The organism is Acinetobacter baylyi DSM 14961 = CIP 107474 (assembly GCF_000368685.1).
Classification (GTDB): Bacteria; Pseudomonadota; Gammaproteobacteria; order Pseudomonadales; family Moraxellaceae; genus Acinetobacter; species Acinetobacter baylyi.
In genome coordinates, this window is sequence record NZ_KB849627.1 from 197,977 (window position 1) to 255,647 (window position 57,671).

General features: G+C 42.0%; 50 protein-coding genes (2 of these 50 only partly in view). 25 read left to right on the forward strand and 25 right to left on the reverse strand.

Annotated elements, in window-relative coordinates; genetic code table 11:
* Together F952_RS07990 and F952_RS07995 are read left to right on the forward strand one after the other, a co-directional pair.
* A protein-coding gene (locus F952_RS07990) for a FadR/GntR family transcriptional regulator (RefSeq protein ID WP_026056861.1) crosses the window boundary here: on the forward strand, nt 1–447 show its 3' portion. 261 nt of this gene lie to the left of the window's left edge; only the last 447 of its 708 coding nucleotides appear in the window; the start codon falls outside the window, past its left edge; it ends in the stop codon at nt 445–447.
* A 406-nt stretch (nt 448–853) separates the two neighbouring features.
* On the forward strand, nt 854–1,762 hold the full coding sequence (locus F952_RS07995) for a bestrophin family protein (protein WP_004925402.1): 909 nt from the start codon (nt 854–856) through the stop codon (nt 1,760–1,762).
* Nucleotides 1,763–1,811: 49 nt separating this feature from the next.
* On the opposite strand, the gene F952_RS08000 is transcribed toward F952_RS07995, so the two are convergent.
* The 3 genes from F952_RS08000 to eat form a co-directional block, all read right to left on the reverse strand.
* A complete protein-coding gene (locus F952_RS08000) occupies nt 1,812–3,917 on the reverse strand; it encodes a TonB-dependent receptor (protein ID WP_004925405.1) in 2,106 nt (701 codons plus the stop codon).
* A gap of 42 nt (nt 3,918–3,959) precedes the next feature.
* Nucleotides 3,960–4,394, reverse strand: coding sequence for a hypothetical protein (locus F952_RS08005; protein WP_227499422.1), 435 nt, complete (start codon nt 4,392–4,394; stop codon nt 3,960–3,962).
* Between the two features lie 135 nt (nt 4,395–4,529).
* Nucleotides 4,530–5,945: an ethanolamine permease gene (gene eat / locus F952_RS08010; RefSeq protein ID WP_004925410.1), complete on the reverse strand. Its 1,416-nt coding sequence runs from the start codon at nt 5,943–5,945 to the stop codon at nt 4,530–4,532.
* Between the two features lie 182 nt (nt 5,946–6,127).
* Between eat and F952_RS08015 the strand changes: the two genes are divergently transcribed.
* The 3 genes from F952_RS08015 (at nt 6,128) to qhpR (ending at nt 9,707) form a co-directional block, all read left to right on the forward strand.
* Entirely contained in the window at nt 6,128–7,138 is a 1,011-nt protein-coding gene (locus F952_RS08015) for a phosphotransferase enzyme family protein (RefSeq protein WP_004925413.1), read from the forward strand.
* Nucleotides 7,139–7,287: 149 nt separating this feature from the next.
* Entirely contained in the window at nt 7,288–8,523 is a 1,236-nt protein-coding gene (locus F952_RS08020) for an HAD family hydrolase (RefSeq protein ID WP_227499433.1), read from the forward strand.
* 149 nt (nt 8,524–8,672) lie between these two features.
* Nucleotides 8,673–9,707, forward strand: coding sequence for an AraC-like transcriptional regulator QhpR (gene qhpR, locus F952_RS08025; RefSeq protein WP_004925421.1), 1,035 nt, complete (start codon nt 8,673–8,675; stop codon nt 9,705–9,707).
* A 53-nt stretch (nt 9,708–9,760) separates the two neighbouring features.
* Here the strand turns inward: qhpR and F952_RS08030 are convergent, their stop codons facing one another.
* On the reverse strand, nt 9,761–10,774 hold the full coding sequence (locus F952_RS08030) for a zinc-binding alcohol dehydrogenase family protein (protein WP_004925423.1): 1,014 nt from the start codon (nt 10,772–10,774) through the stop codon (nt 9,761–9,763).
* 98 nt (nt 10,775–10,872) lie between these two features.
* On the opposite strand from F952_RS08030, the gene F952_RS08035 reads away from it, so the two are divergent.
* A complete protein-coding gene (locus F952_RS08035) occupies nt 10,873–11,289 on the forward strand; it encodes a winged helix-turn-helix transcriptional regulator (RefSeq protein WP_004925426.1) in 417 nt (138 codons plus the stop codon).
* Between the two features lie 43 nt (nt 11,290–11,332).
* Here the strand turns inward: F952_RS08035 and F952_RS08040 are convergent, their stop codons facing one another.
* The 7 genes from F952_RS08040 to F952_RS08070 all read right to left on the reverse strand — a co-directional run bounded on the left by F952_RS08040 (nt 11,333) and on the right by F952_RS08070 (nt 17,850).
* Nucleotides 11,333–12,676, reverse strand: a complete 1,344-nt coding sequence (locus F952_RS08040) for an aspartate aminotransferase family protein (RefSeq protein WP_004925429.1) — start codon at nt 12,674–12,676, stop codon at nt 11,333–11,335.
* Between the two features lie 282 nt (nt 12,677–12,958).
* Nucleotides 12,959–13,762, reverse strand: coding sequence for a 3-oxoadipate enol-lactonase (gene pcaD / locus F952_RS08045; protein WP_004925432.1), 804 nt, complete (start codon nt 13,760–13,762; stop codon nt 12,959–12,961).
* A 9-nt stretch (nt 13,763–13,771) separates the two neighbouring features.
* Entirely contained in the window at nt 13,772–14,977 is a 1,206-nt protein-coding gene (gene pcaF, locus F952_RS08050; RefSeq protein ID WP_004925437.1) for a 3-oxoadipyl-CoA thiolase, read from the reverse strand.
* 12 nt (nt 14,978–14,989) lie between these two features.
* A complete protein-coding gene (catJ, locus tag F952_RS08055; RefSeq protein WP_004925445.1) occupies nt 14,990–15,643 on the reverse strand; it encodes a 3-oxoadipate CoA-transferase subunit B CatJ in 654 nt (217 codons plus the stop codon).
* A gap of 10 nt (nt 15,644–15,653) precedes the next feature.
* Nucleotides 15,654–16,340, reverse strand: coding sequence for a 3-oxoacid CoA-transferase subunit A (locus F952_RS08060; RefSeq protein WP_004925451.1), 687 nt, complete (start codon nt 16,338–16,340; stop codon nt 15,654–15,656).
* Nucleotides 16,341–16,429: 89 nt separating this feature from the next.
* The gene (catC, locus tag F952_RS08065) at nt 16,430–16,720 is read right to left on the reverse strand and encodes a muconolactone Delta-isomerase (RefSeq protein ID WP_004925455.1); all 291 of its coding nucleotides are present in this window, start codon (nt 16,718–16,720) and stop codon (nt 16,430–16,432) included.
* A 17-nt stretch (nt 16,721–16,737) separates the two neighbouring features.
* Nucleotides 16,738–17,850, reverse strand: coding sequence for a muconate/chloromuconate family cycloisomerase (locus F952_RS08070; protein ID WP_004925457.1), 1,113 nt, complete (start codon nt 17,848–17,850; stop codon nt 16,738–16,740).
* Between the two features lie 123 nt (nt 17,851–17,973).
* Here F952_RS08070 and catM point away from each other — a divergent pair, with 123 nt between their 5' ends.
* Nucleotides 17,974–18,885 carry a cis,cis-muconate-binding transcription regulator CatM gene (gene catM, locus F952_RS08075; protein ID WP_004925462.1) on the forward strand — a complete coding sequence of 304 codons (912 nt, stop codon included), beginning with the start codon at nt 17,974–17,976 and terminating at the stop codon, nt 18,883–18,885.
* A gap of 26 nt (nt 18,886–18,911) precedes the next feature.
* Here catM and F952_RS08080 read toward each other — a convergent pair whose 3' ends face one another.
* The 8 genes from F952_RS08080 to benA all read right to left on the reverse strand — a co-directional run bounded on the left by F952_RS08080 (nt 18,912) and on the right by benA (nt 28,342).
* Nucleotides 18,912–20,441, reverse strand: a complete 1,530-nt coding sequence (locus F952_RS08080) for a dynamin family protein (protein ID WP_004925465.1) — start codon at nt 20,439–20,441, stop codon at nt 18,912–18,914.
* Nucleotides 20,438–21,697: a GTPase gene (locus tag F952_RS08085; RefSeq protein ID WP_026056964.1), complete on the reverse strand. Its 1,260-nt coding sequence runs from the start codon at nt 21,695–21,697 to the stop codon at nt 20,438–20,440. The genes F952_RS08080 and F952_RS08085 overlap by 4 nt, the downstream gene beginning before the upstream one ends.
* Before the next feature lie 84 nt (nt 21,698–21,781).
* Entirely contained in the window at nt 21,782–22,717 is a 936-nt protein-coding gene (catA, locus tag F952_RS08090) for a catechol 1,2-dioxygenase (RefSeq protein ID WP_004925474.1), read from the reverse strand.
* 614 nt (nt 22,718–23,331) lie between these two features.
* On the reverse strand, nt 23,332–24,516 hold the full coding sequence (gene benE, locus F952_RS08095; protein WP_004925476.1) for a benzoate/H(+) symporter BenE: 1,185 nt from the start codon (nt 24,514–24,516) through the stop codon (nt 23,332–23,334).
* Between the two features lie 41 nt (nt 24,517–24,557).
* Nucleotides 24,558–25,343, reverse strand: a complete 786-nt coding sequence (gene benD, locus F952_RS08100; RefSeq protein ID WP_004925479.1) for a benzoate diol dehydrogenase BenD — start codon at nt 25,341–25,343, stop codon at nt 24,558–24,560.
* 18 nt (nt 25,344–25,361) lie between these two features.
* Nucleotides 25,362–26,378, reverse strand: coding sequence for a benzoate 1,2-dioxygenase electron transfer component BenC (gene benC, locus F952_RS08105; RefSeq protein ID WP_004925482.1), 1,017 nt, complete (start codon nt 26,376–26,378; stop codon nt 25,362–25,364).
* A gap of 72 nt (nt 26,379–26,450) precedes the next feature.
* Entirely contained in the window at nt 26,451–26,960 is a 510-nt protein-coding gene (benB, locus tag F952_RS08110) for a benzoate 1,2-dioxygenase small subunit BenB (RefSeq protein ID WP_004925491.1), read from the reverse strand.
* Nucleotides 26,957–28,342 (reverse strand): benzoate 1,2-dioxygenase large subunit BenA, encoded by a 1,386-nt coding sequence (gene benA, locus F952_RS08115; protein ID WP_004925496.1) that lies wholly within the window; start codon nt 28,340–28,342, stop codon nt 26,957–26,959. Before benA ends, benB begins: the two co-directional genes overlap by 4 nt.
* 293 nt (nt 28,343–28,635) lie before the next feature.
* Here benA and benM point away from each other — a divergent pair, with 293 nt between their 5' ends.
* Nucleotides 28,636–29,550 (forward strand): benzoate utilization transcription regulator BenM, encoded by a 915-nt coding sequence (benM, locus tag F952_RS08120; protein WP_004925500.1) that lies wholly within the window; start codon nt 28,636–28,638, stop codon nt 29,548–29,550.
* Nucleotides 29,551–29,602: 52 nt separating this feature from the next.
* On the opposite strand, the gene benK is transcribed toward benM, so the two are convergent.
* Complete coding sequence (gene benK, locus F952_RS08125; protein ID WP_004925503.1) at nt 29,603–31,003, reverse strand: MFS family benzoate transporter BenK; 1,401 nt, start codon at nt 31,001–31,003, stop codon at nt 29,603–29,605.
* Between the two features lie 37 nt (nt 31,004–31,040).
* Nucleotides 31,041–32,288, reverse strand: coding sequence for a benzoate transport porin BenP (gene benP / locus F952_RS08130; protein ID WP_004925506.1), 1,248 nt, complete (start codon nt 32,286–32,288; stop codon nt 31,041–31,043).
* Between the two features lie 283 nt (nt 32,289–32,571).
* On the opposite strand from benP, the gene areR reads away from it, so the two are divergent.
* From areR to F952_RS08160, 6 genes are all read left to right on the forward strand, one after another.
* Nucleotides 32,572–34,374 (forward strand): sigma 54-interacting transcriptional regulator AreR, encoded by a 1,803-nt coding sequence (gene areR, locus F952_RS08135; RefSeq protein ID WP_004925511.1) that lies wholly within the window; start codon nt 32,572–32,574, stop codon nt 34,372–34,374.
* Nucleotides 34,375–34,624: 250 nt separating this feature from the next.
* On the forward strand, nt 34,625–36,079 hold the full coding sequence (areC, locus tag F952_RS08140; RefSeq protein WP_004925515.1) for a benzaldehyde dehydrogenase AreC: 1,455 nt from the start codon (nt 34,625–34,627) through the stop codon (nt 36,077–36,079).
* A 27-nt stretch (nt 36,080–36,106) separates the two neighbouring features.
* Nucleotides 36,107–37,222, forward strand: a complete 1,116-nt coding sequence (gene areB / locus F952_RS08145) for a benzyl alcohol dehydrogenase AreB (RefSeq protein ID WP_004925516.1) — start codon at nt 36,107–36,109, stop codon at nt 37,220–37,222.
* 83 nt (nt 37,223–37,305) lie between these two features.
* On the forward strand, nt 37,306–38,286 hold the full coding sequence (gene areA / locus F952_RS08150) for a benzyl esterase AreA (protein ID WP_004925518.1): 981 nt from the start codon (nt 37,306–37,308) through the stop codon (nt 38,284–38,286).
* Nucleotides 38,287–38,482: 196 nt separating this feature from the next.
* Nucleotides 38,483–39,643 carry an OmpP1/FadL family transporter gene (locus tag F952_RS08155; protein WP_004925520.1) on the forward strand — a complete coding sequence of 387 codons (1,161 nt, stop codon included), beginning with the start codon at nt 38,483–38,485 and terminating at the stop codon, nt 39,641–39,643.
* A gap of 30 nt (nt 39,644–39,673) precedes the next feature.
* On the forward strand, nt 39,674–40,393 hold the full coding sequence (locus F952_RS08160; RefSeq protein ID WP_004925525.1) for an alpha/beta fold hydrolase: 720 nt from the start codon (nt 39,674–39,676) through the stop codon (nt 40,391–40,393).
* Between the two features lie 31 nt (nt 40,394–40,424).
* Here F952_RS08160 and F952_RS08165 read toward each other — a convergent pair whose 3' ends face one another.
* Together F952_RS08165 and salA are read right to left on the reverse strand one after the other, a co-directional pair.
* Nucleotides 40,425–41,315 (reverse strand): LysR family transcriptional regulator, encoded by an 891-nt coding sequence (locus F952_RS08165; RefSeq protein WP_004925528.1) that lies wholly within the window; start codon nt 41,313–41,315, stop codon nt 40,425–40,427.
* 124 nt (nt 41,316–41,439) lie between these two features.
* Nucleotides 41,440–42,711 carry a salicylate 1-monooxygenase gene (gene salA, locus F952_RS08170; RefSeq protein ID WP_004925531.1) on the reverse strand — a complete coding sequence of 424 codons (1,272 nt, stop codon included), beginning with the start codon at nt 42,709–42,711 and terminating at the stop codon, nt 41,440–41,442.
* A 315-nt stretch (nt 42,712–43,026) separates the two neighbouring features.
* Between salA and F952_RS08175 the strand changes: the two genes are divergently transcribed.
* The 7 genes from F952_RS08175 (at nt 43,027) to F952_RS08205 (ending at nt 51,213) form a co-directional block, all read left to right on the forward strand.
* Complete coding sequence (locus tag F952_RS08175) at nt 43,027–44,679, forward strand: phosphoethanolamine transferase (RefSeq protein ID WP_004925533.1); 1,653 nt, start codon at nt 43,027–43,029, stop codon at nt 44,677–44,679.
* Nucleotide 44,680: 1 nt separating this feature from the next.
* Entirely contained in the window at nt 44,681–45,361 is a 681-nt protein-coding gene (locus F952_RS08180; RefSeq protein ID WP_004925537.1) for a response regulator transcription factor, read from the forward strand.
* Between the two features lie 70 nt (nt 45,362–45,431).
* On the forward strand, nt 45,432–46,739 hold the full coding sequence (locus F952_RS08185; protein ID WP_011182281.1) for a sensor histidine kinase: 1,308 nt from the start codon (nt 45,432–45,434) through the stop codon (nt 46,737–46,739).
* Nucleotides 46,740–46,913: 174 nt separating this feature from the next.
* Nucleotides 46,914–47,474: a gamma carbonic anhydrase family protein gene (locus F952_RS08190; RefSeq protein ID WP_004925541.1), complete on the forward strand. Its 561-nt coding sequence runs from the start codon at nt 46,914–46,916 to the stop codon at nt 47,472–47,474.
* Complete coding sequence (locus tag F952_RS08195; protein WP_004925546.1) at nt 47,464–48,813, forward strand: dihydroorotase; 1,350 nt, start codon at nt 47,464–47,466, stop codon at nt 48,811–48,813. Before F952_RS08190 ends, F952_RS08195 begins: the two co-directional genes overlap by 11 nt.
* Before the next feature lie 175 nt (nt 48,814–48,988).
* Nucleotides 48,989–49,867: a homocysteine S-methyltransferase family protein gene (locus tag F952_RS08200; protein ID WP_004925547.1), complete on the forward strand. Its 879-nt coding sequence runs from the start codon at nt 48,989–48,991 to the stop codon at nt 49,865–49,867.
* Between the two features lie 5 nt (nt 49,868–49,872).
* On the forward strand, nt 49,873–51,213 hold the full coding sequence (locus F952_RS08205) for a basic amino acid/polyamine antiporter (RefSeq protein WP_004925550.1): 1,341 nt from the start codon (nt 49,873–49,875) through the stop codon (nt 51,211–51,213).
* A gap of 86 nt (nt 51,214–51,299) precedes the next feature.
* Here F952_RS08205 and F952_RS08210 read toward each other — a convergent pair whose 3' ends face one another.
* On the reverse strand, nt 51,300–51,656 hold the full coding sequence (locus tag F952_RS08210; protein ID WP_004925553.1) for a DUF1304 domain-containing protein: 357 nt from the start codon (nt 51,654–51,656) through the stop codon (nt 51,300–51,302).
* Nucleotides 51,657–51,823: 167 nt separating this feature from the next.
* On the opposite strand from F952_RS08210, the gene F952_RS08215 reads away from it, so the two are divergent.
* The 4 genes from F952_RS08215 (at nt 51,824) to F952_RS08230 (ending at nt 56,549) form a co-directional block, all read left to right on the forward strand.
* On the forward strand, nt 51,824–52,132 hold the full coding sequence (locus F952_RS08215) for a hypothetical protein (RefSeq protein ID WP_004925556.1): 309 nt from the start codon (nt 51,824–51,826) through the stop codon (nt 52,130–52,132).
* A gap of 293 nt (nt 52,133–52,425) precedes the next feature.
* On the forward strand, nt 52,426–53,802 hold the full coding sequence (locus tag F952_RS08220; RefSeq protein WP_004925559.1) for an ABC1 kinase family protein: 1,377 nt from the start codon (nt 52,426–52,428) through the stop codon (nt 53,800–53,802).
* Between the two features lie 226 nt (nt 53,803–54,028).
* A complete protein-coding gene (locus tag F952_RS08225; protein ID WP_100222859.1) occupies nt 54,029–55,312 on the forward strand; it encodes an acyl-CoA dehydrogenase family protein in 1,284 nt (427 codons plus the stop codon).
* Nucleotides 55,313–55,343: 31 nt separating this feature from the next.
* Entirely contained in the window at nt 55,344–56,549 is a 1,206-nt protein-coding gene (locus F952_RS08230) for an acyl-CoA dehydrogenase family protein (RefSeq protein ID WP_004925565.1), read from the forward strand.
* Between the two features lie 56 nt (nt 56,550–56,605).
* On the opposite strand, the gene F952_RS08235 is transcribed toward F952_RS08230, so the two are convergent.
* A protein-coding gene (locus tag F952_RS08235) for an alkane 1-monooxygenase (protein ID WP_004925568.1) crosses the window boundary here: on the reverse strand, nt 56,606–57,671 show its 3' portion. It continues 161 nt past the right edge of the window; the window shows 1,066 of its 1,227 coding nt (coding positions 162–1,227); its start codon lies off the right edge, out of view; it ends in the stop codon at nt 56,606–56,608.

The window sequence follows — 57,671 nt, forward strand, 5'->3', positions numbered from 1 at the left end:
TGGAATATCCAATTTAAAATTTCTTTAAAGGATTTTTATCAACTTCGTTATATTCTTGAAGGATTTAGCGCACTTTTAGCGTGTGAATATATTTCTGAGAATGATCTGGTTCAGTTGAATACTCATTTCGAACAACTCGAATCTGCCATTCAACAACATAATTGGCAGGAAGCCGCTGAAAATGATTTTGCTTTTCATCGACATATCATTGATTTAAGTCATAATCAGTCAATTATTCAGAGCCTGAAAAAACAAACTGAATGGATGAAGCAGAGCCAGATTTTACCATTTGTACAACCCAATCTTGCGTATAAGACCATTCAGGAACATGAACAAATTCTGCAAGCCCTGATCAAACGAGATGGATTAATGGCTGAAAAAGCCATGCGTCAGCATATTATTGGTGCAGCTCAACGCGCAGGTGTGTACTTTTCTAGTCATTCATAAAGATATCGTTGTGCATCAATTTGCATTTTTGTATAGATTTTAACCTGAAAATTACGCACTATTAATTAGCAACTATTTCTCTCGCAATAAAAATGTATCGATTTTTCGCACAAAAAATGCTCTTTTTTATCTGTTTTATGATTATTCATGTTCTCAAATAATGAATATCCGATCTATAAATATGACTATCGGTATTAAGCTGATGAAGTGCGTTGCTTCAATCTGATCCCAATTGAGTGCAAAAATTAAAGATTGCCTCTTTACGGTACAGGTAAGAAATTTTCATCCACTTATACAATAACGTTTCAATTTAAAACAGCTAAATTCCTTTATTCTCAACTACTCCCATATTGATTTTAAATTGGTTAGACTAAGCCTGTTTTAATCAAAATCACGATGCCTTCCCATGATTATTCGAAATAAAGCCAATAGTTTTCGTTTGTTATTTGCTTGGAAAGGCACAATCTTGCCGCAGGTGTTACCCGCCCTTGTGATTGTCATGCTAATTTCAGCAATGTTTGGACTGCTGAATAGCTGGCATTTTTTGAATATTCCCACCGTTCCTAGCATCGGATTTACAATTTTTGGTGTCATTTTATCTATTTTTATTGGTTTTCGAAATTCTTCTTGTTACGACCGCTGGTGGGAAGGACGCAAGCTCTGGGGAGCACTGATCGCAACATCCCGTCATATTGCGCGTGATAGTCATATTTTAAATCCTTTGCATCGTGAACGACTTTTGCACCAGACCATGGTATTTAGTAATGTTCTGAGGGATCGACTCAGACATCAAACCACACATCCGCATCATTTTTTAGATCATGGTTATCAAGATGATGATATTGCTTATTTTAACCAGCATATCAATACGCCTCAGCACATTTTGGAAGACATGCAAAAAGATTTACTCACAAGCCTTCAGTCAGGCGAAATCAGCGACATAATTTATAGTATTTTAAGCCAGCATATTGTTTCTCTGGGCAATATTCAGGCGGGATGTGATCGTATTGCAAGCACGCCCTTACCGTATGCTTATTCTGTTTTATTGCACCGGGCAGTTTATTGCTTCTGCTTCATTTTGCCATTTAGTCTGGAAAATATTTTGGGGATCTGGACACCCCTTATGGTTGGTTTGATTGCTTATATGTTTTTAGGTCTGGATGCCTTAAGTGGTCAGCTTGAAGAGCCCTTTGGTTTACAGGAAAATGATCTCCCTTTAGATTCGATTGTACGTTTAATTGAACGCGAGTTACTTCATTCCTTGGGTAAAGAATTGCCACCAGTGATTCAGGCCAATGGCGACAATTTACTTTAACTTACGGATATAGACTTAAATATCAATGTTCGGGTAACAGATTTCTGGTCTAGAACATCCAACTGAATGACAATGTTGCTTTGAGTGGTTCACCAGGTTGTACCCAGTAATTGGTATAACTTGAAACGTAATAGTCTTTGTCAAACAGGTTGTCGATATTGAGCTGTGCACGTAAATCTGAACGAAGCTTGATATATGCCCCGACATTTACGGTCGTAAATTCAGGTAAACTGGTGCCATTGTCGATGTAATTGGCGCTTCGTTTGCCATAATAATTGATATTGCCCGTAACACCGGCATCTTTCCCCCACGCACTAAATTGATAATCCGCACTTAAATTTGCCGTATGCTTAGGAATATTTTTTAGGCGTGCACCTTTGGCTTCGACTTCACTTTCGACCACCGAAGCATCGGTATAGGTGTAGTTTGCATTAAGGCGTAAATGCTCAGAGACCTGATGCTGTAGCTCAAACTCAACACCATGGCTTTGCACGCGGCCACTGTCCACATAGGTGTCTGTAATCCCTTCGGTGAGTAAATGGCGTTTATCGAGATCAAAATACGTGAATCCTAGCCAGCTTTGTGGCAAGTATTCATATTTGGTACCGACTTCCCAACTGGTGGTTTTTTCAGGGTCATACAATTGATTGTTTTTATTTAATCCCGTATTTAGCTCAAATGATTTTCCCCAGTTGCTATAAAAAGATAAATGATCGATGGGTTTAAAGTTAATACCAGCACGTGGGGTAAAAGGCGAAAATGATTGCTTACTATTTTGCTGATTTGCATAATCATTGATTTGTTGTTGCAATCGATTAAAGCGTCCACCCAGCAATATATTCCACTGATCATTCAGGAAAATCTGATCTTGCAGATTGAATCCCAGCATATCCTGCGTTTCTTTCGTATATTTGGCAATTCGCGTGAGTGGTAAAATAGTCTCACCATAAACAGGATTGTAAATATTGATGCTACTTGAAGCATCTTTTGCACTTCTAAGCTGAAGCTGATCGATGGTGTAATGCCCTGCTTCAACATTGGCCACCAGCTCATGCTTAATGGTTCCTGTATTCAATTTTCCGCGTAAAATTGTCTGGAATTGCGTGGTTTCGGTATCAAACCATCGATAGCGACGAAAGCGATTTGCAGTTTGTCCATCGGCTGCAATCGATGAAATTTCAGTTGAAGTTCCTTCGCGCTCACCCTGCTCATGACTTAGCGCGGTGGTCAGGTTCCAGTCGTCATTGAATTGATGATTCAGACGCAGTTGATACATCTGATCGTTGATTTTGATATCGCCATCACTTGGTTCGCCTAAAAAGGTTTTTTTATTGACCACAAATTGACCGTTAACCATCGGTACGCCACGGTCAAACACGCCTTGATTTTTGGCAAATTCTGTATCCAGATTTAACTGAGTACGATCTGAAATTTTCCAAGCCAACTGTGGTGCAATATAATAATGCTGGCTATCGACCTGATCTCTAAAACTTTGATTGTTTTCATAAGCGAGCCCCAGTCTGTACGCAAGCTGATCATTGATTGCGCCAGTGGTATCGAGTGCTGTCCGGTATTCTTCAAGTGTACTGCCACTTAAGGTCAATTCACTCTTACGTTGCCATTCGGGCTGTTTGGTGGTGATGTTCATAATCCCCCCTATAGCGCCTTGGCCATACATGGCAGCCATTGGCCCCTTCAGAAAATCAATCGACTGGATGTTGACCATATCGCGTGGCGCATGGATGCCGCTTAAAGAGCTTAAGCCGTTACGCATGTAAATCGTGCCCATGTTTGGGTCGGTACTAAAGCCGCGAAACGAGTAATTGTCCCAAAAGCCACCGCCATAACTGTCTTGATAAACCACGCCATTCACCAAGGCCAATGCATCGCTCACGCGCTGAATATTATGATTTTTGATATCTTGTTCGGACACATGCGATTTGGTGAACGGCACATCAATCAGATCGTGATTAAACTGGGTAATTGCCTGAGAAGATGCATGACGCTCATCTTGCTTTTCTGCGGTTAGAATCAAGGTTGAAAGCTGCACAGTTTGAACTTGAGTGCCTGTTTCAGCCGCCAAAGTCACCGATACCATTGAACTCTGGGCAAGTAAAATACTCCACGTAAGTGGATGAACATAAAATTTAGACATAGTAAAACTCTGTAAGACAAAATTGGACAAAAATGTCGGAATTTAGATCAAAACAGGATTTACAGGCGGGGCTCGACCTTGCGGGCAAAGAAAGAGACGGCGCAGGCAAAATAGAATATATGCCATCGCCGAGAGGAAAATCAGTTTAAAAACCTGACCGATCTCGATCAGCGTGATATCCGGTGTCAGCGTAGGTGCAATATGATGAAATAGATGACAAAAATGACAATCCAGAGTTGGATGCATCGAATGCTGTTGATCCGCTTTGAAATCGCTATGTAATGACATTGCAGACGATTTGACAGCAGACATTGTGGTATGCGATGCATCATGATGCATTGCACTGTGCTCAGTCATCTGCATAATTTCCACGCAGACCGGATTTTGCTGCATCGATACAGGCAATAGTGCTTGCCAGAATACAAGATTCTGCAACAAGATCACCAAAAGGCCAAAGGCCACACCCAATTTATGCATCGCAAAAAAATTAATACCTAAGCGCGGCGAAAATAGCATAATTTTAAGAAAAACACACCTTCTAGTACAGGCGACAGATATAAAAAAAGCATGGAATCAGTAGATACCATGCCTTTGGGTTTCACTTAAATGTGGTTAGTCTTCGTTCACGCGCGCAAACTCTTCTTCGGGCGTTCCTTTCACCAAATGAAAGCGGCTATACAAAATAAAGTACAGAATAAAAGCCACATAAATCATTGCGGTGAGCAACCATACTTTCGGATTGACCATTAACCCAGCCACTACTGCAATTGCAGCCAAAACCAATGCAATACTTGAAGTAACCACACCACCCGGCGTTTTATACGGACGTGCAAGGTTTGGATGTGAAATCCGCAATTTAATATGTGACAGCATCATGAGCACATAAGAGATGGTTGCACCAAAGACAGCCATTAAAATCAGCAAATCACCTTCATGAGTCAATGACATCAAAAAGCCAATGATCCCCGGAATAATAATCGCAAGAAAAGGTGCTTTGTTTTTGTTGGTCAATGACAAGCTTTTTGGTAAATATCCGGCACGTGAAAGTGCAAAAATCTGACGCGAATACGCATAAATAATCGAAAAGAAGCTCGCTACAAGCCCAGCCAATCCAACAAAATTAACAAAACTGGCCAACCATGTATGCTGCCCATACACCGCAATCAAGGCATCAACCAAAGGCGCACCTGAGGCTTTTAACGCATCTGACCCCGCAGCACCAGCACTTAAAAACAAAATCAATAGCGCAAATGCCGCCAAAATCAGCATCGAACCAATGAGGCCACGTGGCAAAGAACGAACTGGATCTTTGGCTTCTTCTGCCGCCAGTGGAACGCCCTCCACAGCTAAAAAGAACCAAATGGCATAGGGTACCGCTGCCCAAATTCCTAAATAACCGAGTGGTAAAAATGCACTGGCCCCAACGTTATTGCTGACCGCAATATCAAATAATTTACCGCTTTCAAAATGTGGAATCATGGCCACAATAAATACCAGTAAAGCCACACAGGCAATTGCGGTAATGATGAACATGATTTTAAGGGCTTCTCCCGCACCTTTAAGATGAATACCCATAAAGACCAGATAGCATAGTAAGTAAACGCTCCAGCCACCAATCCCAAACAGTGACTCACAATATGAGCCTATAAACACCGCAATCGCCGCCGGTGCAATGGCATATTCAATTAAAATCGCGGTTCCGGTGAGGTAGCCTCCTAATGGGCCAAACGCGACACGTGCAAAACTATAGCCACCACCTGCGGTAGGCAACATGGTCGACATTTCAGACATAGAAAGGCTCATGCACAGGTACATTAAAGCCACAATGACCGTTGCAATAAATAAACCGCCCCAGCCGCCCTGAGCCAGACCGAAGTTCCACCCCGCAAAGTCTCCAGATATCACATAAGAGACTCCTAAACCCACCAATAATAACCAGCCCACTGCACCCTTTTTGAGCTGGCGTTTTGCAAAATAATCAACATCACGAGTTGCGCCATTGTCTAGGCTTAATTCTGAATCTTTCATTGTATTCAATCACTCTATTGATCCAACCGACTTCATTCATGTTGCGTAAAAGCCCATTTCAAAACTTGACCGCAAATTGTGAGCAAGGTCATTTGAAGTCAAGTTGATTCATTTTTTCTTTTATAAGATCAGGCCAATCGGTACTTACGATGTATCTAAAATTAGAGTGAAGGAGTCGAATCATGACGGTCGAACAAAACGAATTTTTAAGCTCAGTTCAGCTTCAAATTCTTGCAGAACAAGCCATCAAGCAATATCCAAACGAATATCAAGGTTCAGTTAAACTCCTGTGTCAGTCAGAAAATGCCACTTTTTTAGTGACCACAGCGCAGGCAAAATACGCACTTAGAATCCATCGACCGAATTATCATCACTTGCAAGATATCGAAAGTGAGCTGGCGTGGTTAGATGCGCTTAATCAAAGTGGAATCGAAGTTCCACTGGCGATTGCCGATCAGGATGGTCAACGTGTGATCACCCTGAAACTGGCCGAAGGCATTTCGCGCTACGCAGTGCTTTTCAATTGGGTCAATGGCAGCATGCCCACCACCGATGTCGATCCGACCGCTTTTCAACAACTGGGACAAATTACCGCCGCACTACATCAACACAGTAAAAGCTGGAAACGCCCAGAACAGTTTAATCGAATTGTGTGGAATCATGACACCATGGTCGGTGCTCAAGGCCATTGGGGCAACTGGAAACATGCACCGCATTTAGATCAAGCCGACCACGCTGTGGTGGAAGAAGCGATTGCACGTATTTCAACTGAACTATGCCAGTACGGTGCCGGTGAAGATCGCTATGGTCTGATTCATGCCGATTTAAGACTCACCAACTTACTACTGCAAGATCAACAAATTGGTGTGATTGACTTTGACGACTGCGGTATGAGCTGGTTTATGCATGATCTGGCTGCCGCGATTAGTTTTAATGAACATTTAGATGCTGCACCGCAATGGGTAGAGCACTGGCTAACAGGTTATGAAAAAACAGGTCATGTTCAAAATCATGATTACGTCATGATTCCTACATTTATTATGCAACGTCGCATTCAAATGATGGCGTGGAATGGTTCACATGCACATACCGAAATGGCGCTTAGCTTAGGCGATCAATGGTCAAATGAAACCGTGCGCTTATGTAAGAAGTACTTAAATGGTGAAATGCCAGTCGGACGTAGCAACGCTTAAGTAAAACAAAGCACTTGTTCACTTTATCTGTTTTTTAATTGAGTTGTATTTCGTAATTTGGGGCTAAATTAGATATGAAAAGAAACATGCATTTACTCGGAATTGGAGCTTTAATCGCAGGTGTTTTAGCTTTGGGAGGCTGTGCCCAAATGCCAAAGCACGATACACAGGTGTTGGCATCCGCGATCAAGCAGGAGTATCTGGCACAAGGTCGCTGGGATGCGTTTAATCGCGATCAGCTCAATCAATTAATTGCACAATACGGCAAAGACAGTCCTAACTATAATCCGTTAAAACGGCCCTATATTGTGACTGATTTTGACAATACCTCGGTTTTTTTAGATATTGAGGAAGCGACATTAATCTATCAACTTCAACAGCTTGCATTTGCCGTAACGCCAGAACAGCTCAATACGATTATTCGTAAGGGAATCAGTACGCAAAATTTTGTTGTAGATTACAATAACAGCCAAGGTCAAGCAGTTAATATCGACAAGATTGCACCCGATATTGTGCAAAGCTATGCATGGCTATATACGCACTATTCAGGCTTAAAAGGCAATCAATCCTTAGCGCAAATCAAAACGAGCCCGCACTATCAAAACTTTATCAGCAAAATGCGTTATTTGTATGCGGCTATTGGAGATACTTTCGATCATGATGTGTCTTATCCATGGGTAACCTATTTATTTGCCGGAATGACCGAAGCAGAAGTACGTGATTTGGTTCAAAAAACAGTTGCTTGGCAAAAATCTCAGCCCATTGGCCCGGTGAAATGGACATCCCCATCTAATTTAAAAGGTCAGGCCGGTGTGGTCAGTGTAACGTGGGAAAATGGTTTACGCCCTTATGCCGAAATGCAGGACTTATTTCAGGCATTTCAAAATAACGGCATCGATGTTTATGTGTGTTCGGCTTCATATATCGATGTGATTAAAGAAATTATTTCTAATCCCAACGTGGGCTTTAACATTCCAGACAGCCATGCTTATGCCATGGAACTTGAGCGAGATTCACAAGGACGCATTTTGCCTGAATTTCGTAAAGGTTATGATCAGACCCAAGGCAAAGGCAAAACGCGCACAATTGAAAAATTTTTGGTATCTAAATATGGTTATGGGCCGCTCTTCATTGCTGGCGACAGCGAAGGCGATCAAAACATGATGCAGGATTTCACAGATACGAAAAAGGTGCTGATTGTAAATCGTCTGCGTAAACCCACCACAGATATTGGGAAGTTTTCAGCTTTGGCTGTTCAAAGCTATGGACAGAGTAATCCGAAATTTTTACTACAGGGACGTGATGCAAACACAGGACAATTTACAGGGTCAATCAACAGTATCAGTTATGGATCGAGCACACCAAAAGCATTGAAATCTCAATAAATCCAATCCACTGAGTTATGTTTTAACCTGTGCTTGATCCATTCCGGCGCAGGTTTTTTAATTTTAGCCGTACATATAAAAACTACGCTATAGCTGGTATGCATCTTGCTTCATCTCTTTTATATATCGGTATTAAGTGAGATCTTCACATGTTTCAGATGAATACGGCACAACTATTGGGCACCAGCATGTGCAATCAGGGCGTGTTGTCAGCAGCTGCATCAGGCTTGAGTGATTTCATTAGCAGCAAAGGTGCAGACGTCGATCGTGTCTTTGGTATCAGTGGTATCAATCCCGAGTTACTGGCCAGTCCGACATTAAGTTTACAACTTCCTAATTACTGTCATGTATTAGAACAGGCCGCTGAACTTTCAGGATGTGACAATTTCGGTTTACATTATGGTCAGCAATTTCAGCCCAAATCTTTAGGTCTAATTGGCTACATCGGACTATGCTCTGCAACGCTTGAAAGCGCATTAGTCAATATGACCAATCACTTTTATTTGCACCAGAAAGACACGCTGAACCGCATGGTCGATTTAGGAGATTGCTGGCGCTTAGACTATCAGGTGCATCACGGTGCGATCTTAACCCGACGTCAAGATGCCGAATTGACCTTAGGCATGTTTATGAATGTGATTCGTGGCGTGCTGGGCGGGCATTATTCACCACGTGAAATTCATTTTGAGCATACGCGGCCTGAGTTTTGGCAAGAACATAGCAAATTGTTTAACGCACCTGTTTATTTTGATCAGCCATTCAACTCAATTTTACTGTCAAAAAAAGATTTGCAGCATCCGATGCCCAATCATGATCCGCTGCTATTAACCGTAATTCTAGATACTCTTCGCTTGCTCAATACCCATGTACACAGACAAAGCCTAACCGATCAAGTGCGCTCACATATTCAAATTGAACTGAACACAGGTGAACCTAATCTGGAAAAAATTGCACACGATTTGGATTTGAGCAGCTGTGCACTCACCCGTCGGCTTAAACTTGAAGGATTAACCTTTAGTTCACTGGTCGATAAAGTGCGTTGTGAGCTTGCAGAGCATTACATGAAACAAAAAAATATCCCGATTTCCGAAATGGCATTTTTATTGGGCTACTCAGAGGTGAGTGCATTTTCTCGTGCATTTAAGCGCTGGTTTGGTGTTAATCCAAGACAATGGCGTAACTAATACAGCCGGAACACGCAATTAAGCGGTTCCAGCTATTTGTTGATTGATTCGATTTAAAACCCTTCAAGCACAATTTTGCCTTTGGCTTTACCACCTTCAATCAGGCTATGCACCTCTTTGAGATTTTCGGCATTGATCTTGCCATATACCTCAGTCAATGTAGTTTGAATGACGCCATCATCGACCAGTTTGGCCACTGCATTTAACAGTTCACGCTGCTGTGCAATATCTTCCGTTTGGTACATTGAGCGGGTATACATAAACTCCCAATGTAACGAGATCGATTTGGTTTTGAGTGGGCTGATACTCAGTTCGGCTGGATCATCAATCAGGCCCAAACGCCCCTGAGGTGCGGTCAATGCAGCAATCTGCTCCATATATTGATCGGTATAATTGGTAGAAAAAACATAACTAGGTGCCTTTAAACCCAGTTCATCCATTTGCGCCTTAAGTGGTTTTGAATGATCAATCACGTAATCCGCTCCGAGCTGTTTCACCCACGCTTGTGTCTCTGCGCGTGATGCTGTCGCAATAACTTTCAAATCTGATTTTGCTTTAAGTAATTGAATCGTGATTGAGCCAACACCGCCTGCCCCACCAATAATTAGGATACTTCGGTCTCCACCTGGCACTGGATCTTCAATTTTTAAACGGTCAAACAACATTTCCCATGCAGTAATGGTGGTCAGAGGCATAGCTGCCGCTTCTGCAAAAGAAAGGCGTTTCGGTTTATGCCCCACAATGCGCGCATCGACCAATTGAAACTGTGCATTACTGCCCGGACGGGTTAAATCACCTGCATACCAGACTTCATCGCCTACTTTAAATTCGGTGACTTCGTCGCCTACACTGACCACAACGCCAGCTGCATCCCAACCTAAAATTTTCCACTGTCCTGCTTCTGCTGCTGCACGTTTGCGAACTTTGGTATCAACCGGATTCACTGAGATCGCTTTTACCTCGACCAGAATATCTTTACCGCGCGCCACGGGCTGATCGATCTCGATATCCACCAATGCATCTGGACGTGTAATCTCACCTTGTTCTTTATAGCCTACCGCTTTCATCTTAACGTTCCTCACTTGTATTGCGTGGTAGCATACCTTAAGCTTAATCACCGTATATACAGACAAATTTCGCACATAGTGTCAAAAAGGATACTGTTATGAGTAAGGTAAAACATTCACGCTTTAATTGTAATCCGGGCTGCTCGGTCGAGGCTGCGATTGGCCTACTCGACGGTAAATGGAAAAGTTTAATTTTATGGAATTTACTTACCGAAAAAATATTACGTTTTAATGAGCTAAAGCGCCGTATTCCAAATGTAACTCAGCGTATGCTCACTAATCAGCTTCGCGAGCTTGAACAAGATGGACTCATTATTCGAACGGTTTACCCGCAAGTGCCGCCTAAGGTTGAGTATCAGCTTTCTGCGCTGGGCCAAACCTTAAAGCCTATTTTAGTTGCTTTAAAAGAATGGGGCGATCAGCATATCGATTTGTATGGAAAACCACATCAAAGTGAAACTGAGCAGCATAATGAGCGTGAGCAGCACACAGAAATTACCGCTCAGGCAGGATAAAAAAAGCCTTATCGAGTGATAAGGCTTAAAGATTAGCTGAGTTTTAATCTTTGAGTTTACGAATAGATTGATCGAGTGCGCTAACCAACCAGTCGATATCGTGTTCCTGAAATGCCAGCGGTGGACGTAATTTCAGTACATTGCCATATGGGCCAGCAACCGAAGTCAATACGCGGTGAGTATTACGTAATTCTTCAATCAGATTCAGTGCCAAGGCTTTATCTGGCGATTTACTGTCACGATCTTTCACCAGTTCAAATCCGATAAACAAGCCCGCACCGCGTACATCGCCCACACATTCATGTATATCCATGAGTTTGCTAAGTTCGGCCTGAAGTTTAGCACCCACATATTTGCTGTGTGCTTGTAAGTCTTCATCATGAATTACCTTGAGAACAGCTTGAGCTGCCGCCATCGATACTGGGTTTCCACCGAAAGTATTGAAATATGGAATATTATCGCTAAATGCTGCCAATACATCGCTTTTGGCAAGTAGACCAGATACCGGAATTCCATTGCCCATCGGTTTACCTGTGGTAATAATATCTGGCACTACACCATGGCGACCGAATCCCCAAAATGAGTCTCCAGTACGTGCAAACCCAGGTTGTACTTCATCGGCAATAAATATTCCGCCATTGGCATGAATCACATCTACTGCTTTTTTCAAAAATCCAACCGGATTTGGCATTACACCATCTGAAGAGAAAATTGAATCTGCCAGAAAGCCTGCAAACTTAATACCGTTGGCGTTCATGTCATCGATTTGCTGTTGAATTTGCGCTGCAAACCAATCACCTAAATCATCTGCTGCAATTCGGTATGCATCCGGTGCAGGAACCAAACGAGTTGTAGCTGCCAAAGCCTGACCAGAACCTAATGCAGGAGAACAGCCTGAAGTTAACTCACTGGTGCCGTGATAAGCTTCTTGCGAAACAATGATACCTGTTCCGCCACTATATTCACGGGCAATTCGAATGGCTAAATCATTGGCTTCAGAACCTGTACACATATACATGGCACGGTCAATTTCGCTTGGTGTTGTTTTTAAAAGCTCTTCGGTGTAATTCAGAATATTTTCATGCAAATAGCGTGTATGTGTGTTGAGCATTTTCATCTGCTCATTCACTGCCTCAATGACAGCAGGATGACAATGCCCAATACTGGCTACATTATTGTATACATCGAGATATTTATGGCCCGCAGCATCCCAAAGATACTGCCCTTGCCCTTTTACCAAATGCACAGGATTACGATAAAATAATCGATAAGACTCACCGAGCACTTGGCTACGTTTATCTGTTAATTTTCGGGTTTCAGCATCCAGTGCGGCTGCATGTTCTGCGCGGAAACTATTGGTATCCATGATGGTTGAACGTGTAACCATGAATGACTCCTGTATTTAAATAATTCAAAATGGCACACTTGAAATCGAATCAAATCGGGCCATGTCCTTTCGAATGTATATGTCACTGTTTGACTTATATTGTTCAAGTTTGAGAAAAGAAACTTGACACTAAAGCGCGAAAGTTGTCATTTGATGTCAAATTGACGAATTCAATGTATGGTCGGATTGCTATATACAAAAAAACGCCACGTGCATGAACGCGTGGCGTTTTGAAAATTCATAGATAAAGGTTTAAAATCTCTATCTGTCAAAAAGATCAAATCAATTGAAGCGCTTCATTACTGCTTCGACTGCATGATTAAATGCCTGTGGCTGTTCCACATTCGAAATATGCGATGCCTCCAGCACTTCAAGTGTTGAATGTACAATGTGCTCACATAAAAACTGACCATCGGCCACTGTAGTCACTGGATCTTGTGCACCAGCAATCACCAGTACCGGTATGCTTATACGTTGCAGTTGAGGGCGCACATCGGCCTCTGCCAATGCTTCACAGCAACTGGCATAGCCTTCGGCACTACCTTGAGCTAAATCATGACTCAGCTTTTCTACAATTTCTGGTGAGTCTTCAATAAAGCCTGGCGTAAACCAGCGTGTTGCCGCAGTTTGGGCAATCGGCGTTAACCCTTGCTCACGCACCAATTGCGCACGTGCTTGCCAAGCTTGAGCTTCTCCAATTTTTGCTGCGGTGTTGGCTACAATCACCTGATTAAAACGCTCAGGAAAATGTATTGCCAGCCATTGTCCGGTTAAACCACCCATCGAAATTCCACAAAACGTAGCTTGAGGAATTTGCAAATGATCAAGCAATGCAATTACATCGGTACCTAGCTGATCAATCCGATAAGGGCCAACAGGTGTCGATGATGCACCATGACCACGCGTGTCGTAGCAAATGACAAAATACTTGTCCTGAAAATACGCTATCTGTTGTTGCCACATACTCAGGTTGGTACCCAACGAATTTGAAAAGATCAGTGCAGGACGATCCGCCTGACCGAATGTTGCATAATTGAGAGCAACATCCTGCGCCGTTAGTGTGTCTTTAAAGTGAAATACTGGCATATTTATTCCTTAAACCCGCTCAATAATGAGCGCAATCCCCTGACCTACGCCGATACACATCGAACACAGCGCATACTTACCGCCCGACTGTTCAAGCTGGTTTAAAGCCGTCGTCACCAGACGCGCACCAGATGCACCCAATGGATGACCCAGTGCAATTGCACCGCCATTCGGATTCACCCGTGCATCGTCATCTGCCAGCCCTAAGTCTCGGGTACAGGCCAGTGCCTGTGCAGCAAAGGCTTCGTTCAGCTCAATCACATCCATCTGATCAAGCGTCAGATTGGCCTGCTTGAGTAGCTTCTTAATCGCCGGTGCCGGTGCAAAGCCCATGATGCGCGGCTCGATGCCCACCGTGGTGGACGCAATGATCTTGGCACGTGCTTTAAGCTGGTATTGTGCAACCGCTTCGTCTGATGCAATCAGAACTGCTGCTGCACCGTCGTTGATGCCTGACGCATTGCCCGCTGTCACGCTACCTTCCGGCTTGACCACGCCTTTTAGCTTGGCCAGTCCCTCTAGTGTAGTTGAGGCACGTGGATGCTCATCGGTGGCGATCACCACCGGCTCTCCTTTGCGCTGTGGAATCGTGACAGGCACGATTTCTTTTGCAAAGTAGCCTTTGGCCTGTGCCGCCGCGGTGCGTTGCTGGCTGGTGTAGGCAAACTGATCTTGGTCTTCACGCTGGATGCCAAACTGCTCGGCCACATTTTCTGCGGTTTGCGGCATGGTATCCACACCATACATGGCTTTAAGCTTCGGATTGATGAAGCGCCAGCCCATGGTGGTGTCTTCTATCTTCTGGGTGCGTCCAAACGCCCCTTCTGATTTCCCCATCACATACGGTGCGCGGCTCATGCTTTCGACACCCCCTGCAATGATCAGATGGGCTTCGCCTGCTTTGATCGCACGTGCTGCCATGGCGATTGCATCCAGAGATGAGCCACACAGGCGGTTGACCGTCGTTGCCGGCACTTCGACCGGTAGACCTGCCAGCAGTGCCGACATACGGCCAACGTTACGGTTGTCTTCTCCTGCCTGATTGGCACAGCCGTAGATCACGTCATCGACCTGTGCCCAGTTCACGCTTGGGTTGCGTTCGATCAGGGCAGCAATCGGGATTGCGCCGAGATCATCCGCACGTACTGCTGCCAATCCGCCTGCATAGCGGCCAAATGGGGTACGGATCGCATCGACGATGTATGCATGTTTCATATTCGGTTATCCTTAGCCTTGTGTCGCATCGATCAGTGTTGCACCGGTCAGGCGTTGTAGTTCTTCAAAGCTTAAGCCTTCGACTTTCTCGATCACTTTCAGTCCTTCTGGCACCACATCGATGATGCACAGGTCGGTGTAGATCCGGTCGACACATTTCTGACCCGTGGCTGGATACGTCAGTTCAGCTACAATCTTCGGCTCACCTTTTTTGGTGACATGATCGGTGGTTACAAAAACTTTTTTTGCCCCAACCGCAAGATCCATGGCTCCACCGACCGACGGTATGGCATCCGGTGCACCGGTGTGCCAGTTGGCCAGGTCTCCATTGGCGGCGATCTGGAATGCGCCTAATACGCAGATATCCAGATGTCCACCGCGCATCATGGCGAAGGAGTCGCCATGGTGAAAGAAGCAACCGCCTTCGAGCATGGTTACGTATTCTTTGCCTGCGTTGATCAGTTCCGGATCTTCTTCGCCGGCCGCTGGTGGTGGGCCAAAGGCCAGCAGTCCGTTTTCTGAATGTAGAAATACGTCTTTGTCGGCAGGCAGATAGCTGGCAATCTTGGTCGGCAGGCCAATGCCAAGATTGACATAGGAGCCTTCCGGAATGTCTTGGGCAACGCGCTGGGCGATCTGGTCACGGGTCAGTTTGTGATAACTCATCTCGATCTCCTTATGGTGCAGCGCTTGCTGGGGTAGATTGGACTGGTACAACGTGTTGAACAAAGATGCCTGGGGTCACCACGTTTTCCGGGTCGAGTTCTCCTAGTGCCACCACTTCGCTCACTTGTGCGATGGTCACGTTGGCGGCCATGGCCATGATCGGGCCGAAGTTTCGTGCTGATTTGCGATAGACCAGATTGCCCCAGCGGTCGCCCTTGTAGGCTTTGATCAGGGCAAAGTCGGCCTTGATCGGGTTTTCCAGTACGTAGTCTTTGCCATCAAAGTTCAGGGTAGGTTTACCTTCTGCGAGTAAAGTGCCAAAACCGGTTGGGGTGTAGATCGGCCCCAGCCCCATGCCGGCGGCCTGTATACGACAGGCCAGATTGCCCTGCGGCACGATTTCAAGTTCAATTTTGCCCGCACGGTATAGCTCGTCAAATACGTAGGAGTCGGCCTGACGTGGGAAGGAACAGATGATCTTTTTAACTGCGCCAGTTTTTAGCAGCTTGGCCAGTCCATAGTCTCCATTGCCGGCGTTGTTGCTGACGATGGTCAGGTTCTTGCGACCTAGTTCAATCAGTCCGTCAATCAGCTCGGCGGGTTGGCCGGCTGTTCCAAAACCACCAATCAGGATGGTGGCACCGTCGTGGATCTGGGAGAGCGCTTCCGTTAGGGTCGCTGCACTTTTATCTATCATGTCATCAACCTTTGGATGAAAACGGAAAATAAAGAAATACCATAAACGTAAGAGATGAACACTGATGAAGTGTCATCTCTATTTACATATTAGCTATCGTCATCACGCACAGAAGACGGATGACGATTGAGCGCCATGACTTCGATTTTCATATACGGATATAGCGGTAAGCCTTGTAAAATCGTATGTAGCTCTTCATTACTTTCGACATCAAAAATACTGATATTGGAATATTGTCCGGTAATACGCCAGATATGACGCCATTTGCCTTGGCGTTGCAACTCTTGTGAATAAGCCTTCTCGACCGATTTAATCTGATTGGCCTGATCAGTAGGCATGCTAACAGGTAAATGCACATCCATACGAACTTGAAACAACATAGTAAATTTCCTCTTCCTTAATGACGGCGTAACTGTTCGAGTTTGTCTTCGTCGACCTCAATTCCCAGACCTGGCGTATTGGGAACCACCAGCTCGAAGTTTTCATATTGCAAAGGTGTTTTCAAAATGCTTTGTGTTAGTAATAAAGGCCCGAACAGTTCAGTTCCAAACTCCAGTGTTTCAAAGGTACTAAAGGCATGTGCCGATGCAATACTGCCGACAGGCCCTTCAAGCATGGTGCCACCATATAGACTGATTCCAGCAAGACGCGCAATTTTTGCCACTTCACAGGCTTCAATCAGACCACCCGATTGTTCGACTTTTACTGCAAACACATCGGCACCCGATTTTTTGGCAATTCGATAGGCACTGTCTGGGCCAGTCAAGACCTCATCTGCCATAATGTCCACATCAAAACGTGCGGTCAGACGTGCTAAAGCATCTGTATTTTCAATCGCACAGGGCTGCTCAATCAGATCGATCCCACCATCTTGAAGCTGTTGAATCCCTTTAACACATTCAAGCTCAGACCATGCACGGTTCACATCTACACGCACACTGATTTCCGGGCCAAGTGCTTTTTTAATGGCAATTACATGATCGACATCATGCTGTAGCGGATTTGAACCAATTTTTAATTTAAAGGTATTGTGGCGCTTTAATTCGATCATTTTTTTGGCTTCGGCAATATCTTTATCGGTATCACCTGAAGCCAGTGTCCACAGCACAGGTAATCGATCACGGATACGTCCACCCAGCAATTCGCTCACAGGTACATTCAGTCGTTTAGCCTGTATCTCTAAAAGCGCAGTTTGAATTGCGCATTTGGCAAAGCGGTTGCCATTGATACTTTTACGAATTAATTTTAGGGTCTGAGCCACATTTAAAGGCGCCTTGATGGACAACAGCAATGGCTTGAAATAGGTGTCGATATTGGCTTTAACACTCTCTGGACTTTCTTCGCCATAGTTTAATCCACCAATCGTGGTTGCTTCGCCCCAGCCTACAATGCCATCTTCCGTGATGATTTTGATCAAAACTAATGTCTGCGTCTGCATCGTGGTGACCGAAAGCTTGTGCGGACGAATAGTTGGAATATCGACTAAAATAGTTTCCACTGATTTATACATCGGTCCATCTTCTTTTCAATAAATACTATTTACATACCTTAAATTAATGTAATAATAAAAACGATAAACAATTTGGTATTTTTGCATACTAAAAAGGTATATAAAACCAATTAGGGCGTATAAATGGAACTAAGACACCTCAGATATTTTGTGACCGTGGTTGAAGAGCAAAGCATTTCCAAAGCTGCTGAAAAGTTGTGTATTGCCCAGCCGCCCCTCAGCCGACAAATTCAAAAACTCGAAGAAGAATTGGGAATTCAGCTATTTGAACGCGGCTTCAGACCGGCTAAAGTGACTGAAGCAGGCATGTTTTTTTATCAGCATGCTGTGCAGATTTTGACTCATACTGCACAAGCGTCCTCAATGGCAAAACGGATTGCAACGGTCAGTCAAACCTTGAGAATTGGTTACGTCAGCTCCTTACTGTATGGTTTGTTACCTGAAATTATTTATCTGTTTCGTCAACAAAATCCTGAAATTCACATCGAACTCATCGAATGCGGCACCAAAGATCAAATTAATGCCCTTAAGCAGGGAAAAATCGATCTGGGTTTTGGTCGGCTCAAAATTACCGATCCTGCAATTCGACGTATCGTGTTGCATAAAGAACAGCTCAAACTTGCAATCCATAAGCATCATCACCTCAATCAGTTTGCAGCAACAGGGGTTCATCTCTCTCAAATTATTGATGAACCGATGCTGCTGTACCCAGTCTCTCAAAAGCCCAATTTTGCGACCTTTATTCAGTCACTCTTTACCGAACTAGGCCTAGTACCATCCAAACTCACCGAAATTCGAGAAATTCAACTGGCACTCGGCTTGGTGGCAGCAGGTGAAGGCGTCTGCATCGTACCGGCGTCTGCCATGGATATTGGGGTGAAGAATCTACTTTATATTCCAATTTTAGATGATGATGCCTATAGCCCAATTTCACTCGCGGTGCGAAATATGGACCACAGTAATTACATTCCTAAAATTCTCGCCTGTGTACAGGAGGTGTTTGCAACGCACCATATCAGGCCACTCATCGAATAAAATATGTCTGAAAAATTTACTGCTCTTTATTCAATGCGTAGCGCTTGGCTGAGTTGATCGAGTGCTGCGCTGTAATCGATGAAGGTTTCATCGAGTGTTTGAACATGTTTGATTGACTGCTCAAGTTGAGCCTGACACTGATCAATCAATTCACTCGTAGAAGCTTTGACAGCTTGTTGAATCTGCTGCGTGAGAGTCGTGTACAAGCCATCATGCACCACCATTCCCGCAATGCGTTCATACTGCATTTTTTCGGTTTTTTCGATCTTGCTAAGCGAATCCAAATTTAAACCATAAGCATCAAGCTGAATTGCAAGCTGTTGTTCGAATGCGACGTTTATCCACTCGTTCAAACTGTTCACTACGGCATCAATATTTTGTGTACTTGCATGTTGCTCAAGAAGTTGTGGTAGCTCAGGCAATACGCTACGCCAGACTGCCTCGGCTAAATCGGTGTGTAGCTGTCGTAAATCATCTTGAGCCTGTTTGAGGTCCTGTTGTATTTGCTCTAGATCGGGTTGCAGGTAAAACCTTAAACCTTCAATGATATGTTCTTGCAAAAAATGCAACAATACTTCGGCAGGTTTACGCTGCTTATAGCGCAAAGCAGGCTCAATAAGAGCCAAAAGTGCTGCAAATAATCGCTCAAAACCAGCCTCGTTCATGGCTTGTGGGTTCATATCTGCTTCACGCGCCATTTGAGTTGAAACGGACACGGGCGGCTTTAATAAACTCACATCCACTTGCATACTGTGCAGTTTTTCTTTCGCACGCATCAATACATCAGACTCTTGCAACGCACGTTGTTCTGAATTTTTATTGCAAAGCACTGTACATAGCTCACCATCAATTTCATCTTCTTCGACAAAATCGCTTCGGGTAATAACAGGAAATAAAGGTTTATGACGCTTTAACTCGCGCCCCAGTGCATCTAGCTCTTGCACCTGACCCGGTGAAGTTGCGCTACTGAGCCACAGCACACCATCTGCACTGTCGATAAATTTTTGTGTGAGCGCTGCATTTTTCTGAGTACCAGAATGCAAACCTGGTGTATCTAGCAAAATAAGTTTTTCACCCAGACATACGCCCTGTAGTTGCGCTGTCGTCTCGGTTGCACCTTCGCGTAAGTGAGATTCGGTATAAAATATCTGTTCATTTTGAACATGAAAATATTGCACGGTTTGTTCGTGAGAACGAAAGCATTCGGCCAGTAAGTTACACAATGAACTCTTTCCGGCATTAAACTTACCGAATACAAGCAACATCACCCGATCATGAAATACTTCTGCAACCGATTGAGCAGCACTAAAAGTATGCCATTCGGTATCCCAATTCGATACATGCGTTGTAAGCTTATGGTTAAATTGCTTGAGTTGATTGGCGATCTTTGTCTGCGGTGACCAGCCCGTTAAATCAAAGGTATTTTGTTTTAATGCTGTAGCAAATGCTTCGCGCCATTGCTGCATCGATTGCAATGCCAACTGTATATCCCCTTGGGCAGTCGCAATCTGCCGGGTGTGTTCGATAAACAATTGAATGTGTCCGCCGCTGGTCATGCTGCACTCTCCATCTGTTGCAACGCCATCATTGCATTTTGAATACACCCTTGCTGCCGCATTGTCTGCTCAATCTTGGCAGCTAAAATCATTCGGCCTGCTGACTTTTCAAAATAAAATCGAAACTCTCTTTGCAAGCGTTGTCGTTCGGTATCGGTATAAAACAATGCACGTAGCTGATCGCGAAATTTCACTGAAATTCCAAAAACCGCAACAATGACCGTATCAATACTTTTTATCGTGGTTTGTTGCTCTGCGGGTAAACCCACCACACCGTGACGTATGAGATGGCTATTGATCTCGATACAGGCACGTGAGTAAGCAATCTGCACTTTGGCACGTTGCTGCTTGGCTGCTGTATTTTTAAACATCGTGGCAAATGAATCTGGATTGAGTGCTTGGTCTTGACCATCTATATTTACAATGGGCTCAAGATCTACTCGAATCTTATCGAGTATGTTGATGAGTCCTGTATCAAAGTCATGCAATTGCTGCTGCTGTGTCTGTTGTAGTTGCTGAAGTACATGTTTTTGATCGAGTAATAACTGCTTAAGTTGATGATGCAAGTCAGACAGCAATCTATTCTTTTCATACGTTCGTGCAGATGGAACCTGAGCAAGTGCCTGCTCAAGTGTATGTCGTAACGCGCCGATTCCACTTTTTTCGATCAGCAAGGTTTTTCCATTTTCAATACCCTGACGGTGGCGAGTGGCCGAAACAGCCCAAATATCGAGTTTGGGTACCTGCTGTGCAATTGAGGTTTTAATCTGGGTTAAAATTGTCTGATCCGGTATCTGATCTATCTGGGTCAAGACCAGTATGGTTTGGCGCCGGCTATGGTCTGCATCTTCAATAAGTTGTTGTAAAAGATGATGCTCAGTTGCATCGAGTTCGCCTTCTCGGACTGAATGCACAAAAAGGCGAATATCTGCCTGTGTCCAGACTGCTTCAAAAGCATGACGATCATCCACTGCCGCAACATCTGCATCGAGTCCGGGTGCATCCAACCAACGCACCTGATCTTGTTTATGTTCGGCCAGTTGAATCGTCTCTCGTTTATCGGCAACAGAAAAAATATCTGTCCCGATCAGCTCATTGAGTAGTCGGCTTTTACCATGATTATATTTACCAATGACGGTAATGGTGGGGTCACAAGCAAACTGCATCAGACGAACCAAGCGTGCCAATTGCCCAGCCTGATTCGGCAATACGCTTAAAATTTTATCTACGGTTTCCTGAATGATTTGATTGTCCACGTAATTGTCTCCACCCTTCCCTGAAATAAAAACAGGCCAGTGATCATGATCACTCGCCTGATAATTTTGAACCATTTTGGTGTATTACACCGCTAGACGTGGACGATCAACAACTTGGTTATCTACACCATCAACCAAACGCGTCAATTTTAGATCGAAAACCATTTCAGCGAATGGGCCTTCAACATCATTGGCCTTAATGGCTTCAGGATCGGTGTGTTCCACTGCATCAACCACCAAGCCTTCACGGGTTGCATAAGCAAAGTCGTCATAGGTGTACGGATCGCCAGCCACATTAATTTGCGTAGTTAGTTTGCGGTGTCCATCGGCAGAAACAAAATAGTGAATGTGCGCAGGGCGGTTACCATGACGGCCCAACTGATTCAGCAACTGTTGCGTTGGACCTTCTGGTGGGCAACCATAACCCGCAGGCAAAATGGTACGAACGCGATACTGACCGTTTTCATCGGTAATAATACTACGGCGCATATTGAACGCCTGCTGCTCGCCTGTTGGGTCGAAGTGTGAATAAAAGCCTTTGGTATTGGCATGCCAGATTTCAACTTTGGCATTGGGTAAAGGTTTTCCATCTGCATCAAAGATCGTGCCATGTAGAATCAGGGTATGACCATTTGGATCACTTCCGTCATCCATGCGCGCATAACCTACCGATTCAGGCGCACCTGCCACGTATAGCGGGCCTTCAATGGTACGTGGTGTCGCATTTTCAATACCTAGTGCGGCATCTTCGGCATCCATACGCATATCGAGGTAATGGTCAAAACCCAAGCCTGGCGAGAGTAAACCAGCTTCTTGATTGGCACCTAGCTGATTTAAATATGCCACACCTGCCCAGTATTCATCTGAAGTGATATTCAAATCTTCAATGGCTTTATATAAATCTGAAAGCACACGATGGATGATCTGCTTTACACGCGGATTGCCACCTTCTTGCTCAAGTCCGCTTGCAACACGTAAAAAATCTTGCACATCCTGAGTATTGAATATTTTAACTTCCATGGCTTTCTCCTTGAAATCGCCAAAACATCATTTGATAAACTTATCTGTCGACGCTATCGTTGAATGTGTTGTGCATATCGGTTCAATTAACCTTTGCTTGGTTTGCCTCAGCCTTGAGCTTTACCTTGCTTCACACACCACAAACTTATTTATTTCGATAGTCGTTTCTATACCTTCCATACTGATCAACTGTATCTGAAACTCATGGCGACTCCAATTCCTAAGAGAGTATGTTTTCATGCTTTTTTGGTATACTAATTTTTTCGACATCTAATTTAAAAATAAATCTTAATAAAAACTTCTAAGCTAAAAATTAAAATAAAACAATAAAATTCAAATATATATAATATATTTAAATTTTAAAAAGTAAATTTAGCTCATAATGTGATCATTACTATGGTCGAGCAGATATCGCTAAATACCTTCATAAAAGGAATATTCAGGAGTTAAAAAATTGTCATGCATTGAACTACTCAAACCTATCGTGGTTTCAACAGGAATGAAATAGAAACAAATTAAGCTGAGTGATATGTCATCTCTTAAAAAACAAAATTCGCCTTAGAATAAAGCGAATATGATAGAAATAATCGAATGGTCTAAATGACAAATTTAGTTTAGCTGGCTTTGGGTTTAAGTAAAATAAAATAGGCCAGCATGCCAATACACATCCCCCAAAACACTGAACTCAAGCCCAAGAAATGCATTCCCGAAACGGTTGCCAAAAAGGTAATCAGTGCAGGATCTCGTTGCTGATCTTCTTGCATGGCAATTTTAATATTGCTTGCTATTGCACCCAAAAGCGCAAGTCCGGCCAGTGCAGCAACCAGCTCTTTGGGCAATAAGCTAAACAACGCTACAATACTGCCTGCAAACACACCTCCTAAAACATAAAACAAACCATTTGCTATTCCAGCAATATAGCGTTTGTCTTTGAGTTCATGTGCATCTTTACCCATACATAAGGTGGCTGTAATGGAGGCCAGTACAATGGTAATTCCACCTGCAAAGGCAGCAAACAACGAGGCCAAGCTTGCGGCGGCAATAATTGGTTTGGCGGGTGTGTTATACCCACTGAGTTTTAAAATGGCCATACCAGGCAGAAACTGCCCTGTTAAGCTCACCAAAATTAGCGGCAGCGCCAAATTTAAGGTTGAAAACCATGACCACTCTGGTGCAATAAACTGCGGGCGTGCAATTTGAAAATCTAGCGGCACCGGATTCATTTTTCCAAGAAAAAAACTAAACGCTACACCACAAATAAGTACCCAAAGCATGCAGTAACGTGGTGAAAAGCGTCGACTGATCAGATAACACAGCAACATGCTAAACACGATCAGCGGTAAAGTATCGGTGGCAAGAAATAGCCCAAGACCAAACTGGAATAAAATGCCGGCCATCATGCCAGCAGCAATTCCCTGCGGTATCCATTTGAGTAGTTTGTCAAAATAGCCGGTAATGCCGACCAGAAAAATCACAATTGCCGCGGTAATATAAGCGGCAACGGCTTCATTTAAACTAATGTTGGGAAACAAAGTAACCAACAATGCTGTCCCGGGTGCCGACCACGCGGTCACTACAGGTGTTTTAAACCGAATAGATAAAAAAATACCTGTCACGGCGGCACCGATCGAAATAGCCCAAATCCAAGAGATCATCATCTCTGTCGAGACATGTGCTTTTTGTGCCGCCTGAAAGAAGATAATTAACGGGCCCGAGTATGAAATCAGGACCGCTAAAAAGCCTGCAATCGTGGCCGATAACGACCAATCTTGCTTCAATGTTTTTAACAGGGTTGTCATGATGCCTCCTTGCAGTCTCCCTTTAAATAATGACCATCAGATCATCCCTGATCGCCTCCACCCACCGGAAGCACGCTGCCCGTGATGTAAGAAGATTCATCTGAGGCTAAAAAGGTAATCGCATTGACTTGTTCATCAATACTGCCATAACGCCCTAAAAAGCTTCGATCAATGGTTTGGTCAACCACTTGTTGCATCCAGACTTGTTCACTTTTCGATAAAGGCTGGGCATTACGTGGAATCTTACGCGGCGGTGCTTTAGTTCCTCCCGTTGCAACCGCATTCACACGAATACCATGCTGGGCATGCTCAAAGGCAAGTGAAGCCGTTAAGGCATTTACACCGCCTTTAGAAGCCGAATATGGAATTCGGTGAATACCTCGTGTCGCAATTGACGACACATTTACAATAGTGCCCTGTTGATGTTTTAGCATTTCTGGAAGTACTGCACGGCAGCACCAGAGCGCTGGAAATAGGGAGCGATGAACCTCCTGAATAATTTCCTCTTCTGAAAACTCCTGAAAGGGTTTCATCCAGATTGCACCACCGACATTATTGATCAGCACGTCGATGCGTCCGTATTCGGCAATTGCATGTGATACCACCAACTCTGCGCCAGCATAAGTTTCCAAATCTGTCTCAACAGCAATTGCCAATGCGCCCAAGGCTTTGATCTCAGCCAATACCGCCTGAATCAGATCAGAACGGTCGGCCAATATCAGACACCCTCCCTCTTGGGCAATCCGTAGTGCAACACCACGACCAATGCCTTGAGCTGCACCTGTTACAATGACAACTTTATGTTCAAAACGTTGTGTCGAATTCATATCGGTCTCCGTTTTGAGTTAGTTGGCAGAGAATTTTTCAAATAAAAAGTTCGCCGGTTGAATACCTTGCGTATCCAGCCAGCTCCGCACCGCTTCCACCATAGGAACCGGTCCGCACAGATACACATCAACTTCACCGCCATTTAGCCAGTCATATTCGATATGACCCGTCACGTAACCTTTACGTTCATGTTGACTTTCTGCATGTGCCACCACGGTACGATATTCAAACCATGGTAGTTTCTGCTGAAGTGCATCGAGTTGTTCAAGCGCCACCAGATCACAATCTTGGGTTACGCCAAACACCAGTCGTACTGGATGCTCACTGCCTTTTTGCTCAAGTACTTGCAACATCGATAAAAACGGTGCGATTCCCGTACCGCCAGCCAGCATGAGCACAGGACGCTTGACATCACGCAGATAAAAACTACCAAATGGTCCAGTAAAGCTCATTTTGTCGCCTGCTTTGGCCTGCACACTTAAATATTCGCTCATTTTACCTTGCGGCACATTACGAACCACGAACCCGGTTAAGCGATTGCCTGGTTGTGAGCTAAACGAATACGAGCGTGTTTCCGTGGTGCCCGGCAGCGTCACGTTGACATACTGCCCTGCCAGAAAATGAATATCGGGCTGACCGTCATCGAGCTGAATATCAAAGGTGATGGTCGAATCCGATAGATTTTCAACCCGCGCCAACGTGCCTTCAAAGTGATGAATCTTGGTTTTACATACCTCAGAAGACGCCTGAATTTGAAATACAGCATCTGAAGTTGGACGGCATTGACATGCCAAAACGTAGCCCTGCTGCGCTTCTTCTGGGGTGAGTGCATCTTCAATGTAATTGTCTTCAGGCATGTCATAGTTGCCCGATTCACAAAAAGCACGGCAGGTACCACACGCGCCTTCACGGCAGTCCATTGGAATATTGATTTGCTGACGGTATGCGGCATCGGATAAGGTTTCACCTTGAGCGATGCGAATAAAACGGGTAACGCCATCTTCAAATTGAAGTGCTACTTGATGGTTTGACATGGCAGGAATCCTATTCAAATATAAACTCATAAACCCTCAGTCAAGTGTCCGTTTGACTGAGGTATAACTGATTTAAATATGATAAATATCAATGACTTGATTAATATAGTCATTCTTAAGCATCACATACTTGCTCAAGATTTTTGGTTGTTCACCTGAGAAATCGATTACATAGCGTGACATGCCAAAATAGCTGTAACTGTTTTTATAGCGGAAACTGAGCGTATTCCAGTTAAAACGTACTGTGATTTGAAGGCCATCACGTGATTCAACTTCGATATTGCTAATATTGTGTGCCGTACGCGTATCTGGCATGGTCGCCGATGAACGCTCGGTTTTAATCCGAAATACTCGATCTTCAAGACCTTGGCGATCTGGATAATAAATCAGCGAAATCTCAGTTTGGGGGTTTTCAGTGAGCTGGTCGTTATCGTCCCACGCGGGCATCCAAAATGAGGCTTGAGGTGCATAACATTCAAGCCAGTCATCCCATTGCTCATCATCTAAAAAACGGGCCTCGCTATACAAAAACTGGCTAATCTGTTCGATGCTGATGGTGTCTAAAAGTGCTGTAGCATTCATGCGTTCTCTCCCTGACGCGATGCAAATTCTTTTTCCGCAGCAATCGCTTGCTTCATACTTTTGAGCCAGTATTGATGCTGTGCCAAATACAAGCCTTCGTCTTCAGTTTTAATACCACTAATAGCCGGTTTTAATCCGATTTCATTAGCGGCATCATCTGGTCCATAAATCCAATGTTTTGATCCGCGGCACATGTCGTTCCATTCCAGTTCGATACCTGCATAACCAGCCTGACAGGCACGGAACTCCTCAAGATCGTCTGGCGTCGCCATTCCAGATGCATTAAAGAAATCTTCATACTGGCGAATACGGCGTGCACGCGCTTCGGGTGCTTCACCTACAGGCGCAATACAGTAAATGGTGACTTCGGTTTTATTGACCGAAATTGGACGTAAAACACGAATTTGCGAACCAAACTGATCCATCAGGTACACGTTTGGATATAAACACAAGTTACGTGAGCGTTCGATCATCCATTTCGACATTGCAGCACCGAATTTTTCGGTATATTCCGCTGCTTTAGGAAAGTTTGGTCGGTCTTCCGGATTACCCCATTGTGTCCAGAGCAACATATGACCATGTTCAAATCCATATGAACCGCCACCATGTTTCCCCCACGAGCCCGCGCTCATCGCGCGAATGGTATCACCTGCCTGTTTTTCTTTACGATGCTGCGTGGTGGCTGCATAGTTCCAGTGCACCGCCGAAACATGATAGCCATCTGCTCCGTTTTCTGCGGTCAACTTCCAGTTTCCTTCATAGGTGTAGGTCGAAACACCACGCAGTACTTCAAGGCCCTGATCGGATTGCCCGACAATCATGTCGATAATTTTGGTGGTTTCCCCCAAAAACTCTTGCAGTGACGGTACATCAGGATTCAGACTGCCAAATAAAAAACCTTTATAACTTTCAAAACGCGCCACCTTTTTTAAGTCGTGGGAACCGTCCTGATTAAAACAATCTGAATAACCAGCATCGCTTGGATCTTTCACCTTCAACAATTTTCCTGAGTTATTGAAGGTCCAGCCATGAAATGGGCAAGTATATGTGGTCTTATTACCACGCTTATGACGGCACAGCTGTGCACCACGATGTGAACATGCGTTAATCATGGCGTTGAGTTCACCGTTGCGATTACGCGCAATCAAAATCGGTTGTCTGCCAATATAGGTGGTGTAATAGTCGTTGTTGTTGGGAATCTGGCTTTCATGAGCCAAATAAACCCAATTTCCTTCGAAAATGTATTTCATTTCAAGATCAAAAAGTGCCTGATCTGTAAATACAGAACGATGTAACTTAAATTCACCTGTTTCGGTATTGTCTACAAGCAGTTCATCAATTCGGTCAAGATGGCTAGTATTAATGACGGGAATACGTGGCATATCCTTTCTCCAACATTCCAAAATAAGAAACTTGTCTAGGCCAGAGCAAAACGCTGTGCTTAGTCAAACATTCAATTAAACAACGCAACGCATAAAATGTTTACTTAACGGCAGAACCGACAAATAAAACGAATATCCATTTCAGCTTTCAATTTTCCAAATTGAAGAAAGCATTTAATGGGTCAAGCCCCTGCCTTCTTCTTGTCTTTCTTGCTTGTTTATACCTTAAAAGAATGTTTTAATAAGTTCAAACACATTATTTGTATAATAAAATACCTATGGAGTATTTTTAAATGGAACTTAGACATCTCCGCTATTTTGTGGCTGTGGTTGAGGAGCAAAGCTTCACCAAAGCCGCAGACAAATTATGCATTGCACAGCCGCCCTTAAGCCGACAAATTCAAAATCTTGAAGAAGAATTGGGGATTCAGCTTTTAGAGCGCGGCAGCAGACCGGTCAAGACAACACCTGAGGGTCACTTTTTTTATCAGTACGCCATCAAACTATTGTCGAATGTCGATCAAATGGTTTCCATGACCAAGCGCATTGCCTCGGTTGAAAAAACCATTCGTATCGGATTTGTGGGTTCGCTCCTATTTGGTTTACTGCCACGGATTATTCATTTGTATCGTCAGGCACACCCCAATTTACGCATTGAACTTTACGAAATGGGCACCAAGGCACAAACCGAAGCATTAAAAGAAGGCCGTATCGATGCCGGATTTGGTCGACTTAAAATCAGTGATCCCGCCATTAAACGTACCTTATTGCGTAATGAACGTTTGATGGTAGCCGTACATGCCAGCCATCCGCTTAATCAAATGAAAGATAAAGGCGTGCACTTAAATGATTTAATTGATGAAAAAATTTTGCTTTATCCAAGCTCGCCTAAGCCTAATTTTTCTACCCATGTAATGAATATCTTTTCTGATCATGGCTTAGAACCCACCAAAATTAATGAAGTCCGTGAAGTTCAACTGGCGCTTGGATTGGTGGCAGCGGGTGAAGGAATTTCATTGGTACCGGCCAGTACGCAAAGTATCCAGCTTTTTAATCTGAGCTATGTGCCGCTTCTAGATCCCGATGCCATCACGCCCATCTATATTGCCGTGCGCAATATGGAGGAAAGCACTTATATTTATTCGTTGTACGAAACGATTCGCCAGATATATGCCTATGAAGGTTTTACTGAGCCGCCAAACTGGTAACAAAAAACCCATCAGACTGTGAGGTGCTGATGGGTTTTTATAATTTTTTAGATTAATGCGAGACTGCTTCGTTCACTTTCACCGTAGTGGTGTCGTTTTGATTGGCAATCGGGCTGATCGGTTCAGGTTGATACATACGTCTGTCATTGATTAAAAATACCGTGACAATACCAAGAACCGCAGGAATACTCAGTGCCAGAAAGTTATAGAAGTGCGGCAGTTGCAAAGACAATAACCACCCAGTCAAGATTGGCCCTAAAATTGCGCCGACACGTCCCATGCCAAGCCCCCAACCAATTCCAGTAGAGCGAACATTTGGCGCATAAAATTTTGCCATATAGGCCAGCAGCATAATTTGAGCACCAATTGAGGCTGCGCCCGCACATGCAATTAAGATATACAAAATCACACTGCTAAACTGGAAAGACAACAGACTCAGTGAAATCGCACCCAGCAATAACAAGCCCATGGTCACAAATTTGACGTTATAGCGGTCCGCCAGATATCCACCCAAAATAGAGCCGATCATTCCCCCCACGTTTAAAGAGAACAAGAAAATGAGACTCTTCGAGAGGTTATAACCTGCTTCAATCATCAGTTTTGGCAACCAGTTCCCCAGTGCATAAACCATAATCAGTGTCATAAAAATTGAGCACCAGAACATCATCGTACTAAACGCACGCTGTTCCTGAAAAATCATTTTGACTGGCGCTTGTGCCTGATTTTGATTCGATGAGTTCAGTACAAAAACATGATCGGGCTGATACTGATACGACGGCACCATTTTGGTCATAATAAAACGAACCGTTTCATCTTTCTTTTTGCGAACCAAATAGTCAATCGATTCAGGCAAAACTTTCATGAGAGGCAATAACAACACCAATGGAATTCCGGCAATCATAAACATGATTTTCCAGCCATAAAGCGGCACTAAAATCGACCCCAGAAAAGCTGCCGTCATGCCGCCAATGGCATAACCACTAAACATCAAGGTTACAAAAAAACTTTTAAATTTTTTCGGTGCGTACTCACTGACCAGTGCAATTACGTTTGGCATTACACCACCAATGCCTACACCTGCCAAAAAGCGAAATATGGAAAATTGCGTGGTGGTTTCAGAAAAACCGCACAATACCGTGCACAAGCTAAATAAAATAATACAGACCGCAATGACTTTTTTACGGCTCACACCCAAATGTTCAAGCTTGTCGGCGATGGTGCCAAAAATCAGGGCACCAAACATCATACCAAACAATGCAATACTGCCAATAAAGCCTGCGGTAACCGGATCAATGGCCCACTCTTTCATCAGAAGCGGTAGCGCCACCCCGTAAATTACCAGATCGTAGCCATCAAAAATAATAATGAGGGTACTGAGTATAATCACTCGCCAATGAAACGGCGTGAGCTTTGAGTCGTCAATCATCTGATTGACATTAATTTCTCTAGACATAACATTCCTCCATCCATAAGGATTTAGCACCAAGCACTCAGAATTTTTTGGTGTAAGTTAGAAATAAACGATTTTCGTTAAAATCCGTTCCATAACGGACTTTATACGGGATATACAACCACTGGAATCCGACGCCTTTTAGCTTTGGATTTTGAAAGGCATAATTCAAAATAAAGTTGCTTTCTTGCTCTTTGTTTTTCAGACCTGTTGCGGTCTTAAAGTCGTACCCATACACATGCTTAAAGGTAAAATTTAAACCCGGTACATAATCTTTAAAGTCGTAGCCATAGATAAAGTGAACTGATTTTTCATCAGATTTAAAGAAGCCTGTGGTGTTCCAGTTGATGAAATAGGTTTCAGGTAAAAAACCATCTGGCAGTGGGTAAGCATCTCCCACAATTTGCTGATAACCCAATCCGACAGTATGATTTCGGTATTTCAAAGTTTCTAAAATTCCGAAGTTTTGGCTATCAATGTTGTAATTTTTATTGTCTTCACTGGCATTAAAATATTTAAGCTTGGTATGCAACGAGGCCTCAGGCGAAAGCTTGTAGCTATAATCTGCGCCAAGATAATGTTTGTTATAAAGATTTTCTAAATTACCAAAATAATATTCAAGCTTTAAATTCGGTAAAACCTGATACTTTAAATCGATGTAATTTAAACCGTCCGAAACGTATTTGATGCCATTTTTGGTGAAGGTCAGTTTACGAAAATCTTCTTCGTTACGTGGTGATACTTTAGAAATTATCCCGATTTCACCGGTAAGTTTACTGGTCAGTTTCGAATTGAGGCTAACGCCCTGATACGAAGTCAGTAACTGACGGCTACGGTCTACCGCAGTGACAGGTAAATCTGGCCAAAGCTCACCCACACGAAGTTCGGTTTGATCATATTTAAGTTTAAGTGTTCCACCATATTTCAAATAATCACGCGCCTGCTTTTGGCTTACCGGATCAAAAGGTAAAATGGTATCCGCCACCCCCTTGTCATGACTCAAACGAACCGCATATTGCACTGAACCATCCACACCAATTTCAAGTCCATCGATGGGTGTTTTGTAATAGTCAGATTTATAAAATAAAGAAGCGCCTTGCGACCAGCTACCGGTGTCCTTGACAGCATTGCCGTCATAATCACGATCGATATAAGCGTTTTTGAGGCTAAGTGTCCAGTTATCTTGAGCATTGACCACTGTCGGTATCACACCGATACAGCCTACCATGCCAAAAGTAACCCCCATTCGTAGCATAAACTGATAAAGACGCGTTGTTGAATATTGCATAGGTCCTTCCCAAAAGATCATCCTGATCATGTAATAAAAATAATTATTGATCGCTAATTTATTTTTTTTAATCACGTGTGTCGATATTCAAAAATACATATATTCATACCTTTAGGATATGTTAATGCGTATAAAACGCCTAAAATCTATAAAATCAACTTTTATACACAACTCAAAAAGTATCTTTGCTATAGTCAAAAAAGATTCAATGGACGATGAAAAGATGATGTTGTTTCGGATGTAGTCGCGAGCAACGTTTCTTTGTTTTTGAAGGATTCAAACTATGCAAATTTCATCAAGTCGTGACTGGTGCCAAGTTAAAGATTATTTTTATAAAACGGGTCAAGTTCCAGAACAAACCGAGCTTGATCCAACCATTTTACAGATGTGGCATAAAGCCAAAGCAGCGGGCTTGAGCCCGTTCACGCCAGTTCCAGCTTCGACACAGCAGCCCCTAACCACAGACGATATTCGTCTATCTGAAACGGTTTTTCCTATTTTGAAAGATATTTGGGCGCTGTTTAAACATCAGAATATTTGTACATTTTTCCTTAATACCCAATTTAAAATTATTGCCGAATATCAAAATCCTGACCCTCATTCGCCCTATCATTTTTTAAAGCAAGGTCAAGTTCTGGATATTGCACAGTTTGGCAGTATTGCGCCCTCGTGTAGTATTTTGAGTCAGATGCCGATCATTATGATGGGCCACCAGCATTATTTAAATGAATTTTCTGACTTTTACTGTGCATCGGTACCTGTGTTCAATGGTCAGGGCAAAATACTGGGCGCGCTAGACATCACCTCGTATCGTGAACAACTGGCCAGTAACTGGCTAAGACACCTGCTTTATCAGGGGTATGTGGTTGAAAATGAAATTATAAAAAAGAATATGCCAGCACAGCATAAGCTGCTTTATTTTCAGCATTCAGAAGATTTATTAAAAACAGCCTATACTGGCATGATTGAAATTGATGCCACGGGGCAGATTCAAAAAGCCAATCAAATGGCACTAACTCTACTCAACACGTCTATCGATCAATTATTGTATAAGCCCATTTCGAACTATTTCAGTTCGATAAGTACCCTCGCCTCACTTGAGCAGCAGACGCAATTTATACGTAGTCAAGACGAAGCGCTGTTTTATGCACGTTTATACACGCCCCAAATGACTAAAAAAACAAGCCACCTATTCAGCACATCTACACCCGATTTCAAAGATATTGCCAAATTAAGCAAAATCTTGCATTCCGATGTACCCATTTTAATTACGGGTGCCACAGGCTCAGGTAAAGATCATTTGGCACGTCAAATTCACGAATTTGCGACAAAAGATCAGGCATTTATTTCGATTAACTGTGCAGCTATTCCTGAACACTTACTTGAATCTGAACTTTTCGGCTATGAAGCAGGTGCTTTTACAGGAGCAAGTGCCAAAGGCAAACGTGGTTTGATCGAACTTGCTCATCAGGGCATTTTGTTTTTAGATGAAATTGGTGATTTACCCAAACATTTACAGGCAAAATTATTACGCGTTTTACAAGATCAGGTTTTTTATCGTGTAGGCGGTCATAAGCCGATTCAAAGTCAGTTCAAATTAATTTCTGCCACCCATCAAGATCTATTGGCAATGATTGACAATCATGACTTCAGAAGTGATTTGTATTACAGAATATGTGGCTATCAGATCGAGTTACCGCAACTCAAAGACCGTCCAGATAAAATTGATATTTTTAAGACACTGCTGGCCAACGCCAAAATTTACAGTTGGTCGGTCAATGTTCAAGAACAGTTCGAGCACTATGATTGGCCAGGAAACATTCGAGAATTGACTCATGTGATTCAACTTTCTGCGGCGCTTATAGCGCATGATTCTCTTGAACATGCGCATCTTGAACATTTACATGTACCACAGCAACGAAAAGTTACGCCCCAATCCTACCTAGCAAATAAACCTCAAACTTCACTGAATCAGATGACTAAACAGCTCGTTTTAGACATTTTGCAACAAGAAAAAGGCAACATCTCTCAAGCCGCTAAGCGACTCAATATCTCAAGAACAACACTGTATAAGTATTTACAGTAATAAGCTCAAGGACAGTATTGTACATTGTTCAGATTCTGGACAATGTACAATTCAATAGTGTCCAGCCCCTGAACAATTACCCGAAAATTTAAAAAAATTAATTTAATAAAAACAATAATTTAAATAGTGGCACATTCCCTGCAATAGGTGAGATATCGATACTACACATACGATTTTAGTCTGTGTGGTTTTAAACAATCGTAAGAACGAAATTATCGAAAAAGCACGAACAGGACGTTACGAGGTCTATATGACATTACTTGATGCTTCAATTTGGAACAAAAAATTATTTAATGGCGGTTGGTTTGAAAGCGGACAACCCTATGGTGTGGTAGAAGTTGCCACAGGTGAGCAGCTCGGCCAGACAGGCTCTGCATCGCCTACAGATGTTGCTCAAGCAGCGAAAGAAGCGCAAACGGCACAGCGGCAGTGGTGGGCGCTCGATTATTTAGAACGCCAAGCCGTATTTGAAAAAGCCGTACAGATTGCCACAGAGCATCAAGATGAACTGGTCAATTGGCTGATTCGTGAAAGTGGCTCACTGGCACTCAAAGCTCAGTTTGAAGTGAAAGTAAGCATTCAAATGCTTAAAAACTGTATTGCATTTCCGCAGCTAGATCAGGGGAACATATTACCGAGTCGCAACGGTAAATTAAGCTTGGCCAAACGCTTACCGTTGGGTGTGGTCGGCGTGATTTCACCTTTTAATTTTCCGCTTTATTTGGCGCTTCGTGCGGTTGGGCCAGCTTTGGCATTTGGTAATGCGGTGGTACTTAAGCCAGATGAACGAACGGCGGTGTGTAGTGGTTACGCAATTGCCCGCATTTTTGAACTGGCTGGCTTACCAAAGGGATTACTGCATGTATTACCAGGTGGCGCCGATACAGGTGAAGCACTCACACTCGATCCACATATTGCCAGCATTCAGTTTACGGGTTCAACACAGGTGGGCCGTATCATTGGTGCCAATGCAGGCAAAACTTTGAAAAAAGTCTCGTTAGAACTTGGCGGCAAAAACTCACTGATTATTCTCGACGATGCCGATCTCGATTTAGCAGCCGAGAATATTGCATGGGGTGCATTTTTGCATTCTGGGCAGATTTGCATGACATCTGGCAAAATCTTAATTCATGAAAAAATTTACGATGCCCTCAAAGCGCGTGTAATCGAAAAGGTCAAACGCTTTGTGGTGGGTAATCCTTTAGAGCAAAACGTGACCATTGGCCCTTTGATCAATGAAAAGCAAAGCAAGCGCGTAGAAGCATTGGTTCAAGCCGCGGTTGAACACGGCGCGACCCTTGAAATTGGAGGTAAAGCGAATGGCCCGTTCTTTGAGCCAAGCGTACTTTCACAGGTGCAAGCAGACAATCCAATTTTCAGTGAAGAGATCTTTGGGCCAGTGGCCGTACTGATTCCTTTTGCAAGCGATGAACAAGCGATTGAACTGGCCAATATGGGAGATTATGGGCTTTCGGCTGGCATTATTTCATCCAACGTGGGGCGTGCCATGCAACTCGGTGCACAGCTAAATGTTGGTTTGTTACATATCAATGATCAGACCGTAAATGATGAAACGATTAATCCATTTGGCGGATTTGGCGCGTCTGGTAATGCAACACGAATTGGTGGGCCAGCAAATCCAGATGAATTTACTCAGTGGCAATGGATGACCATTCAGGCTGAGGCCCCACACTATCCATTTTAATTTTTTTCTCATACAGGATGTATAGAAATGACAAAGTTTACCGAAATCACAGCAGCAGTGACCGAATGCAAAGGCGCAGACTTTGAGCTCAAACAGCTCAAAATTCGTGAACCTCAAAACGATGAAGTATTGGTTAAAATTGTGGCAACGGGAATGTGCCATACCGATCTGATTGTGCGTGATCAGTATTATCCTGTTCCATTACCAGCGGTACTTGGTCACGAGGGTTCAGGCATCATTGAAGCCATTGGCCCGAATGTCAAAGATTTGGCTGTAGGTGATCACGTGGTGCTCAGCTATGGCTTTTGTGGAAGCTGTGAGCAGTGTAGCAGCGGACAACCAGCCTACTGTCAGGATTTTTTTGGACGAAACTTCAGTGGTGGAGATCCAGATGGGCATTCTGCCGTATGCTCGCACGATCATCATAAAATTCATGATCATTTCTTTGCGCAATCTTCGTTTGCAACCTACGCCATCAGCCGTGAAAATAATGCCGTAAAAGTGAGTAAAGATGTACCGCTTGAACTTTTGGGGCCACTCGGCTGCGGCATACAAACTGGTGCAGGTGCTGCAATCAATGCGCTGAAAGTCGCGCCTGCCAGTAGCTTTGTCACTTGGGGTGCAGGCGCAGTCGGACTCAGTGCACTTCTTGCTGCAAAAGTATGTGGTGCGACCACTATTATTGCAGTGGATATTGTCGAGTCTCGTTTGGCGTTAGCCAAAGAACTTGGTGCGACCCATGTTATCAACAGTAAAACGCAAGATCCCGTCGAAGCCATCAAGGAAATCACAGGCGGTGGTGTAAAGTTTGCTCTTGAATCGACTGGACGCCCAGAAATTTTGAAACAAGGGATCGATGCGCTCGGTATTCTTGGCAGCATTGCAGTGGTAGGTGCTCCGCCTTTAGGAACGACCGCAGCATTTGACGTGAATGATTTATTGCTTGGCGGCAAATCGATTATCGGCGTTGTAGAAGGCAGCGGCGTACCGAAAAAGTTTATTCCGGCTTTGGTTTCGCTGTATCAGCAAGGTAAGTTTCCGTTCGACAAACTGGTTAAGTTCTATGATTTTAAAGATATTAATCAGGCTGCAATTGATAGCCATAAAGGCATCACGCTCAAACCCATTTTAAAAATTGGTTAAGCATTGAGAAGTTATGTCTTGAACAATACATAACTTCTCAAATCGTAAATAAATCAAAAAGATTTAAAAAGGATTTTTAATACATGTTACAGAGTTTAGATCCTCAACTGGCAAGTTTTTTTGCAATGCTTGAAAATCAAGGTGCACCTGCATTTGATATTGGTACTCTAAATGACCCAAATATCAATGAAATGAGAAACTGGTATCTCAATTTTGGTCCTCATGTAGCGGGGCAATTCATTGAACTTCAAGACGTAGAAGATTTATGGATACAAGTAGACGATGGTAGCTTACGCTTAAGATTGTATAAAACTCAACGCCAGCATAGTGAATCATGTGAAACACTGATTTACTTCCATGGCGGAGGTTGGTGTATAGGGAGTATCGAAACGCATGATTTACTTTGTCGGCATTTAGTGAATGATCTAGATGTTAATGTCATTAGTGTCGATTATCGTCTTGCGCCTGAATACCCATACCCTCAAGCTGCTCATGATGCGATTCATGCCACACAGTGGATTTTTGAACATGCATCTGCTCTTGGCATTCATCCAGACCATTTATATGTTGCAGGAGACAGCGCAGGGGGCAATCTGGCAGCAATCACTGCTCTCACTTTTAAAGAACAAACGTATAGAACTTCTTTAGCAGGGCAAATTTTAATCTACCCATGTATTGATCTTACCGTAATACATGACAACAAATATCCATCCTTTGAAAAACAGAAGCTCACTCCTCCTCTATCTGCCGAACAAATGTCAAAGATGATACAAATCTATTTGAAAAATGAAGATTTTGCTTATCAATGGCTTGCCTCGCCACTACTCGCTCAAAGTCACCAACATCTTCCATCTACATTAATTATAACAGCCGAATTTGATCCTTTACATGATCAGGGTTGTGTTTATTTTGAAAAATTAAAAAGCAGTTTAGTAAATACTGAATATCATGAAATAAAAGGTGTGGTACATGGTTTTTTTGAAATGTATGGCGTACTCAATAAAACAAAAGAGACAATCAATATAATAAGAGCGTGGTTAAAAAACAATACAAAATCCAAATAATCAGTTTTAATTAAAAAGGTTCTTAATAAGAACCTTTTTAATTTACCTGTAAAATTATTATATCAATAATGTATAAATATATACTCTCACATGACTAAAAATATAAAACCAATCATTTAAAATTTAAAATACTCTAAATAATTTTAGATAAATAAAAGTCAAATGGTTTGACTTATTCAATACAAGGATTTTGAGTATGTTTCCTCATAAGTTATCTCTGGTTCTGATTGCCTGCATGCCATTATCAAGCTATGCATTTAATGGCGTTTATAATACTGGATCAGGACAAGTCTCTAGCGGTATGGGCGGAGTAAGTCTTGCTCAGGGTATGGATCGAACTTCGATTCAAGATAATCCTGCCAATCTATCTTTTCAAAACAGTGGTGCAGACGCCCAACTTTCTTTATTAAATATTCGTGCTAAAGCGACCTTACTGAATCAGCCAGAAGGCTTTCATTCCGACAAAGTCATTCCGATCCCAAGTCTGGCTTTAGTCCAGCATTATAACGACCGCTTAAGTTGGGGACTAAGTCTCACGGGTGCTGGTGCAGCGGTAGACTATGATGAGCCTGCAATCCATGGATTTCCATCCGATAAAGCCAAAGATAATCTGGCAATTGTAAAGGCAAGCCCGACTGTATCGTACAAGGTTTTACCCAATCTCAGTTTGGGTGCCAGTTTAGATTTAGGTATTCAGCAATTCAGGGCAAAAGGTGTGCTTGCAGGAGTCGATGGACAAGGTACGCCCATTTTTCTAGAAAGTCATGGTAATCAGTGGGCTTATGGTGTTGGTGCAAGCATAGGTAGTACTTGGGAATTTCAGCCCAATTGGTGGCTTGGCGCGAGCTATAGCACTGAAATGAAATTTTCGAAGCTTGATGACTATAAAAATGATTTATTGGCACGCAGTGAAGGCAGAATTAATTTGCCAGAACGTTATGGAATCGGAATTAAACACAAAATAAATCAAAAGCTTACTCTAGCAGCCGATATCGTACGTTTTAATTGGCAAGATGCTGATGGATTAGGAAAAAAAGGTTCTTTTAACTGGCAAAATCAAACGGTTTATCGAGCTGGCGTGGATTATCAGCTCACACCTCATGATCATTTGCGTTTTGGCTATAGCCATGCAGACTCAGTTGTAGATGCTCAAGACACATTGGTGAATTTTTATGCCAATGCCGTCGCCAATCAATCATGGACTATTGGCTACGGCCATGATCTTGGTTTTGCAACCCTCAATCTTAGCTATGAATATGCGGTGAACAAAACCTTAAACGGTACTGGAAACAGTACAGGCACCAATTTAAGTAATCAAAACCATGTGATTACCCTCGGAATTTCAAAAGACTTTTAAACCCGATCAACACATTAAAGGACGATCAAAATGATAACATATGTACTTGTTCATGGCTCATGGCACGATGGCTCTCTCTGGGAACCTGTAGCCACTCATTTACGTGCTCAAGGCCATACCGTGCACTGTCCGACCGTGGCAGGCCATGGCCCAAATGCCGACCGGAATGTGACTCACGCGCAGTGCAGTCAATCGATTGCGGATTATATCGTAAAGCATGATCTCAGCGAGATTGTACTGCTTGGGCACAGCTATGGTGGCACCATTATTTCCAAAGTCGCCGAGGCCATTCCTGAGCGCATTCAAAGGCTGATTTACTGGAATGCTTTTGTTTTACAAGACGGCGAAAATATGTTTGATAACATGCCAGAAGCCTACTACGAGCTGTTTACGAGTTTGGCCGCAGCATCGGGTGATAATACTGTTTTACTGCCTTATGAAGTATGGCGTCATGCTTTCATCAATGATGCAGATGATCAAATGGCCGAGGAAACTTACAAGATGCTTACGCCTGAGCCTTGTCAGCCCTTTCATGATCGACTGGATCTAAAAAAATTCTATACGCTGAATATTCCAAAAAGCTACCTGAACTGCACCGAAGATCAGGCTTTACCTGCTGGCTTTTGGCACCCTAAAATGTCGAACAGACTCGGAGAATTTAAGTTGGTTGAAATGGGTGGAAGCCATGAAGCAATGTTTACCCGCCCTCAGGAATTGGCGACTAAAATTATTGAAGCCAGTCATGATTAATTGTTTAGACTGCCGGGCTTAGCCCGCGGTCTTACAAAACTGAAATAACCTTTTTACAGGTTTGAATCAACCATATCCGAGCAAGGGGCTCATTGGTTTGGGCAAACCAATGTAAGCCCACATAAAATTCAGACATTTGAAACGGCAACTCCAAAACACGGACATGGGATTGATTTAAATATTGCTGTGCAGCACGACTGGGCAGCGTCACCATCAAATCTGTTTTATCCAGCACACCTTGTAAAACTCCAAAATGTGGCACTTCCAAGGCAATTTTACGCTGATGCCCCATTAGTTTTAATACATGATCGACCTGAGTATGCCCGGTAGATGACTTTATCGCCACATGAGATTCATTCAAATACGCATCAAAACTGAGCGTACTTCTTATTCGCGGATGATTCATGTTGACCAGTGCAACATATCGCTCTAAAAAAAGAGTTTCATATTCAAGATGCTTAAACTCCAAATGTGTACTATTAAAAACAGCCACATCAATAAATCCTTCGATTAACCATTTTTCGACTTGATCAATTTTAATCTCTTCTACTTCTATTTTTATTTTTGGTGCATGTGCTCGTAAGTATTCGATTAATGTCGGTAACAAGCAAATTTCACCAATATCTGATAAACCAATTCGAAAGGTTTTATTTGAAGTGAGTGGATTAAAATTTAATGCCTCATCGACTGCTATTTCAATTTTTAAAATCGACTCTTTAAATACAGGATATAATTCATGCGATAATTTAGTTGCTTCCACACCATATTGCGTGCGTTCAAATAAAGGATTATTTAAATGCTTACGTAATCGATTTAAATTATAGGTAACAGAAGGTTGACTCAGATTTAAAATCTCAGCGGCTTTACTGATATTTTTATTTTCATAAACACAAATAAAAATACGGATCAGGCTTAAGTCCACGTTTTAGAATCTTCCATGATTTTAATTTAATCCTATCATAAACACTTTTATTCAACTCTTTCAAAATAGAATTGTTTTAAAGGCACAAGTCGTTCAAAACACTCTTGTGCCAAATTCTTAGCGTTTAAATCGTTGCAACAGGTTGTATTGCTGCTCGCGCGGCTAACATGTCTTGTGCTAAATCATGCTGCCATAACCAGTCAAAACGGTTTTGCAAATGTGCACCCACTGCTTCAAAGCTTGGATACAGTGCTGAGTTAAGTTCATATATTTGCCCAGACTCACGCGAAGTACGCTGAACCTTGCAGGCGCGTTCTTTTCGGATCTGTTCATAAATTGCAGAAACTCGCGGTAAATCTTCAACAGTCAGCTCAGTGTGCTCAAACAATACTTTGAGCGTGAGTGCATCTTCAAGCCCTTGTCCTGCTCCGGCACCCTGATGTGGAAGCATGGCGTGCGCAGCATCTCCCATTAATATGACGCGGCCAGAGTGGCTTTGATAAGTCGGCAATTCGGCCAGTTCGTGCAGTGCCCACAAGGTCGGACGCTCAATCAAACCGAGTAAAATTCGGCAGCTTTCGCTCCAGTCCTGAAAATCGTCCAACATTTCCTGTTTGTCTACCGCACGTGTCCATGGGGTATGTTCTGGAAGCGTACGCTGCTCAGGGTTTGTCTTAAACGCCACAATGTTAATGTCTTCACCTTGACGAATCGGAAAGGTTAAAATGTGCTTGTTTTGGCCTAAAAACATTTGTGGTACGTCGGCAATTTCTACATCTAGGCCGGCTGCGACAATGGCTTGCCTAAATTCTGCTGCTTTAATAATGCCTCGGTAAGCCCATGTTCCAGTAAAATTAGGACGCACTGGAGCAAACTGATGGGTTTGCAGCACATAATCACGCGTGGCTGAGTGTATGCCATCTGCACCAATCACATAATCGGCTTCGGCGCATGTACCATCTTCAAAACTCAATTCAATATGTGTGTCGTACTCCTGAATCGATTTGAGTTTTTTATTAAACTTACACTGGTGCTGTGGAATATTCCCTAAAATAGCATCTAAGAAATCGGCACGATGCACCGAAGACTGACCAACCTGAGGAGAAATTGAACTCGACAAATAATCATCGTTATAACCATTTCGCCATTGAAACCACACATCCTGAAATGGCGCAGATACTTGATCTGCAATCGCGGTATATTGCGAAGCCAAACCAAGTAGCTCAATGGCACGAACCGCATTCGCGCCAAATGAAATTCCGGCACCAATTTCAGAAAATTGAGGTGCTGCTTCATACAAGCAAACCTCTAAATGTGGTTGCTTAAATAAGTTGGCTGCAAGCGCGACCCCTGCAATACCACCACCAATAATGGCTATACTAATTTTTTTACCCACGACTCATTTCCTTTGAGAACTTGATTTATTGTTTTATTTTTAGTCTGCAAACTCAATTAAATCCAATTTAAAGTTTTTTAAAGCAGTTATTAATTTTTTAAATAATTTATTAAAATCAATATCTTAAAACAATTATATCATATTTCTTTCTTAATTGCCTATCCGGTATAGGTTTAAGTTTTCATATCCATCATTATGATCTTAAAACATTGATATTTAGATTTAAATTGAATCATTGAAGCGAAAACTAATTTTCTCTTAATTTTCATACTCTTTAATGTAGCTATACCCCTCAAATAACTGAACGATATTGAGATGTTTAAATTGCTACAATTCAAAAAAGTAAGTTTATCTATAAATACATTTAATGGGCTTCTAGCTTGTTGGTTAGCAAGTTTTACAAATGCTCGTTTTTATGAACGACTGATTGAATTGAGCTCATTCCAAGGTTTGATGCAATATCTATTTTTGGCTGGAACTTTTTTGATTCTGGCAGGCACTTATTTTTTCATTCTACAACTGATCAGCTGGCGACTATCAGCCAAACTCATTGCAGCTATTTTACTTATACTCACAGGCTTTACGTCTTATTTTGTAAATCAGCTTGGTATAGATGTTAATACTGCACAGATGCAGAATGTCATGCAAACGGATGCGAGTGAAGCACTAGATCTATTATCTTTACCACTTGTTGTATGGTTCGTTTTTACAACGCTTATACCCCTAATTGTTTTATGTTTTATTGATATTAGAGCTTCCAAAAGCTTAAAAAATCTATTCATATCAAAAAGTGCCAGTATTATCGTTGCACTTTTTCTTATCGGAATAGGTTTGTTTTCATTTTATGGTCAATACGCTCCAATTTTCCGTGAAAATCGTGCCTTAAAAGCACAAATTTCGCCACTCAATATTTTATCGAGTAGCTGGAGTTATACACATAGACAATTTAAAACGCGCCACTTAGCTTTAATCAAATATGGTGAAGATGCACATCAGATCAATATGACCAGTTTTAATTCACCTCAGGTCATGGTTTTAGTGATTGGTGAAACTGGCCGTGCTCAAAGCTTTGGTTTAAATGGGTATGCAAGACAAACAACACCTGCACTCAGCAAACTTGATATTATCAATTTTAGTCAGGCATCATCTTGTGGTACACAAACTTCGGTATCTGTGCCGTGTATGTTTTCTGGTATGCCACGTCAGAATTACGATGAATCTTTAGCAACTCATCGTGAAGGTTTACTTGATATTACACAACGTGCAGGCTATGACGTCACTTGGATTGACAATAATTCTGGATGTAAAGGCGCCTGTGATCGTATTAAAAACTACATCTCACCTAAAGATGACCCGCGTTATCAAGCCCAGTGCAAAGATGGCGAGTGCTACGATGAAGTATTGATTGAAGCCTTAAATGATTATTTAAAAACACTTGATCTAAAGAAGCTTAAGAAAAGTCAGTTAATCGTTTTACATCAAGTTGGAAGTCATGGCCCTGCATATTTCAAACGTTATCCTGCTGCTTTTAAAAAATTTACACCCACTTGTGATACCAACAATATCCAAAACTGCTCACGCGAAAGCTTGATCAATAGTTACGACAACACCATTTTATATACCGATCATGTGCTAAGTACATTGATCCATACACTTGATAGTTTGCCTATCTCAACAGGTTTGATGTATTTGTCGGATCATGGTGAATCGACTGGTGAAAATGGGTTATATCTCCACGGTACGCCTTATTTTATGGCACCGAAAGAACAAACCCATATCCCTATGTTATTCTGGTTCTCATCACAATGGCCTAAACAACAACAGATTATGCATTGTTTAAACCAACAAAAAAATCAGCCAGTCAGTCAGGATAATTTATTTCCAACGGTTTTGAGTTTATTGGACATACAGACCAAGGCACTTAACCCGCAATTTGATCTGCTGGCTCAATGTAAAGGTAACTTATAACATGATTAAAATTTTATACATTGAAGATGATGTCATGATTGGCAAGACCACTTATCAGTTATTGCGCCATGAAAAATTTGAAGTCGACTGGGCTAAAACCGGACTTGAAGCACTGGATTTTCTATTTAGACAAACCTATCACCTCGTTTTACTTGATCTTGGACTGCCCGAGCTTGAAGGCTTGGATGTCCTCAAACACATCCGAAAAAAAATCGAGCTCAATAAGATTGCAGTTATTATTATCAGTGCGCGAGATCAAAGCCGCGACAAGATTCAAGGGCTAAAACTTGGTGCAGACGATTATATTGTCAAACCGTATGATTTTGACGAATTGGTCGCGCGTATCGAATCTGTGTTAAGGCGTGGTAATTACGCCTCACTCAATGAATTGAACTTTAATGTAGGACAAGTTCAGCTCTTTCCAAATACGCATCGTATATTGAAAGATGGGCAGCCGATTAACCTGTCTACAAAAGAATGGTCAATTTTAGAACCAATGATGATGTATCCCAACCAGATTTTCTCCAAACAGATGCTTGAAGAAAAACTGTACGATTGTGATGATGAGATCAATAGCAATACCATTGAAGTACATATTCATAATTTACGACAAAAGCTTGGAAAAGATTTTATCCGAAATGTACGAGGCTTAGGCTATTGTGTTGAAACTCAAGAAAAATAAGTTCATTCGTTTCAGACATGACTTAAAACGGATTAAGCAATTTTATCAAGAGAAACCTCTAAGTCTGCGCATGTCTTGGAGCATTTCAATATTTAGTATTTTTTTATTGATTTTTATTGGTGTAGCGGCCTACCGTATTGCACTGGAAGAATCCCAGGAAGTGATTGATCGACAAATGCAGGAAATGGCCGAGTTTCTGGATAAGAACTCGCTTTCTTTACGTTTGTCGACCTACGATCCAAATGCACATTATGATGAAACAGATGTGTTTATCGATATCATTAAACATGATCAGCTTAATCCACTCAGTCAACACTATAATTATATTTTGCCGTATTCATCTACACCTTATTTCACCAAGAAAAAAACGACGCGTGGCGAACTAAGAATCTATATCTATCCCGCCAATGATAAACAGATTCAAATTAGCCAGTTGATTAAAGTCCGTAGACATCTCGCTAAAGAACTGGCATTTAACATGCTGATTCCTTATATCTTTTTTATGCCATTTGCCATTTATAGCATGTATTTATTAATTCGTCATCATTTACGGAAATTAACAGAGCTGCGTACTACATTTTCAGAACGTGATTACAATGACTTATCTGAAATTCAGATTGAAAACCTACCCATCGAGATTCGACCAGCTATAGATGAATTAAATTATCTATTTAAACGAATTGAACAGGCTAAAATTCAACAACAAGTATTTATCGCAAATGCAGCGCATGAACTTAGAACACCTTTAACAGCACTTAAATTACAAACTTCATTGCTTTTGAAAACACCACAAGACAGTCAAATTTATGATGAAAATTTGAGTGATCTGAGTTTAAGTTTAAAACGTATGACTCATTTAGTCGATCAGTTAATGAGTCTAGCTCATCAAGAAGTCCATCAAGATGAACCTCTCCGATTATTAAATCTGGTGGCTCATATCAGACTTTGCGTAGGACAACTTTTAGCCAATGCTCGCAAAAAAGATATTGAACTACAAGTCAATATTGAAGATGATCTGGAAGAAATATCAATTCTGGCAACAACCAATTCTTTACACAGCATCCTTATTAATTTGATTGATAATGCAATCAAATACAGCCCTCAACAAGGTCAAGTCATCATTCTGCTGTCGCAAGATACAAATGCTGTTTATGTTGATATTCACGATAACGGGCCAGGTATTTCTGAACAAGAGTACGATCATGTATTAGAGCGTTTTGTTCGACTCGAACATACTCAACAACAGGCCATTGGAAGTGGCCTCGGTTTATCGATTGTACAATCTGCCTTAGATTCAGTTGATGCCAAGATGCAATTTAAGCCCTCACAGCTATTGGGCGGGCTTTGTGTGCATTTAACCTTTAAACATAGTCTTTAAGATTAATTCAAGCCATGTTTTCAAAACATTATTGAATGATGAAAAAAATGAAGGTTTTAATACTTGTTTAGCATATTTGTTATGTTATAACATAACAAATATAGTATTAATTTTTAATTCTAAATTTTTGCTAGTGACTTTTCATTCAAAACTCAGACTCGAAACTATTCAATCATGATCCGTAAAAACCCTTCAGGCCATCTTCCCCAAATTGATCAATCTGCCTATATCGATCAAACCGCCATTATTTGTGGAAAAGTTATTATTCATGCCAATGTCTTTGTAGGCCCATATGCCGTGATCCGAGCAGATGAAACTGATGAAACTGGCGATATGCAACCGATTATCATTGGTGCAAATTCTAATATTCAAGACGGCGTGGTCATTCATTCCAAAGCTGGCGCATCTGTCATCATCGGTGAAAATTCATCAATTGCACATCGTTCGATTATTCATGGGCCATGTGAAATTGGTCATCATGTGTTCGTGGGTTTTAATAGTGTTTTGTTCAATTGCAAAATTGGCCCAAATAGCGCAATTCGCCACAATGCTGTGGTAGATGGCCGCGACTTACCTGCAAACTTTTATGTACCAGCTATGAGTTATATTCATCCTAAAACAGATTTGTCAGCTTATCCTCCCATTGATATCTCCATTACAGAATTTTCAGAAAGTGTAATTACAACCAACATTGAACTGGTTCAGGGGTACAAGGCGCTGTCCAATGAATTTTAATACCTTGCCTGATATCATGATTCGTAATGCAAATATGATTAATGAAGGCCAGTCTAAATTTTGCGATGTGCTGATTAAAAATGGCAGGATCGCCAAAATACAATCTTCAATTTCGAGTATTAACAATGCCAAGGAAATTGAGGCAAATGGGCGCTGGCTACTGCCTGGGATGATTGATGATCAAGTTCATTTTCGAGATCCTGGCTCTCCTCACAAAGGCTGTATTGCCTCAGAATCTGCTGCGGCAACCATTGGTGGAATTACCAGTTATATGGATATGCCAAATACTCAACCGCCAACCCTTGATCTTGATGCTTTACAAGCCAAAAAGACTATTGCTTCACAAACCAGTATTGCCAACTATGCTTTTCATTTTGGTGTGAGCGCAGACAATCTAGAAATCATTAAACAACTTGACCCGACATTGGTCAGTGGCGTTAAGGTCTTTATGGGTGCGTCAACTGGTAATATGCTGGTTGATGATCCCAAAACACTTGGACTCTTATTTGCCAACGTACCCACCATTTTATTGAGCCATTGCGAGTCAAGTCCGATTATTTCTCAGAATGAAAAATTGTTTAGGGAAAAATTTGGTGAAGATATTGATGCGTCCTGTCATCCTATTATTCGCAATGAAGAATGTTGTTATCAAAGCTCAAAAATGGCTGTTGAGTTAGCAAAGAAATTTAATACCCAATTGCATGTACTGCATTTGACCACAGCACGTGAGCTAGCACTATTTGAAGATAAACCTTTACATGAGAAAAGGATTACTGCTGAGGTCTGTATTCATCATTTACATTTTGATGATCGAGATTATAAACAGCTGAATCATCTGATTAAATGTAATCCGTCTATTAAAGCTGTCAGTGATAAAGAAGCATTGATTCAGGCAATCGCAAATACTAATTTACTGGATATTATTGGAACAGATCATGCACCCCATACATTGGATGAAAAGCAAAGATCTTATTTTCAAGCTCCAGCAGGTTTACCACTGGTACAACATGCTTTGCCAGCCTTACTGGAGCTAGTTGCAGATCAGAAAATGACGATTGAAAATGTTGTAAAAAAAACATCTCATCAGGTTGCTGATCTTTTTAGAATCAAAGAGCGTGGTTATATCCGTGAAGGCTATTGGGCAGATCTGGTATTAATTGATAAAAATCCTCTCATCGTTGCACAACAACCAAATTTTATGCGTTGTGGATGGACACCATTTATCCATCAAACCTTTCGACATCAAGTGGCAACCACGATTGTTTCAGGACAAATCGCGTGGCATAACCAGCAGTTATTTTTAAATTGTAAAGGTCATGCTCTCGAAATTGATCGGTAAATTATCTTCATCATGTATATTTAGATCAGGAAATACAGATTTATGCTGTTATTTCCTTATCTGTTTTGATGAAAATAAACACATATTTATTTATAACTGGCAAGCTAACTGAAAGTTTTTTGCACAGGCATTTGATGATAGATCCTCTATAATCGACATTTTTTACAGACTTCTTATGAAAATTTTAGATGGTGGATTTGGACGCGAGCTTGCACGCAGAGGTGCACCCTTTAGACAACCAGAATGGTCTGCTCTAGCACTCACAGAGGCACCAGAAATTGTAAAAGAAGTACATCTGGACTTTATTCGTGCTGGTGCACAAGTCATTACCACCAATAATTATGCTGTTGTACCCTTTCATATTGGTCAGGAACGTTTTGATCGTGAAGTCACGCAACTTGTAAAAGTTGCCACCAGTCAAGCCAGACTTGCCGTTCAGGAAAGTGGTCAACCTGTTCAAATTGCAGGCTGTCTACCGCCTTTATTTGGCTCTTATCGTGCAGATTTGTTTGATCAATCTAAGGCAGAAGCTTTAGCAAAACCCATTATTGAAGCACTCTCTCCAGACGTAGACTTTTGGCTTGCAGAAACACAATCTTGTCTTGCAGAAGTAAGAACGATTCATCAGTTATTACCCAAAGACGGCCGTGAATTTTGGGTATCATTTACCTTACAAGACGAACAAGCTCTGACTGAAGCAAAATTACGTTCTGGTGAAAATATCCAACAAGCTGCTCAGCTTGTACACGAACTCGGTGCAAATGCAATTTTATTTAATTGCTGCCAGCCAGAAGTCATTTTACAAGCCATTGAAGAAATCCGTAGTCTACTCCCGTCTGGTGTCAAGATTGGTGCTTATGCAAATGCCTTCCCACCACAAAACAGTGATGCAACAGCCAATGATGGTCTGGATGAAGTTCGTAAAGATCTAGATCCGGATGCTTATCTAACATTTGCAAAACAGTGGCAACACGCTGGTGCATCCATGATTGGTGGCTGCTGTGGCATAGGTCCTGAGCACATTCAGAAACTTTCTCAGTTTTTTCAAGAATAATTTTTATGTCAACTTCTAAAATTGGCTTGCTATCCTTAACCGCACTCGTGTTTAGCTCGATGGTCGGTTCTGGTGTGTTTAGTTTGCCACAAAATATGGCTGCTGTAGCCAACGGGTCAGCCTTGCTTTTTGCATGGCTGATTACAGGCATTGGTATTATTTTTCTGGCCTTATCCCTGCTTTATTTAACACGACAGCGACCAGATCTTGACGGTGGAATTTATAACTACGCCCGTGAAGGATTTGGTGATCTGATTGGTTTTTGTTCCGCCTGGGGTTACTGGTTATGTACCACAATCGGTATTGTCGGCTATGTGGTCATCGCATTTTCAGCCGTAGGTATGTTTACAGATACACCTGAACACATCTACTTTGGCGAAGGCAATACACTTTACGCTCTAATTGGGTCATCTATATTTGTCTGGCTGATACACTGGCTGGTCAGTCGAGGTATCAAAGAAGCTGCACTGGTCAATCTTATGGCAACCATTGCCAAGATTGTTCCATTGGTCGTTTTTATTGTTTTTTCATTTGTCGCATTCAAACTCGAATTATTCAAACTGAATTTCCTGGATACTTCCCTTCAAATGCCCGTATGGCAACAAGTACGTGATGTCATGCTGATTACACTCTGGGTATTTACAGGAATTGAAGGTGCGGTTGTACTTTCCTCTCGTGCTAAAAAGCGAAATGACATTGGAAAAGCAACGCTGCTTGGCGTATTACTGGCACTGGCTTTTTATGTAATGGTGACAGTACTGGCTTATGGTATCAATACTCGTAGTGAAATCGCAGGTATGCATAATCCGTCAATGGCAACTATTTTAGGGCAACTGATTGGTATTCCTGGCACTATTGTGATTACACTGGGTTTGATTATTTCGGTTTCATCGTCATATTTAAGCTGGACGCTCTTTGCCACAGAGATTCCTTATCTGGCTGCAAAAAATGGGGCTTTTCCTAAAATTTTTCTGAAAACCAACCAGAATAATGTGCCAATTTCATCGCTATGGCTGACTTCTATCGTGGTGCAGATTTCACTCATTGCGGTATGTTTTTTCAATAAAAACTATACTCAGTTATTGTTAATCTCTTCAGTTATGATTTTATTGCCATATTTTCTGGTGTCTGCATTTTACTTAAAAGAGTCTACTCGCCATAAACGTACAAAACATATCGTGATCGCAAGTATTGCAACTGTATATGCAATCTGGTTACTGTACGCCGCAGGACTTTCATTACTTCTGCTATCTGGTATTTTTTATGCTTTAGGATTATTGATTTTTTTCTACAGCCGCTTCTCGGTGAGAGGTTCAGGATTAAACAAAGAAAATTCTGCTTCCTGATAGATTTATGAGCATTATCACAAGATACAAGTCATTTATTTAAGCAGCGACCAACAGTAAATGACTTGTTGATGTGATGTAAAAAATTACCATCCCATATTCACAAAAATTAAAGCAATTAGTGCAGGTATCGCCTGAATAAACAAAATTTTTCGACTTGCAGTATATGCACCGAAGATGCCTGCGATCAGTACACACCCCAGAAAGAAATTTGCCAGCATAGCAAATAACGGCGCATCGACCCAAAGTGACCAAAATAAACCCGCCGCCAGAAATCCATTATATAAACCCTGATTCTGTGCAAGAGTTTTGGTCATTCTTGCTTTTTCAACACTATTGCCGAAGGCTTTTAATCCTCTTGGCTGATCCCATAAAAACATCTCAAGCACCAGAATGTAAATATGTAACGATCCAATTAGGGCAACTATAATATGTGCAATCATTATGACTTATCCTTTTTTTAATTTAGACTCATAATATAGATCAAACAAAATATACTTTACTGATTTTCATGAAACCAGCAGACACAAAAAAGTATTCATCCATATCTGTTAAATGCGTTAGTATTTTTGATATCAAAATTTTGAGCAACGAGAGGAGCCTAAGTTCGATGAGCTATAAACACAATAATTTGATGGCAATACGTGAAAATTACTGGAAAGATGAACATTCCCACCATGTACAAACTGAAAAACATTTCTTTTGCAATGTCCTTGAAGAACACGGTATTTTTCATGAAGCAACACTCGAAGATGCCAAATACTTTTTCTTTGCCTTACCCAGCATTATCATTGTAAAAGGATATGCACTGGGCTTCATGCATGATCAAGTTAAACAAATGATCTTTAAATATATTGCTCAAAACAAAACTTATTTACAACAACGCAGTCAGCTTAAAATTCAGTATCGAATGTCCTAGAAAAACCTTCCATTTAAATTTCTTGGTTTTTCTGGAAGCAAGAAATTCAGTGACTCACCTAAAAGAAAGGAATAAAAACTAAGAACTTATACCAATCATCTACTTTTTGATTACAATAAAGTTTTTCTCCTCAACTAAAGTATTTTAAAATAAGACATTATTGATCATTTGATGCTACCTTTACATTTCATCTTTTAAACAGCATATGACTGTTTTAATACGATCAGACCATGTAATATTCGTTACAATTATTCTCTCCACTCTTCTGCGTGTTTCACTGCAAAGGATTATATATGTCAGATCAGAACGATAAGCTTAAGAATTTAAAAACTTCTTCGATGGACCGACGCTTATCGATCGCCAAGGCCTCATTACTTGCTGGTACTCGCTGGGCGACTGCCAGTGCAACCTCGATGTTTTCCAGTGAAGCAGAAAAAGAGAAAAAGCGTAAGAAAGCCATGACTGAACAGGCTAACTACCTCGTTTCCGAGATTGGGAAGCTGAAAGGTTCAATTGTTAAGATTGGCCAAATGATGGCGCTTTATGGCGAGCATTTCTTACCAGAAGAGATCACGCAGGCTCTCAATACACTTAACAATCAAACCGTGGCTTTGGCATGGCCAGCAATCAAGGCTCACTTACAAGAGCAGCTTGGCAGCAAGCTGGATGATCTGATTATTGATCATGAACCTATTGGTACCGCATCATTGGCACAAGTCCACCGTGCGACACGTAAATCTGATGGTTTGGAACTGGTTCTAAAAATTCAATATCCAGGCGTCGCAGAAGCAATCGACTCGGATATGAGCCTATTTAAAAATATGCTCAAATTAACACGTATGGTACCCCAAACCCGTGAATTTGATCAGTGGTTTGATGAAGTACGTGAAATGATGCACCGTGAGGTCAGTTATGATATTGAAGCAGCAACAACACGGCGCTTTGCTGAACGTCTGAAAACAGATCCGCGTTATGCCGTGCCACAAATTATAGATGCATATTGCACGACTAAAATTCTGTGCATGACTTTTGAACGTGGCGTGCCGATTAATAGCCCTGTCATGCTGTCTTTGCCGCAAGAAAGACGCAATAAACTCGGTGAAGCATCACTTGAAATTGCTGTACGTGAAATTTTCGAATGGGGCGAGATGCAAACTGACCCAAATTTCGGGAATTACCTAGTCCGCCTTGGCAATGGTACTGATATTCAAGATAAAATTGTGTTACTGGACTTTGGCGCAATTCGCCAGTTTGATGAACATCTGCTTAGCGTTGCACGTAACCTGATCCGTGCAGGCTATAACCATAGTAATGAAGAAATGGTTCGTGCCATGACTGGTTATAGCTTCTTTGATTCGATTCCAGAAAGCATTAAACCAGACATGGCGAAAGTCTTTTTACTGGCGACTGAAGCATTTAGCTGCCCAGAAAATAATCCTGATATGCCAACAGGCTTGATGGATGAAGATAATCGTTATGATTGGAAAAAGAGTCAGTTACATAGTCGTGTCATGCAACAGGCCAGCAAATCGATGGCCTCTCGTTATTTCTCGGTTCCACCTAAAGAATTTATGTTTATTAGTCGTAAGTTCATTGGTGCTTATACCTTTATGACTGTCATTGAAGCCAAAACCAATGTTCGCCGCATGATTAGCCATTTTGTAAAATAAATTGTTTGACCAGAATGCCATCTGTCATTCTGGTCAATTCATCCAAATCTTATTTTTTCCTTGTTTGTATTTTCATATAAAAAACATAACTCTAAAATCATTTTTTAAAGTCTATCACCACTTATCGCTTTTTCTCGTCTTGTCAATCTTGACATAGTTTTTCCAAATTCCTCATGTCAGCATACATTGCATTACCCGACAATCAATGGAGTTTGCAATGTCAGATATGATCAATAAGGCTCAGGGATTTGGACTCTCCTTGATCACAAAAATAGCTGGAAGCGATGTGCTTGATCAGCTTAAATTAAGAAAGTTTTTAGAAAAATCACTTTATCAGGGTTCCAAAAGTGGCTTTAAAGCCATTTCAACAGCACAAAAAACCTTTAAAACCAGTTCCATTGATCATCAGCGTCTACCAAAGCAGAATAAATCAATTTTTGATCTCAGTCTGACTGAAGAACAGACCATGACACGCGAAGCAATGTCCAGATTTGCCCAGGATGTTCTCATGCAAATAGCACATGATGCAGATCATCATGCTCGATTTCCAGAAGAACTGTGGCAATATCTTGAAGACTTAGGATTAAATTATTATGCTTTGCCTGAATCATTAGGTGGTGTAGCCAGTGAACAAAATATAGTAAGCAATATATTAATTGCAGAAGATTTAGCTCAAGGAGATTTTAGTCTGAGCGCTGGATTACTTAGCACATTTAGTGTGATTAATGCATTAACTCGTTGGGGATCCGAAAGTACACAATCGAAATATTTAACCGCTTTTTCGGAAGATCCAAATCTTAAAGCAACTTTTGCAACACAGGAAAACACACCTGCGTTTAATCCGTTTAAACTTAAGACACAAGCTACATTACAAAATAATCACTATTTCTTATCTGGTGAAAAAACTCTGGTCATTTTAGGCGAGAGTGCAGATCTAATTTTGGTTACCGCCATGTTGGATGGACAACCAGAAGTATTTATCGTAGAGCGCGATCCAACCATTTCTATAAAATCCGCTCCTGCCATGGGATTAAAAGCAGCGCAAACCATGAGTCTTTATTTTGATCATACCCCAGCGGTGTTATTAGGTGACAACGATTTTGATTACAGTGCGTTTATCGATTTAGGCTCATTGATGTGGTGTGCAATGGCTGTAGGTACCTGTGAAGCGGTTAAAAGTTATTGTATTGCCTATGCAAATGACCGAACAGCGTTTGGTGAACCAATCTCACATCGTCAAAGTGTTGCTTTTATGATTGCAGATATGGCGATCGAAATCGATGCTATGCGAATGCTGATCTGGAATGCAGCGAGCCTTGCAGAAGCTGGTCAAGCGTTTCATCGGGAAGCTTATTTGGCTCGCTTACTCTGTGCTGAGAAATCCATGCGAATCGGAACCGATGGCGTACAGCTACTTGGTGGACACGGATTTACCAAAGAGCATCCTGTCGAGCGTTGGTATCGGGATTTACGTGCAACTGCTATTTTGCATTCAGGTTTACATGCTTAAGTATTGATTAAAATAACTCCAAGGATTAGCCATGAATTTACAAGACCCTAAAAAATTTAAAATGATGGTCAACCAAGCCCATGATGTCGCACTCAATGTTTTACGTCCCATCTCACGTAAATATGACAAAGCAGAACATGCCTATCCTAAAGAATTAGACATGCTCGCTTCACTCATTGACGGAATGAATGAAGGTGGCGATGGTATAAATGCAGGAGCCACGGGTGCAGGTAAACGAGGCGAGAATGAACAACAAGGCATCCGTAATGGAACCAATATGTCTACAGCGCTCGGCATTATCGAAATGTGTTATGGAGATACAGGCCTATTACTGAGTATGCCTCGCCAAGGACTAGGAAACTCTGCAATAGCAGCCGTAGCGAATGATGAACAGTTAGAACGATTTAAAGGCACATGGGCAGCCATGGCAATTACCGAGCCTGGATGTGGTTCAGACTCAGCCGCGATCCGAACCACGGCCGTCAAAGCTGGTGATGAATATATTTTAAATGGTGAGAAGATCTATGTAACCTCAGGAGAAAGAGCTGACTCAGTCGTGGTTTGGGCAACACTTGATCGGAAACTAGGCCGCGCTGCCATCAAGTCCTTTGTAGTCCCAAAAGGTACGCCTGGCATGAAAGTCGAGCGCCTTGAGCATAAACTTGGAATTAAGGCCTCCGATACCGCAGCCATTAGTTTTATCGACTGTCGAGTTCCTGCTGCCAACTTATTAGGCAATGCCGAGATCGATGTTGCCAAAGGTTTTGCAGGTGTGATGGAAACTTTTGACAATACGCGCCCATTAGTTGCCGCAATGGCGGTGGGTTGTGCTAAAGCATCTTTAGAGCGCATTAAAGAAATATTTAAAGATGAACTCGACACAGACTATGCAACACCGTATTTACAAACTTCTTTTATCGCGGCTCAAATCTATCGGATGGAAGCAGAATGGGAAGCAGCACGGCTACTGACACTTAAAGCAACCTGGATGGCAGATAATAAAAAACCAAATTCCAAAGAAGCATCGATTGCCAAAGCCAAAGCAGGCCGTATCTGTAATGAAATTACGCTCAAATGTGTCGAACTTGCTGCCAGTGTTGGATACAACGAAGATGAATTACTAGAAAAATGGGCACGTGATTCAAAAATTCTGGATATTTTTGAAGGTACACAGCAAATTCAACTTTTGATTATTGCACGTCGTGAACTCGGAAAGTCATCTAGCGAACTGAAATAATGGCTTAATCTAATAAAAAGAGAGTCACTTAGACTCTCTTTTAAAATAAGGTCTGATTACTTGCCGTTTTCTATATTCGGGTCAGTCAAACCAAACTTGGCCAATATCTTGGCACGACGTTTTGGATAGATATTGGCTTTGGTCAAATCCTCTTTATAATGCTCAAATACTCGTTTATCCATCATTTTAAACCAAAGTGGCGGAATCATAGCAGGCAACAACATACTGGCATAACCACTTGGTAACTCAGGTGCTTCATCAAAATGACGCAATGCCTGAAATGGACGCGTCGGATAAGCGTGATGATCTGAATGTCGTTGTAACTGGTATAAAAACAGATTCGTCACGATATTGTTATTATTCCAGCTATGCTCTGGCATGGTACGTTCGTAATTGCCATCCGCTCTTTTCTGGCGTTTTAGACCATAATGCTCGATATAATTAATGATCTCAAATAAACTAATCCCGTAAAAAGCTTGCGTAACCAGATAAGGAATCGTTCCTTTACCAAATATCGCAATTATCGAACTATGAAAAGCAGCACTCATCCCCCAGCCCTGTAATAGTTCATTATCTTTTGACCAAAACTTTTTGCCTTTACGTTTCAGACGATGTGTCTCAATTTCGATTGCAGATTTTAATGAACCAAAGACCGTTCTTGGCCAAAACTCATAAAATGTTTCACCCATTTGCGACGAAGCTGGATCTTCAGGAGTCGCTGCACGCTTGTGATGTCCGTAAGGATGTTCTATACGAAAGTGATTGTATCCTGTAGGAACGAGCGCCAAATGAGACAGGATATGATCGAGTCGATCTGCTTTATGGCTCAATTCATGCGCGGTATTCACTGCAATACCATTGATTGCACCCATCGAAATGCCTAAAAGAATTTTATCAATAAAAGATGTCTTTTTACGGCTCACCAAATAACAGGCATAAACATTGGCAATATACTGTAATGGAATGAAGCTTTTCACCAAACGTGCGTAATAAGGATCATTTTCAAGCTGCTTGATTTCTTCAGACGTTGGATTGCTGGCATCTTTTCCAATAATCGTATCAATCACCGGAATAATAATGTGTAGAACAATAGGGCCACCTAGCGCAAATATTTTTTTGATT

Bases quoted from the DNA above. Each gene is read 5' to 3' on its own strand.
- F952_RS07995 (WP_004925402.1), top strand. From the start codon at position 854: ATGATTATTCGAAATAAAGCCAATAGTTTTCGTTTGTTATTTGCTTGG.
- F952_RS08000 (WP_004925405.1), bottom strand. From the start codon at position 3,917: ATGTCTAAATTTTATGTTCATCCACTTACGTGGAGTATTTTACTTGCC.
- F952_RS08005 (WP_227499422.1), bottom strand. From the start codon at position 4,394: ATGCATAAATTGGGTGTGGCCTTTGGCCTTTTGGTGATCTTGTTGCAG.
- eat (WP_004925410.1), bottom strand. From the start codon at position 5,945: ATGAAAGATTCAGAATTAAGCCTAGACAATGGCGCAACTCGTGATGTT.
- F952_RS08015 (WP_004925413.1), top strand. From the start codon at position 6,128: ATGACGGTCGAACAAAACGAATTTTTAAGCTCAGTTCAGCTTCAAATT.
- F952_RS08020 (WP_227499433.1), top strand. From the start codon at position 7,288: ATGCCAAAGCACGATACACAGGTGTTGGCATCCGCGATCAAGCAGGAG.
- qhpR (WP_004925421.1), top strand. From the start codon at position 8,673: ATGTTTCAGATGAATACGGCACAACTATTGGGCACCAGCATGTGCAAT.
- F952_RS08030 (WP_004925423.1), bottom strand. From the start codon at position 10,774: ATGAAAGCGGTAGGCTATAAAGAACAAGGTGAGATTACACGTCCAGAT.
- F952_RS08035 (WP_004925426.1), top strand. From the start codon at position 10,873: ATGAGTAAGGTAAAACATTCACGCTTTAATTGTAATCCGGGCTGCTCG.
- F952_RS08040 (WP_004925429.1), bottom strand. From the start codon at position 12,676: ATGGTTACACGTTCAACCATCATGGATACCAATAGTTTCCGCGCAGAA.
- pcaD (WP_004925432.1), bottom strand. From the start codon at position 13,762: ATGCCAGTATTTCACTTTAAAGACACACTAACGGCGCAGGATGTTGCT.
- pcaF (WP_004925437.1), bottom strand. From the start codon at position 14,977: ATGAAACATGCATACATCGTCGATGCGATCCGTACCCCATTTGGCCGC.
- catJ (WP_004925445.1), bottom strand. From the start codon at position 15,643: ATGAGTTATCACAAACTGACCCGTGACCAGATCGCCCAGCGCGTTGCC.
- F952_RS08060 (WP_004925451.1), bottom strand. From the start codon at position 16,340: ATGATAGATAAAAGTGCAGCGACCCTAACGGAAGCGCTCTCCCAGATC.
- catC (WP_004925455.1), bottom strand. From the start codon at position 16,720: ATGTTGTTTCAAGTTCGTATGGATGTGCATTTACCTGTTAGCATGCCT.
- F952_RS08070 (WP_004925457.1), bottom strand. From the start codon at position 17,850: ATGTATAAATCAGTGGAAACTATTTTAGTCGATATTCCAACTATTCGT.
- catM (WP_004925462.1), top strand. From the start codon at position 17,974: ATGGAACTAAGACACCTCAGATATTTTGTGACCGTGGTTGAAGAGCAA.
- F952_RS08080 (WP_004925465.1), bottom strand. From the start codon at position 20,441: ATGACCAGCGGCGGACACATTCAATTGTTTATCGAACACACCCGGCAG.
- catA (WP_004925474.1), bottom strand. From the start codon at position 22,717: ATGGAAGTTAAAATATTCAATACTCAGGATGTGCAAGATTTTTTACGT.
- benE (WP_004925476.1), bottom strand. From the start codon at position 24,516: ATGACAACCCTGTTAAAAACATTGAAGCAAGATTGGTCGTTATCGGCC.
- benD (WP_004925479.1), bottom strand. From the start codon at position 25,343: ATGAATTCGACACAACGTTTTGAACATAAAGTTGTCATTGTAACAGGT.
- benC (WP_004925482.1), bottom strand. From the start codon at position 26,378: ATGTCAAACCATCAAGTAGCACTTCAATTTGAAGATGGCGTTACCCGT.
- benB (WP_004925491.1), bottom strand. From the start codon at position 26,960: ATGAATGCTACAGCACTTTTAGACACCATCAGCATCGAACAGATTAGC.
- benA (WP_004925496.1), bottom strand. From the start codon at position 28,342: ATGCCACGTATTCCCGTCATTAATACTAGCCATCTTGACCGAATTGAT.
- benM (WP_004925500.1), top strand. From the start codon at position 28,636: ATGGAACTTAGACATCTCCGCTATTTTGTGGCTGTGGTTGAGGAGCAA.
- benK (WP_004925503.1), bottom strand. From the start codon at position 31,003: ATGTCTAGAGAAATTAATGTCAATCAGATGATTGACGACTCAAAGCTC.
- benP (WP_004925506.1), bottom strand. From the start codon at position 32,288: ATGCAATATTCAACAACGCGTCTTTATCAGTTTATGCTACGAATGGGG.
- areR (WP_004925511.1), top strand. From the start codon at position 32,572: ATGCAAATTTCATCAAGTCGTGACTGGTGCCAAGTTAAAGATTATTTT.
- areC (WP_004925515.1), top strand. From the start codon at position 34,625: ATGACATTACTTGATGCTTCAATTTGGAACAAAAAATTATTTAATGGC.
- areB (WP_004925516.1), top strand. From the start codon at position 36,107: ATGACAAAGTTTACCGAAATCACAGCAGCAGTGACCGAATGCAAAGGC.
- areA (WP_004925518.1), top strand. From the start codon at position 37,306: ATGTTACAGAGTTTAGATCCTCAACTGGCAAGTTTTTTTGCAATGCTT.
- F952_RS08155 (WP_004925520.1), top strand. From the start codon at position 38,483: ATGTTTCCTCATAAGTTATCTCTGGTTCTGATTGCCTGCATGCCATTA.
- F952_RS08160 (WP_004925525.1), top strand. From the start codon at position 39,674: ATGATAACATATGTACTTGTTCATGGCTCATGGCACGATGGCTCTCTC.
- F952_RS08175 (WP_004925533.1), top strand. From the start codon at position 43,027: ATGTTTAAATTGCTACAATTCAAAAAAGTAAGTTTATCTATAAATACA.
- F952_RS08180 (WP_004925537.1), top strand. From the start codon at position 44,681: ATGATTAAAATTTTATACATTGAAGATGATGTCATGATTGGCAAGACC.
- F952_RS08185 (WP_011182281.1), top strand. From the start codon at position 45,432: ATGTCTTGGAGCATTTCAATATTTAGTATTTTTTTATTGATTTTTATT.
- F952_RS08190 (WP_004925541.1), top strand. From the start codon at position 46,914: ATGATCCGTAAAAACCCTTCAGGCCATCTTCCCCAAATTGATCAATCT.
- F952_RS08195 (WP_004925546.1), top strand. From the start codon at position 47,464: ATGAATTTTAATACCTTGCCTGATATCATGATTCGTAATGCAAATATG.
- F952_RS08200 (WP_004925547.1), top strand. From the start codon at position 48,989: ATGAAAATTTTAGATGGTGGATTTGGACGCGAGCTTGCACGCAGAGGT.
- F952_RS08205 (WP_004925550.1), top strand. From the start codon at position 49,873: ATGTCAACTTCTAAAATTGGCTTGCTATCCTTAACCGCACTCGTGTTT.
- F952_RS08210 (WP_004925553.1), bottom strand. From the start codon at position 51,656: ATGATTGCACATATTATAGTTGCCCTAATTGGATCGTTACATATTTAC.
- F952_RS08215 (WP_004925556.1), top strand. From the start codon at position 51,824: ATGAGCTATAAACACAATAATTTGATGGCAATACGTGAAAATTACTGG.
- F952_RS08220 (WP_004925559.1), top strand. From the start codon at position 52,426: ATGTCAGATCAGAACGATAAGCTTAAGAATTTAAAAACTTCTTCGATG.
- F952_RS08225 (WP_100222859.1), top strand. From the start codon at position 54,029: ATGATCAATAAGGCTCAGGGATTTGGACTCTCCTTGATCACAAAAATA.
- F952_RS08230 (WP_004925565.1), top strand. From the start codon at position 55,344: ATGAATTTACAAGACCCTAAAAAATTTAAAATGATGGTCAACCAAGCC.